The organism is Polaribacter sp. (assembly GCF_039939415.1).
In the GTDB taxonomy this organism is placed as follows: Bacteria; Bacteroidota; Bacteroidia; order Flavobacteriales; family Flavobacteriaceae; genus Polaribacter.
This window is the reverse complement of the sequence record NZ_JBDVJE010000055.1, coordinates 1-57671: the sequence shown is the minus strand read 5'-3', so window position 1 is coordinate 57671 and position 57671 is coordinate 1. Positions and strand designations below refer to the sequence as shown.

Annotated in this window: 49 protein-coding genes (1 of these 49 running past the window's edge); 14 read left to right on the top strand and 35 right to left on the bottom strand. The window is 29.0% G+C overall.

Annotation, left to right across the window (positions count from 1 at the left end; translation table 11 throughout):
• On the top strand, positions 1–1454 hold the 3' portion of the coding sequence (locus ABJG40_RS09370) for an efflux RND transporter permease subunit (protein ID WP_348024331.1). Its footprint begins 2032 nt before the window's first position; 1454 of the gene's 3486 nt are visible here — the last part of the coding sequence; its start codon lies beyond the left edge, outside the window; it ends in the stop codon at positions 1452–1454.
• A 75-nt stretch (positions 1455–1529) separates the two neighbouring features.
• Positions 1530–2003, top strand: coding sequence for a regulatory protein RecX (locus ABJG40_RS09365; protein WP_348024330.1), 474 nt, complete (start codon positions 1530–1532; stop codon positions 2001–2003).
• Positions 2004–2137: 134 nt separating this feature from the next.
• Here the strand turns inward: ABJG40_RS09365 and ABJG40_RS09360 are convergent, their stop codons facing one another.
• Both ABJG40_RS09360 and ABJG40_RS09355 read right to left on the bottom strand, forming a co-directional pair.
• Positions 2138–2659: a nuclear transport factor 2 family protein gene (locus tag ABJG40_RS09360; RefSeq protein WP_348024329.1), complete on the bottom strand. Its 522-nt coding sequence runs from the start codon at positions 2657–2659 to the stop codon at positions 2138–2140.
• Positions 2660–2678: 19 nt separating this feature from the next.
• Complete coding sequence (locus tag ABJG40_RS09355) at positions 2679–3263, bottom strand: hypothetical protein (protein ID WP_348024328.1); 585 nt, start codon at positions 3261–3263, stop codon at positions 2679–2681.
• A 211-nt stretch (positions 3264–3474) separates the two neighbouring features.
• On the opposite strand from ABJG40_RS09355, the gene ABJG40_RS09350 reads away from it, so the two are divergent.
• The gene (locus tag ABJG40_RS09350; protein WP_348024327.1) at positions 3475–4086 is read left to right on the top strand and encodes a thioredoxin family protein; all 612 of its coding nucleotides are present in this window, start codon (positions 3475–3477) and stop codon (positions 4084–4086) included.
• An 89-nt stretch (positions 4087–4175) separates the two neighbouring features.
• Positions 4176–4661, top strand: coding sequence for an ABC transporter ATPase (locus ABJG40_RS09345; RefSeq protein ID WP_348024326.1), 486 nt, complete (start codon positions 4176–4178; stop codon positions 4659–4661).
• 10 nt (positions 4662–4671) lie between these two features.
• Here the strand turns inward: ABJG40_RS09345 and ABJG40_RS09340 are convergent, their stop codons facing one another.
• Entirely contained in the window at positions 4672–5058 is a 387-nt protein-coding gene (locus ABJG40_RS09340) for a nucleoside triphosphate pyrophosphohydrolase family protein (RefSeq protein WP_348024325.1), read from the bottom strand.
• A gap of 180 nt (positions 5059–5238) precedes the next feature.
• Here ABJG40_RS09340 and ABJG40_RS09335 point away from each other — a divergent pair, with 180 nt between their 5' ends.
• Positions 5239–5445, top strand: coding sequence for a hypothetical protein (locus tag ABJG40_RS09335; RefSeq protein ID WP_348024324.1), 207 nt, complete (start codon positions 5239–5241; stop codon positions 5443–5445).
• Positions 5446–5471: 26 nt separating this feature from the next.
• Here ABJG40_RS09335 and ABJG40_RS09330 read toward each other — a convergent pair whose 3' ends face one another.
• Complete coding sequence (locus ABJG40_RS09330; RefSeq protein WP_348024323.1) at positions 5472–6218, bottom strand: hypothetical protein; 747 nt, start codon at positions 6216–6218, stop codon at positions 5472–5474.
• On the bottom strand, positions 6218–6775 hold the full coding sequence (locus ABJG40_RS09325; RefSeq protein ID WP_348024322.1) for a DNA-3-methyladenine glycosylase I: 558 nt from the start codon (positions 6773–6775) through the stop codon (positions 6218–6220). The genes ABJG40_RS09330 and ABJG40_RS09325 overlap by 1 nt, the downstream gene beginning before the upstream one ends.
• Positions 6776–6873: 98 nt before the next feature.
• Between ABJG40_RS09325 and ABJG40_RS09320 the strand changes: the two genes are divergently transcribed.
• Positions 6874–7305 carry a DUF6146 family protein gene (locus ABJG40_RS09320; RefSeq protein ID WP_348024321.1) on the top strand — a complete coding sequence of 144 codons (432 nt, stop codon included), beginning with the start codon at positions 6874–6876 and terminating at the stop codon, positions 7303–7305.
• On the opposite strand, the gene ABJG40_RS09315 is transcribed toward ABJG40_RS09320, so the two are convergent.
• Positions 7298–7792 carry a dihydrofolate reductase gene (locus ABJG40_RS09315; protein ID WP_348024320.1) on the bottom strand — a complete coding sequence of 165 codons (495 nt, stop codon included), beginning with the start codon at positions 7790–7792 and terminating at the stop codon, positions 7298–7300. The two genes, ABJG40_RS09320 and ABJG40_RS09315, sit on opposite strands and share 8 nt — an antisense overlap.
• 288 nt (positions 7793–8080) lie before the next feature.
• Between ABJG40_RS09315 and ABJG40_RS09310 the strand changes: the two genes are divergently transcribed.
• Entirely contained in the window at positions 8081–8377 is a 297-nt protein-coding gene (locus tag ABJG40_RS09310; protein WP_348024319.1) for an isoamylase early set domain-containing protein, read from the top strand.
• Positions 8378–8441: 64 nt separating this feature from the next.
• Here the strand turns inward: ABJG40_RS09310 and ABJG40_RS09305 are convergent, their stop codons facing one another.
• The 6 genes from ABJG40_RS09305 to ABJG40_RS09280 form a co-directional block, all read right to left on the bottom strand.
• The gene (locus tag ABJG40_RS09305; RefSeq protein WP_348024318.1) at positions 8442–9266 is read right to left on the bottom strand and encodes a thymidylate synthase; all 825 of its coding nucleotides are present in this window, start codon (positions 9264–9266) and stop codon (positions 8442–8444) included.
• Positions 9267–9379: 113 nt separating this feature from the next.
• Positions 9380–10783, bottom strand: a complete 1404-nt coding sequence (locus tag ABJG40_RS09300; RefSeq protein ID WP_348024317.1) for a nucleoside transporter C-terminal domain-containing protein — start codon at positions 10781–10783, stop codon at positions 9380–9382.
• A gap of 17 nt (positions 10784–10800) precedes the next feature.
• Positions 10801–11412, bottom strand: a complete 612-nt coding sequence (locus ABJG40_RS09295; RefSeq protein WP_348024316.1) for a bifunctional nuclease family protein — start codon at positions 11410–11412, stop codon at positions 10801–10803.
• A gap of 340 nt (positions 11413–11752) precedes the next feature.
• Positions 11753–12709: an electron transfer flavoprotein subunit alpha/FixB family protein gene (locus ABJG40_RS09290; protein WP_348024315.1), complete on the bottom strand. Its 957-nt coding sequence runs from the start codon at positions 12707–12709 to the stop codon at positions 11753–11755.
• A 100-nt stretch (positions 12710–12809) separates the two neighbouring features.
• The gene (locus ABJG40_RS09285; RefSeq protein WP_348024314.1) at positions 12810–13556 is read right to left on the bottom strand and encodes an electron transfer flavoprotein subunit beta/FixA family protein; all 747 of its coding nucleotides are present in this window, start codon (positions 13554–13556) and stop codon (positions 12810–12812) included.
• Positions 13557–13817: 261 nt separating this feature from the next.
• A complete protein-coding gene (locus ABJG40_RS09280) occupies positions 13818–14738 on the bottom strand; it encodes a hypothetical protein (protein ID WP_348024313.1) in 921 nt (306 codons plus the stop codon).
• Between the two features lie 351 nt (positions 14739–15089).
• On the opposite strand from ABJG40_RS09280, the gene ABJG40_RS09275 reads away from it, so the two are divergent.
• The 3 genes from ABJG40_RS09275 to ABJG40_RS09265 all read left to right on the top strand — a co-directional run bounded on the left by ABJG40_RS09275 (position 15090) and on the right by ABJG40_RS09265 (position 19285).
• Positions 15090–16067: a pyruvate dehydrogenase complex E1 component subunit beta gene (locus ABJG40_RS09275; RefSeq protein ID WP_348024312.1), complete on the top strand. Its 978-nt coding sequence runs from the start codon at positions 15090–15092 to the stop codon at positions 16065–16067.
• 172 nt (positions 16068–16239) lie between these two features.
• Positions 16240–16773 carry an inorganic diphosphatase gene (locus tag ABJG40_RS09270; protein WP_348024311.1) on the top strand — a complete coding sequence of 178 codons (534 nt, stop codon included), beginning with the start codon at positions 16240–16242 and terminating at the stop codon, positions 16771–16773.
• A gap of 121 nt (positions 16774–16894) precedes the next feature.
• The gene (locus ABJG40_RS09265) at positions 16895–19285 is read left to right on the top strand and encodes a sodium-translocating pyrophosphatase (RefSeq protein WP_348024310.1); all 2391 of its coding nucleotides are present in this window, start codon (positions 16895–16897) and stop codon (positions 19283–19285) included.
• 52 nt (positions 19286–19337) lie between these two features.
• Here ABJG40_RS09265 and ABJG40_RS09260 read toward each other — a convergent pair whose 3' ends face one another.
• From ABJG40_RS09260 to ABJG40_RS09235, 6 genes are all read right to left on the bottom strand, one after another.
• Complete coding sequence (locus ABJG40_RS09260; RefSeq protein WP_348024309.1) at positions 19338–20189, bottom strand: biotin-dependent carboxyltransferase family protein; 852 nt, start codon at positions 20187–20189, stop codon at positions 19338–19340.
• Positions 20182–20910, bottom strand: a complete 729-nt coding sequence (gene pxpB, locus ABJG40_RS09255; protein ID WP_348024308.1) for a 5-oxoprolinase subunit PxpB — start codon at positions 20908–20910, stop codon at positions 20182–20184. Before pxpB ends, ABJG40_RS09260 begins: the two co-directional genes overlap by 8 nt.
• Positions 20903–21646, bottom strand: a complete 744-nt coding sequence (locus ABJG40_RS09250; protein WP_348024307.1) for a LamB/YcsF family protein — start codon at positions 21644–21646, stop codon at positions 20903–20905. Before ABJG40_RS09250 ends, pxpB begins: the two co-directional genes overlap by 8 nt.
• Positions 21636–22862, bottom strand: coding sequence for an Nramp family divalent metal transporter (locus ABJG40_RS09245; RefSeq protein WP_348024306.1), 1227 nt, complete (start codon positions 22860–22862; stop codon positions 21636–21638). Before ABJG40_RS09245 ends, ABJG40_RS09250 begins: the two co-directional genes overlap by 11 nt.
• A 124-nt stretch (positions 22863–22986) precedes the next feature.
• Positions 22987–24597: a phosphoenolpyruvate carboxykinase (ATP) gene (gene pckA / locus ABJG40_RS09240; RefSeq protein ID WP_348024305.1), complete on the bottom strand. Its 1611-nt coding sequence runs from the start codon at positions 24595–24597 to the stop codon at positions 22987–22989.
• Positions 24598–24689: 92 nt separating this feature from the next.
• Positions 24690–25073 carry a DUF423 domain-containing protein gene (locus tag ABJG40_RS09235; protein WP_348024304.1) on the bottom strand — a complete coding sequence of 128 codons (384 nt, stop codon included), beginning with the start codon at positions 25071–25073 and terminating at the stop codon, positions 24690–24692.
• A gap of 71 nt (positions 25074–25144) precedes the next feature.
• On the opposite strand from ABJG40_RS09235, the gene ABJG40_RS09230 reads away from it, so the two are divergent.
• The gene (locus ABJG40_RS09230; RefSeq protein ID WP_348024303.1) at positions 25145–26515 is read left to right on the top strand and encodes a saccharopine dehydrogenase C-terminal domain-containing protein; all 1371 of its coding nucleotides are present in this window, start codon (positions 25145–25147) and stop codon (positions 26513–26515) included.
• 116 nt (positions 26516–26631) lie between these two features.
• Here ABJG40_RS09230 and ABJG40_RS09225 read toward each other — a convergent pair whose 3' ends face one another.
• The 9 genes from ABJG40_RS09225 to ABJG40_RS09185 all read right to left on the bottom strand — a co-directional run bounded on the left by ABJG40_RS09225 (position 26632) and on the right by ABJG40_RS09185 (position 42554).
• Complete coding sequence (locus ABJG40_RS09225) at positions 26632–28170, bottom strand: aminotransferase class V-fold PLP-dependent enzyme (RefSeq protein ID WP_348024302.1); 1539 nt, start codon at positions 28168–28170, stop codon at positions 26632–26634.
• Positions 28171–28224: 54 nt separating this feature from the next.
• The gene (locus ABJG40_RS09220; RefSeq protein ID WP_348024301.1) at positions 28225–29235 is read right to left on the bottom strand and encodes a TlpA disulfide reductase family protein; all 1011 of its coding nucleotides are present in this window, start codon (positions 29233–29235) and stop codon (positions 28225–28227) included.
• Between the two features lie 5 nt (positions 29236–29240).
• Positions 29241–31229 carry a cytochrome c biogenesis protein CcdA gene (locus ABJG40_RS09215; RefSeq protein ID WP_348024300.1) on the bottom strand — a complete coding sequence of 663 codons (1989 nt, stop codon included), beginning with the start codon at positions 31227–31229 and terminating at the stop codon, positions 29241–29243.
• A 548-nt stretch (positions 31230–31777) separates the two neighbouring features.
• Positions 31778–33451, bottom strand: coding sequence for a trypsin-like peptidase domain-containing protein (locus ABJG40_RS09210; RefSeq protein ID WP_348024299.1), 1674 nt, complete (start codon positions 33449–33451; stop codon positions 31778–31780).
• 108 nt (positions 33452–33559) lie between these two features.
• A complete protein-coding gene (locus ABJG40_RS09205) occupies positions 33560–34936 on the bottom strand; it encodes a TlpA disulfide reductase family protein (protein ID WP_348024298.1) in 1377 nt (458 codons plus the stop codon).
• 253 nt (positions 34937–35189) lie between these two features.
• Positions 35190–36317, bottom strand: coding sequence for a TlpA disulfide reductase family protein (locus ABJG40_RS09200; RefSeq protein ID WP_348024297.1), 1128 nt, complete (start codon positions 36315–36317; stop codon positions 35190–35192).
• Positions 36318–36325: 8 nt separating this feature from the next.
• Positions 36326–37774: a RagB/SusD family nutrient uptake outer membrane protein gene (locus ABJG40_RS09195; protein ID WP_348024296.1), complete on the bottom strand. Its 1449-nt coding sequence runs from the start codon at positions 37772–37774 to the stop codon at positions 36326–36328.
• A 6-nt stretch (positions 37775–37780) separates the two neighbouring features.
• Positions 37781–41257: a SusC/RagA family TonB-linked outer membrane protein gene (locus tag ABJG40_RS09190; RefSeq protein WP_348024295.1), complete on the bottom strand. Its 3477-nt coding sequence runs from the start codon at positions 41255–41257 to the stop codon at positions 37781–37783.
• Between the two features lie 160 nt (positions 41258–41417).
• Entirely contained in the window at positions 41418–42554 is a 1137-nt protein-coding gene (locus ABJG40_RS09185) for a FecR family protein (protein ID WP_348024294.1), read from the bottom strand.
• Between the two features lie 116 nt (positions 42555–42670).
• On the opposite strand from ABJG40_RS09185, the gene ABJG40_RS09180 reads away from it, so the two are divergent.
• Complete coding sequence (locus ABJG40_RS09180) at positions 42671–43252, top strand: RNA polymerase sigma-70 factor (protein ID WP_348024293.1); 582 nt, start codon at positions 42671–42673, stop codon at positions 43250–43252.
• A gap of 649 nt (positions 43253–43901) precedes the next feature.
• A complete protein-coding gene (locus ABJG40_RS09175; RefSeq protein ID WP_348024292.1) occupies positions 43902–45428 on the top strand; it encodes a T9SS type A sorting domain-containing protein in 1527 nt (508 codons plus the stop codon).
• Positions 45429–46639: 1211 nt separating this feature from the next.
• On the opposite strand, the gene ABJG40_RS09170 is transcribed toward ABJG40_RS09175, so the two are convergent.
• The 6 genes from ABJG40_RS09170 to ABJG40_RS09145 all read right to left on the bottom strand — a co-directional run bounded on the left by ABJG40_RS09170 (position 46640) and on the right by ABJG40_RS09145 (position 55744).
• Positions 46640–46828 carry a hypothetical protein gene (locus ABJG40_RS09170; RefSeq protein WP_348024291.1) on the bottom strand — a complete coding sequence of 63 codons (189 nt, stop codon included), beginning with the start codon at positions 46826–46828 and terminating at the stop codon, positions 46640–46642.
• Between the two features lie 151 nt (positions 46829–46979).
• On the bottom strand, positions 46980–48353 hold the full coding sequence (locus ABJG40_RS09165; RefSeq protein WP_348024290.1) for a TlpA disulfide reductase family protein: 1374 nt from the start codon (positions 48351–48353) through the stop codon (positions 46980–46982).
• Between the two features lie 140 nt (positions 48354–48493).
• The gene (locus ABJG40_RS09160; RefSeq protein WP_348024289.1) at positions 48494–49543 is read right to left on the bottom strand and encodes a DUF4465 domain-containing protein; all 1050 of its coding nucleotides are present in this window, start codon (positions 49541–49543) and stop codon (positions 48494–48496) included.
• Between the two features lie 11 nt (positions 49544–49554).
• The gene (locus ABJG40_RS09155) at positions 49555–51036 is read right to left on the bottom strand and encodes a RagB/SusD family nutrient uptake outer membrane protein (RefSeq protein WP_348024288.1); all 1482 of its coding nucleotides are present in this window, start codon (positions 51034–51036) and stop codon (positions 49555–49557) included.
• 15 nt (positions 51037–51051) lie between these two features.
• A complete protein-coding gene (locus tag ABJG40_RS09150) occupies positions 51052–54453 on the bottom strand; it encodes a SusC/RagA family TonB-linked outer membrane protein (RefSeq protein ID WP_348024287.1) in 3402 nt (1133 codons plus the stop codon).
• Positions 54454–54607: 154 nt separating this feature from the next.
• Positions 54608–55744, bottom strand: a complete 1137-nt coding sequence (locus ABJG40_RS09145) for a FecR domain-containing protein (RefSeq protein ID WP_348024286.1) — start codon at positions 55742–55744, stop codon at positions 54608–54610.
• Between the two features lie 54 nt (positions 55745–55798).
• Here ABJG40_RS09145 and ABJG40_RS09140 point away from each other — a divergent pair, with 54 nt between their 5' ends.
• On the top strand, positions 55799–56398 hold the full coding sequence (locus ABJG40_RS09140) for an RNA polymerase sigma-70 factor (RefSeq protein ID WP_348024285.1): 600 nt from the start codon (positions 55799–55801) through the stop codon (positions 56396–56398).
• A 1-nt stretch (position 56399) separates the two neighbouring features.
• Here the strand turns inward: ABJG40_RS09140 and ABJG40_RS09135 are convergent, their stop codons facing one another.
• Both ABJG40_RS09135 and ABJG40_RS09130 read right to left on the bottom strand, forming a co-directional pair.
• Positions 56400–57122: a methyltransferase gene (locus ABJG40_RS09135; RefSeq protein WP_348024284.1), complete on the bottom strand. Its 723-nt coding sequence runs from the start codon at positions 57120–57122 to the stop codon at positions 56400–56402.
• Position 57123: 1 nt separating this feature from the next.
• Positions 57124–57522, bottom strand: coding sequence for a hypothetical protein (locus tag ABJG40_RS09130; protein WP_348024283.1), 399 nt, complete (start codon positions 57520–57522; stop codon positions 57124–57126).
• Positions 57523–57671 lie beyond the last annotated feature (149 nt).

Genomic DNA, 57671 nt, shown 5'->3' with positions numbered 1-57671 from the left:
TAGTTTCTCAAGTTGGTGAAGGAGCAGGAAACCCACAAACAGACGGAGGTTCTGCTGCAGAAATGCCTCATAAAGGTAAAATTACAGCCTCTATGCGAGAATACAAATATAGAAGAGGTTTAGACAGTGAATTAATGCGCCAAAAAGTACAAACAGCTTTAGTTGGTATTTATCCTGGAGTTTTAATTTCTGTTGAAAAAGATGCTAATGGACCACCTGCTGGGTCTCCAATTAACATTGAAATTACTGGAGATGATTATGCAGAATTGATTCACACAGCTCAAAGAATGCGAGATTTTATCAATACAAAAAGCATTTCTGGTATTGATGAATTAAAGATTGATGTAAATAGAGACAAACCTGGTATGGAAGTTTTAGTTGATAGAAAAAAAGCTGGAGAATTAGGTGTAAGTACTGGTCAAGTAGGACAACAATTAAGAGCTTCTATTTTTGGAAACAAGGCTGGAGTTTATAAAGAAAATGGTGAAGATTACGACATTTACGTTCGATTTAATAAAGAAGACAGGTATAATAAAAGTGCTATTTTTAATCAGAATATCATTTTTAGAGACATGGCTTCTGGTAAAATAAAAGAAATACCTGTTTCTACAGTTGCTACACAGAAAAACAAATCTGGTTTTAGCGCTATTAAACATAAAGCCGTAAAGAGAGTTGTTACTGTGTACTCTGCTTTGTCTCCAGGAGAAACAGATGCAGGTGCTGTTGTTGGTAAAATTCAGAATGAAATGAAAAATTTTAAAGATTTACCAAAAGGAATTAAAATTGATTACACTGGTCAGATTGAAGAACAAAACAAACAAATGTTATTTTTGGTTGGAGCATTTTTTACAGGATTAGCTTTAATTTTCTTTATTTTGATATTCCAGTTTAACTCCGTTTCTAAACCAGGAATTATAATGTTAGCCATTTTCTTAAGTTTTATTGGCGTATTTGGAGGACTCGTTATTTCTGGAAATGCATTTGTTATTATGATGACAATGATGGGAATTATTTCTCTTGCAGGTATTGTTGTTAATAATGGAGTGGTATTATTAGATTATGCTCAATTATTAATAGACAGAAAGAAAGGAGAATTAGGCTTAGAAGAAGATGAATATTTAAGTAAAGAACTTTTATTTGATGCAATAGTTAAAGCTGGTAGAGCTCGTTTAAGACCTGTTTTGTTAACAGCAATCACAACAATTCTTGGTTTAATCCCTTTAGCTATTGGCCTAAACATTAACTTCTTTACTATGTTTACAGAATTCAATCCAAATATATATTTTGGAGGAGATAATGTTGTTTTCTGGGGACCATTAGCATGGACAGTTATTTATGGTTTACTGATTGCTACATTTTTAACTTTAATTGTTGTGCCAATTTTCTTCTATTTAATTACACAATTTAAAATGTGGTTAAGAAATAAAACAACTAAAAAAGAAGTAGCTGCATAAAATAGAAACAATTATATTTTATAAAAAAGGGATGAAATTAATATAGTTTCATCCCTTTTTGTATTTTCGAAAATAATGAAAACAAAAAAATCTTTTACTGTTGATGAAATTAAACGCAAATTAGAGCAATATTGTGTTTATCAAGATAGATGCCATAAAGAAGTAGAACAAAAGATGAAGGAATTTGTTTTAATTCCGGAAGCGAAAGAAATGATTCTTTTAGATCTAATGAAAGATAATTTTTTAAATGAAGAGCGTTTTGCTAAAAGTTTTGCCCGTGGAAAATTTAGAATAAAAAGTTGGGGAAAACAACGCATTGTTAGAGAGTTAAAGTTTAAAGATATTTCTGCTTACAATATAAAAAAAGCTCTAAAAGAAATTGATGAAGATGAGTATTTAAAAACAATTTACAGGATTACAGAAAATAGAAACAATGTAATTTCTGAACCTAACATTTATAAGCGAAAGAAAAAATTGATTGACTTTTTAATGAGAAAAGGATATGAACCTAATTTGATTTATAAGACTGTTAATGAAACTGTTAATTAATTTGTATTTATAAATAATAAAACTGAAGAAGCAAAAGTGTTTACAAACAAGCTTAGCCCTGATTGAGTGGTTTGTTTGAGCTCTTTTGAGGAACGAAAAAAGCGAGTAACGAAAGCAGGAAACAGCTTCTTATACTATTTATTAAATCTTGATAAAAATATTGAATCGCTTTTTTTCTTTGCTTGTATTACTGCTTGTATATCATCATTAGGAATTTGCACAGACAAAACATAGTGTTTTATTAACCAAGAATTATTCTTTTTTTCTAAAACGCCAGAACCTCTACAAGTGCCCATCCAAGTATCTAACAACTCATCAAACCACACAAAATTTCTTGCATCGTTAACGTAAACATTTCTTTCTAAAGCTGTAAAACTCCAAGCTTTTCCTTTATCAAAATAAGGTTTACTAAAACTTTCGAATTGAGTTTTTGTCCAATTTTCTGTAGCATCTGTGCCAATAAACACAGAAATACTATCCATTTTACCAAAATAACCTTGATAATTTGCTTCTGATGCAGCTAAATGCCAATCATCTAAAACCAAATTTACATTTTCTTTTATAGTAGGTATTGACTCAACCTTATCTATTTTTACTTTAGATTTACAACTTAAAAATAAAACTGTAAAAACTAAGATGAATAAATAATTTTTCATTTTTAATTTCTTTTTCTATTTAATTGTTCTTTTTTTTTTTTGAATTGATTGTTTTTATAGAAATACTATCCATTTTTGTAGTATCTATTCCAATAAAATCTACATTAACATCTAAAGCTTCTTCAAATCTTTTTTTAGACAGAACTGTGTTTATTTTTGAATTTACAGAGGAAAAAGCAGTTATTGTTTTATTAATTTGAGCATTTACTTCTTCTGCTGTAATTGCTGGTATTAATGTTATATCTGCTAATCTTAAAGTTTCATTATACAATACATTTACTCTTGCATGAAATGAGGGTGAATCAAAAATCTCCGGAATTTCATTGTCTTTTAAACTTGCTACTAAATCTCTTAATTCTAAAGCATTACTCATAGCTTCATTAGGAGATACTTTTTCGAATTTCTTAAGAAATGAAGTTACGGTTTTTAAATCTTGCCAATTTTCTATTTCTTTTTTATTAATTGCATTTACATTTTCTATACGAGTATGCTCTATGGCTTTACTAAGTTCTGGTTTTGGATGAAATGTAGTTTGATTATCTTTCGTTTTATTTCCGCAAGAAAATAAAACAGCAACTAGAAAAATGTAAATTATATGTTTCAAGACTTTGTATTATGAATTGTAAAAATACACATTTTAAGAGCATCATTTATGTATTTAAGAAAATTGTAACAATTGTACTGCTAGCAAAATAAGTTTGTAAGTTTTTAACTTTTTTTCGTCTATATATTTGATTAAAAAATAATTGTTATCTGTAACAAAAGTTACAAGCTTATTTAATCAATAAAAATACCTTTGTTTAAAATAATTTGAGATGAAAGAAATCATTAATAAGAGTTTAAAAAACTCATTAACATATCAAGAATTTAGAGATTTAGTTGGTCAATTATTAACAGAAAACAAATCTACAGGTCATATACAATCTGAAGCATTAACTGGTTACAGTTTGTTAAATGATAGAAGAATGAAACGATTGGATAAAACTATTAAAATTTCTGATGAAACTGCAACTGTTATTAATTCTATTACTGAACCACAAACTTGGTTAGTAATTGCAGAAGGTTGGTGTGGAGATGCTGCACAAAACCTACCTGTTATTAATAAAATTGCAACATTAAATACTCTTATTAATTTTAAAATTGTTTTAAGAGATGAAAATGACGATTTAATGAACTTATTTTTAACTAATGGCGGAAAATCGATTCCTAAATTAATTGCTTTAGATAAAGACAATAATGTAATTAACACTTGGGGGCCTAGACCTAGTATTGCTACAAAAATGGTTGCAGACTATAAAACAATACATGGTGTATTAGACGCTCAATTTAAACAAGATTTACAAGTTTGGTACAATAAAAACAAAGGGCAAAGTTTACAACAAGATTTTGTAAAACTAGTTAAAAGTTTTGAATCAAAAGAAGTTTAATAAAAGGGATTATATATTTAAAAACCGCAAATTAATAAATTAATTTGCGGTTTTTCTTTTCTGTATATTTGCATCGAAAAATTTATCTAATGTTTACAGCGTACTCTTTAATTCCTGAAAATGCTAAAGTTTGGATTTACCCTTCTAGTAGAAAATTTTATGCCAATGAAATTGAAGGAGTAGAAAGTAAAATTAAAACCTTTATAGAAAACTGGAAATCTGATGATCAAAACTTTAAAGCATCTTACAAATTTCTCTATAATAGATTTATTATTCTTTTTGCTGATGATGAAAATACTCCATTAACAAATAAAGATATTGATATTTCTGTTTCTTTTATTTTAAAACTTCAACAAGATTATGATGTTGAATTATTAGACAAAATGAATGTTTGTTTTAAACAAGGTGAATTTGTACAATATAAAGAGTTAAAAGATTTTAAAAAACTACTTAAAAACAAAGCTCTTACTGCTAAGAGCATTATTTTTGACAACCTAATTACCTCTAAAATAGATTTCGAAAATTATTGGGAAGTTCCTATAGAAGATAGTTGGTATAGTAGATTTATAAAATAAATCTCACTTTTTATTTCTCTAAAATTTCTGCAATATTTGGTTTAAAATAATTAGGCCCTTTTAAAACTTTACCATCTTCTCTATAAATAGGTTTGCCATCTTTACCTAATTTACTCATATTACTTCGCTGAATTTCATTAAAAACCTCTTCAATTTTATCTTGCATTCCATGTTCTATAATTGTGCCACATAATATATATAACATATCACCTAAAGCATCTGCAACCTCAACTAAATCATTATTATTTGCTGCATCTAAATACTCTTCATTTTCTTCTCTCATTAATTTATAACGAAGTAGATTTCTGTTTTCTCCTATATGGGCAATAGGCTCTTGATTTATGTTTAGCTTAAAAGCTGTATGAAATTCTGTTACTGCTGCTATTTTATTTTTCATTGATTTATTTTTACATTAATAAATATTAGAAGTTATTCTAAAAACGATGGCGTTCATCATTTAATTTGTAATTTTGAAAAATTAATTTTTTATTGATTTTAAATAGACAATATAGAAACTTTTTGAAGAATAAAGTTTTATAATTTGCTATTAATTCATAACTTATAAAGAATATATATTATGTTTTTAGGTGCTTATTTTACAACAGGAAGAATCATTTTTATGCTTTTATTTGTTCTTGCTTTTGTTGCATTAATGGTTTACAGCTACAGAAAAGACATTAAAAGTCATAACCGTTATTATAAAGGTGCAGGAAAAAAGGTTTTAATTTATGGAACTATAGTTATTGTTGTTTTTGTAGCTATACGTTTTTTGTTTGGTAATTAATACCGTTAAAATGTTACCTTATAAACTTATATTTTTTTAAATCTAGACCAAGCAATTTTATGACGCTGAGTATATATAAAAAAACAACTTACATCTAATAAAAAATAAAACAAACTTATTCCACTTGGTGGATTGTTACTTGGCAAAAAACTAAAAACTCCAAAAGCGGTATTTGGCCATTTCCAACAACCAAATGCTGTACCACCTATTTCTAAAATAGCTACTAAAATATACATTGCATAAAAAAACAATCTATCTTTTGGTCTTTTCCAAAGTAACAGAAAAACGAATCCTGTCATTACAAACCCAAAAATATCCTTAAAAAAAACGAGATATATGGTTGAAAATAAGATGATAGAAATTGCAAAAAGCTGTTCTACAGCTTTATGGTGTTTTCTTACCACAGAAGACTTACTAAACATAAAAATTCTACCATATAATGCTGCATGACCTATTGGTACGTACAGTGGTACGTTTTCTAATCTATAAGTATACATACCTAAAACTCTAGAAAACAAATGTTCTCCAAAAAAACCTAATATTACTGCATAAATCATTAGTTCTTTAACTCTTGGTGTAGACCTAAAGTACATTTTAAAAAACCCAGCTAACATTAAAATATTAATTAATATTTGTGAATTTGTTACATTTTTAGAGAAGTAAATACTATCAAAAAAAAGGACAAAAACAAAAAACACAAACCTTCCTATTTCTCTATTAAAAACAGATATTATCTTATTTAAATCTTCTTTTGGAACACTTAATATTTTCATTAATTAGAATATTTAAAACAATTTGTTGTATGATCATTTACCATACCAACCGCTTGCATATATGCATATATAACTGTAGAGCCAACAAATTTAAACCCTCTTTTTTTTAAGTCTTTAGATATTTTATCTGACAATGCTGTTGTTGCAGGAACCTCTTCTCTTTTATCAAATTTATTTAAAATTGGGTTGCCATTTACATAACCCCAAATAAAATTAGAAAAAGAACCAAACTCTTTTTGAATCTCCATAAATAATTGGGCATTTGTAATGGCACTTTTAATTTTTAATTTATTTCTAATAATACCTACATCTTGTAATAATGATTCATATTTAGCTTCTGAATATGTTGCGATTCTTTTGTAATCGAAATTATCAAACGCTATTCTAAAATTTTCTCTTTTATTTAAAATGGTTATCCAACTTAATCCTGCTTGAAAAGTTTCTAACACTAAAAACTCGAACAAAGTAGCATCATCATAAACAGGTGTTCCCCATTCATTATCATGATATTCTTTATACAAATCACTATCTGTAACCCAAAAGCATCTTGGTTTCATCTTTATATTTTAAGTTGGAAAAATAATGTTAAAAGAATTAAAAATCAACCATTTTTGAAATATTTTTTGCAACTTTACTAATATTAAAACTATTGATTATGAAACTTTTAAAACAACTTCTGTTATTAATTTCTTTTGGTTTATTTATCTATGCTTGCGGTTCATCACCAATAAAAAATTCGATAATAGAAAAAGAAGCACCAGTTGTAATTGCAAACGATAGTTTAGAGTATCAAATTATTATTATAGATCTTGGTTTTACATCTTTTTTAAATTCAGTGGCTCAACCAGAAGGTTATTATTCTCAGAACTATTTAGAAGCAAGAAATAGAGTTTGGGTTTTAGAATGGAATAATAGATTTAGAAATCCAAATCAATTTAATCCAAATATTTATGAAAACAATATTGACTACCAATCTACGATTGATTATGGATATGAGGTAAACTATAAACTTTTTAATTATTTTTTATTTGCTCAACAAAAATATAAAATGAAATTAGGAGGTGGTTTTTCTGCAAGAATTAGATAGTTTTCTTTGAATATCTTATAAAACTATAATCAAATTTATTTTTTTCATCTGCAATAAAATCTTCTCTATTTATTTCTTCCCAAAGATTTAAATCTATTTCTGGAAAAAAAGCATCTGCATCAAATTCTTGATGTACTAATGTAATATCTAATTGATCTGCTAAATTTTTCTTTAAGGTTTCTTTGTATACTTGAGCACCACCAATTATAAAAATAGTAGCATCGTTTTCTACTAAATTAATTGCCTCTTCTATACTATGTGCAATTAAACAACCTTCTTTAAAATAATTTTTATTTCTTGTAATAATAATAGTAGTTCTATTTGGCAATGGTTTCCCTATAGATTCAAAAGTGTTTCTACCCATTAAAATATGATGTCCAGAAGTTACTTTTTTAAATCTCTTTAAATCTGCAGGTAAATGCCAAATTAAATCATTGTCTTTTCCTAAAGCATTATTCTTTGCAATTGCCGCAATAATTGTAATCATAGAATCTCTATTTTTAACAAAATTAAAATAATTCTAACAAGAATTAACGTTTTTATCATAATTAATAATTTTATGTATAGGTTTAACAATTAAATTCACTGAAAATCAAGCAATAATAAAACTTCACTTTTTTTACACTAACATCAATTTAGACTCCTTTTTTTTTGAATTATTAATAATTCATAGAGGCATTTTATTAAACTGATAATTCTTTAAAATTCTTCTAAAACATTGTTTGTCATATAATTATTCTTCTATAATTTTACATAAAATTTGAAAATAATAATTATGGCAATTAAAAAACAATTTTTAAAAAGCAAACCAGTTTGTAAGGTAACTTTTACTGTACCAGCTGAAGAAGCAAAAAAAGTAGCAGTTGTAGGAAGCTTTAATGAGTGGAATGAAAAAGCAACGCCTTTAAAGAAATTAAAAAACGGTTCTTTTAAAGGAACTGTAGATTTAGAAGCTGGTAGTTCTTATGAATTTAGATACTTAGTAGATGGTACTTATGTGAATGAATTAGAAGCTGATGGATTAGCTTGGAATGATTATGCAGGTACAGAAAACTGCCTATTAAGTTTATAATATTAAAATTATGGTAAAACCAAAAGAGCTTTTAATTAAATAGAAAGCTCTTTTGGTTTTACTTTTATACTGCAACTGCTCCTTTAATATGAGGATGAGGATTGTAATCTTGTAACTCAAAATCTTCAAAAGTAAAATTTAAAATATTGTTTACTTTTGGGTTAATTTTCATTTTTGGAAGTGGTCTAATTTCTCTAGATAACTGTAGTTCTAATTGTTCTATATGATTATTATAGATATGAGCATCTCCAAAAGTATGAATAAATTCTCCTGCTTCATAACCACAAACTTGCGCTATCATCATTGTAAATAATGCATAAGAAGCAATGTTAAAAGGAACTCCTAAAAATATATCTGCACTTCTTTGATACAATTGACACGATAATTTACCATCTGCAACATAAAACTGAAAAAATGCATGACAAGGAGGTAATGCTGCTTTACCGTTTGCAACATTTTCTGAAAAAGAAATAGATGTGTCTGGCAAAACAGAAGGATTCCAAGCAGAAATTAACATTCTTCTTGAATTAGGATTGTTCTTTAAAGAATGTATTACTTCTTTTAATTGATCTACTTCATCACTATTCCAATTTCGCCATTGGTGCCCATAAACAGGACCTAAATCTCCGTTTTCATCTGCCCAAGAATTCCAAATTTTAACTCCGTTTTCTTGTAAATATTTAATATTTGTATCACCTTTTATAAACCAAAGCAATTCGTATATAATAGATTTTAAATGCAATTTTTTTGTAGTTACCATAGGAAAACCTTCACTTAAATCAAAGCGCATTTGATAGCCAAAAACACTTTTTGTACCTGTTCCTGTTCTATCTCCTTTTTTGTTTCCGTTTTCTAAAACATGTTTTACTAAGTCATGATACTGCTTCATATTCTTTCTTTTTAAGTAGCAACTAAAATAAAAAAAGCTTCAATCTTTTTAGATTGAAGCTAAAATTTATATTATAAAGTTATCAACTTTTTTTTGACAATCATTATTGTTTTTTATCCTATAATCATACCAGCAATAGTAGCTGACATTAAAGATGCAATTGTACCTCCAATTAACGCTTTCATACCAAACTCTGACAATACTTTTCTTTGCCCTGGTGCTAAAGAACCAATACCTCCAATTTGAATTCCTATAGAAGCAAAATTGGCAAAACCACACAACATATAAGTTGCCATAATTACAGATTTATTAAACGTTAAATGAGTAGCATTTGCTACGTTTTTTAGTTCTGCTAATTGAATATAGCCAACAAATTCACTTGCCGCTAATTTTATCCCTAATAATTGCCCCATCATTGTCATATCTTCAGTTGGCACACCTATTAACCACATTAGAGGAGCAAAAATAGAACCTAAAAGAAATTCTAATGATAAAGATTTATATGAAGAATTGGTTGAAATCATTTCGTTTAAGGTAGTTATATCTCCTACCCAACCTAAAATTCCGTTTAACATTGCAATCACTGCAACAAAAACTAACAACATTGCTCCTACATTTACAGCTAAACGTAAGCCTTCTGTTGTACCATTTGCAATAGCATCTAAAATATTAGAACCTATTTTCTCTTGAGAAACTGTAACATCTGTATTTACTTTTTCTGTTTGTGGATATAATATTTTTGAAATTACTATGGCTCCAGGTGCAGCCATAACAGATGCTGCTAATAAATGTTTTGCAAAAACCAACTCTAAAGCTTTGTCTCCTCCACCTAAAAAACCTATGTATGCCGCTAATACTGCTCCTGCTACAGTAGCCATACCACCAATCATAACAAGTAACATTTCTGACTTATTCATTTTTTCTAAATAAGCTTTTATTAATAGCGGAGCTTCAGTTTGTCCTAAAAAGATATTACCAGCTACAGAAAGACTTTCCATACCAGAAATGCCTAAAAATTTTGACAACACTATTGCTAAAATTTTTACAATCTTTTGAATTATCCCCAAATAGAATAAAAGTGATGTTAATGCAGAAAAGAAAATAATTGTGGGTAAAACCTGAAAAGCAAATATGTATCCAAATTTGTTCATATCACCAACCATACCTGCAAACAAAAACTCACTACCCGCTTTAGTGTATTCTAATATTTCTATAAAAATACCTCCAATAAATTCAAAAATTGCTTGGATAAATTCTACTTTTAAAACTCCAATAGCTATTAATAATTGAAGAGATAAACCAATACCAACTTTTTTCCAATCGATTGCTTTTTTGTTTGCACTAAATAAAAAAGCTATAACAATTAAAGAAAACATACCTAAAACCCCTCTCCAGAGACTACCAAAAGAAAACCCTTTACTTGGTAAAATTTCTGAAACAATTGTAGTAGTTTCTGTATTTTGAGAAAAAATTGAAATTGATAATAAACAAAAAACTATGGTAAGTATTTTTTTCATAATCTAGTAGTATAATATTAAGAGCGTTTACTTATTTCGTCTCTAATTTTTGCAGCCAACTCATAGTTTTCATCAGTAACTGCATTGTTTAATTTATTGTGTAGTTCTGTTAAAGACAGATCTGAAAAAGAAGGTTCTTTTTTTATTTCTAAACTTTCTAAATCTATAGAATCTTCTTCTTTTTCTGCAGGGTCTTTAATACCTAATTCTTCTTCTATTTTTAGAAAAACACCCGCTTTTTCTAAAATATTTTCATAGGTATAAATAGGTGCTTGGAAACGAACGGCAATTGCAATAGCATCTGATGTTCTAGTATCTATTACCTCTTCTACTCCATCTCTTTCACAAATTAAGCTAGAAAAGAAAACACCATCTACCAATTTATGGATGATTACTTCTTTAACGGTAATTAAAAAACGGTCTGAAAATGTTTTAAACAAATCGTGTGTAAGTGGCCTTGGTGGTCTAATTTCTGTTTCTAGAGCTATGGCTATAGATTGTGCTTCAAATGCTCCAATAATAATTGGCAATGTTCTTGAACCATCCATCTCACTTAAAACCAAAGCATAAGCTCCACTTTGGGTTTGGCTGTAAGAAATACCTTTTATAGTTAGTTGTATTAAACTCATAAATCTTTTTAGATAAAACTAAAAAGAAAAACAACTTCTAAAATTGCTTTTTTTTTAATTTTTTTAGAGAGCACAATTTAATAAAAATAAAAGCTTAAAAACTTATTATTCTATAAAAATATACTGATTATTATTTATTACCCTAGCGTGAAGGATTGAAGCGTTTGTTTGAGCTCTTTTATTTTTTTAATTGAAATGAAAAAAAATAAAAAGCGAGTGCGTAAAGCCAGACCAAATTATGAAGCTTTGTATTAAGCTTATAAAAAAACCTATCAAACTTTTATTATTTGATAGGTCTTTTAATATCTCTTTTTTAATAATTTGGGCACGCCCAAAAAAATTATGAAGCTTTAAATGCTTTTAACTTTTCTATTAATTTGGGTACAACCTCAAAAGCATCACCTACAATACCATAATCTGCTGCCTTAAAGAAAGGTGCTTCTGCATCTGTATTGATAACCACTTTTACTTTTGATGCATTAATACCTGCTAAATGCTGAATTGCACCAGAAATACCAATAGCTATGTATAAATTAGAAGCAACTGGCTTACCTGTTTGACCTACATGTTCTCCATGAGGACGCCAACCTAAATCAGAAACTGGCTTAGAACAAGCTGTTGCTGCCCCTAAAACATCTGCTAACTCTTCTATCATTCCCCAGTTTTCTGGTCCTTTTAAACCTCTACCTGCAGAAACAACAATATCTGCATCTGCAATGGTAACCTTACCTGTAACTCTTTCTACTTTTTCTGATTTCACTAACGTTTCTACTATTGTAGCATCAAAAGATTCTGTATTTCCTGCAACTGGATTTTCATGAATTCCATAAGAATTTTTAGCCAATCCAATAACTTTATTTTCTGTAGAAATTACTGTATTTGAAAATGCTTTGTTAGAAAACGCTTTTCTTTTTACTGTAAATGGGCTTGTACTTGATGGCGCATCAACTACATTAGAGACATACCCTGCTTCTAAATTTACAGCCAATATTGGTGCTAAATACAAACCATCTATACTAGAATCTATGATAACTACTGTAATATTTTCTGCTTTTGCTACTTCTGTAACAATTGCAGCATATTGCTTTGCATTAAATGTTTTTAAAGAATCGTTAGAAACTGAAATCACTTTTTCTGCACCATAAGTATATAGTTCTGATGAATCACTAACGTTTATAGATAATGCAACAACATTAGTACCTAATTGTTCTGCAACTTTTTTTCCATATGAAACTACTTCAAAAGCAGATTTCTTAAATTTCCCTTCCGATGAATCGGCAAAAACTAAAACAGACATATTTTATAATTTTGTTTAATCGTTTATTTGTTTAATCGTATAATTGTTGGATGGTAACTTTAATGGTTACACAATTAAACGCTTAAACACTCACTCTTTTTTATATCACTTTTGCTTCATTATGTAATAAGCTAATAAGCTCATCTATATTGTCTGCATCTATTAATTTAACTGCTCCCTTTGGTGCTGGTTTTTCAAATGATTGAATACTTGTAAACGCATCTCCTTCTAAAGGTTCTACAACTTGTAAAGGTTTTTTACGTGCCATCATAATTCCACGCATATTTGGTATACGTAAATCTTTTTCTTCTACAACTCCTTTTTGACCTCCTATAACTAAAGGTAAATTTGTAGTTAAAGTTTCACTACCTCCATCAATTTCTCTAGAAGCTGTAACATTTGTTCCATCAACCTCTATACCTACACATCCATTTATAAAATTAAAATCGGTTAAAGTTGCTAACATTCCTGGAACCATTTGACCATTATAGTCTGCAGATTCTTTTCCTGCTAAAACTAAATCATATTCGCCATTTTTAACAACTGCTGCTAATTCTCTTGCTACTTGAAGTCCATCAGTAGGACTTACATTTACACGAATAGCATTATCTGCACCTATTGCTAATGCTTTTCTTAATGTTGGCTCTGTTTCTGCACCACCAACATTTACAACTGTTACAGATGCTCCTTGTTTTTCTTTAAACCACATTGCTCTGGTTAAGCAAAATTCATCAAAAGGATTTATTACAAACTGAACTCCATTTGTATCAAACTTTGTATCATCTTCTGTAAAATTAATCTTTGATGTGGTATCAGGAACGTGACTAATACAAACCAATATTTTCATAAAATTCTATTTTTTATTCTGTTGTTCTTGGCGAAATTACATTTTTTTTTTCAAAAATACTATGCGTGCATAGTATTTTTTTGACGACTTTTAAATAATTTATAAAACAAGGTGGTATTTATTTTAAAAAAAATAAAAAAAGACTGTTCTTTACAGTGAAAATAAAATTATTATTAATTTTAAACTTAAAAAAAATAATCAGATAAGTAAAAATGAATTATTTAAGCAAAGTGAGTAGATTTTATTGAAAACTTATTCTTACTAAGTTGTAGAAATTTTTAAATCCTTTTCAGTATTTACAAAGTTTTCTAAAAAGTAAAAAAATATAAAAGGCAATATCATAGAGATATAAGTAATATCAAATAAATTTCCAAAAATATTATTGTAAAAGCCTTCTTCTATAACATTTAAAACAAAAGTAACTAACATTAAACCACCAAAAACATAGGTTGAAAACATAAAAATATCACTAGACTTCTTAACTTTAAAAGACAGAAAAAACGGAATTAATATTGATATAACAATTAGATTCATTGGAGCATACCTTGTTTGATGATTGAAAGGATTATGTTCAATCATGAAATCTAAACTAGGTAAGGATAGTAAAATTGGTAAAGAAATAAGAATTACAAAAAATAAGAAATAAAGTAGAAAAAAAGCTTTTCTTTCTAAGGATATTTTAACAAACGGAGCAAATAAAAAGATAGCTAATGGTATTACTACAATACCTCTTGTTAAACAAAATAAGGCAACTAAAATTGCTAGAAATCCTTTTTTCTTAAAAAGTCCATTTGTAAATTTTCTCTGCCAAAAAGAAATAAAAATAAGTAACAAAATACAATTACTCATCAAATCGCTTTTTGCAATTATCTCCCAATAAAAAGCTGGAGAAATTAATATCAATAAAAAAACAAATACTTTTTGATCGTTTTTAATATTTGATTGAATGATAAATAATGACAAAAAAAGAAATGTAAATGGTTGTAAAAAACCTACATCACCCAATAAATAAAATGGCAAACCAATATAAAATAAGCCCGGTAAATTAGACGTTGTATTATCTAAATGATCTAAAACTGCGTAAGGATATTTAATTTCTAAAATACTTTTTATTAAAACCTCTAAAGCAGACCACCTGTCTGTGTTTAAAGACAATCCATCTACTTTTATATTAACAAACATAAAGATAATAAATATCAAAAAAGAAAATACAAATAATAAAAATTTAAAATTTCTAATCCTATTTAAAAAATCTTTAAGTTTAAAATAAGTAAAAAAAACGCCAACAAATAAAAAGGAATAACTTAACAATGCAATATTACTTAAACTTTCTGTTAGTCTTATAGAGTACTTAAAAACAAATAGAGAATTTATTAGAAAAAGTAAGATTAAAAACACCTTATCTTTTAGATTAAAAAATAGAGATTTATGCAAAATATAAACTTGTTTTTTTTTGCTATAAAAGTACATTTATTTTACACATAATTGCTTACTTTTGTAAATAGAAAAAAACTAATTACAATTTTATACTAAATGAAAACAATTCAATTCAGAGAGGCAATTTGTGAAGCTATGAGTGAAGAAATGCGCAGAGATGAAAGCATTTATTTAATGGGTGAAGAAGTTGCAGAATATAATGGTGCATACAAAGCATCTAAAGGTATGTTAGATGAGTTTGGTGCTAAACGTGTTATTGATACACCTATTGCTGAACTTGGTTTTGCAGGAGTTGCAGTTGGTTCTGCAATGAATGGTAATAGACCAATTGTAGAGTATATGACATTTAACTTCTCTTTAGTTGGAATTGATCAGATTATTAATAATGCTGCAAAAATCAGACAAATGTCTGGTGGACAATTTAACTGTCCTATTGTTTTTAGAGGACCAACAGCATCTGCAGGACAATTAGGAGCTACTCACTCACAAGCATTTGAAAACTGGTTTGCTAACACTCCAGGTTTAAAAGTAATTGTACCTTCTAATCCTTATGATGCAAAAGGTTTATTAAAAGCTGCCATTAGAGATGATGATCCAGTAATTTTTATGGAATCTGAACAAATGTATGGTGATAAAATGGAAGTTCCAGAAGGAGAATATATTATCCCTATTGGAGTTGCAGATATAAAAAGAGTTGGTACAGATGTAACAGTAGTTTCTTTTGGAAAAATTATTAAAGAAGCTTACAAAGCTGCAGAAGAATTAGAAAAAGAAGGAATTTCTATAGAAATTATAGATTTAAGAACAGTTCGTCCTATGGATCATGCTGCAATTATAGAATCAGTTAAAAAAACAAACAGATTAGTTATTTTAGAAGAAGCATGGCCATTTGCAAGTGTATCTTCTGAAATCACTTATAGAGTTCAAAATGAGGCATTTGACCATTTAGATGCTCCTATTAAGAGAATTACTACTGCAGACACCCCTGCACCATATTCTCCTGTCTTATTAGAGACTTGGATTCCAAATCACACAGATGTAGTAAAAGCCGTAAAAGAAGTCTTATACGTTTAATTCAACAAAAACACCAATACACAAGCCTTTTTCTTAAGAAAAAGGCTTTTTTTATGCAAATAATTTAAATAAATTAACCGAAAACCATTGCGTAATTTATCGCTTAAAAGGACCTAAAAAATCTATTTATTCATTATTTTTACTATCTATATTAATGTAATTTAGAAGACAAATGAGTAAAGAACAAAAAAAACAAGTAACTTTTGATGTACTTATTGAAATTCCTAAAGGAAGTAGAAATAAGTATGAGTATGATTTCGCACTTCATAAAATTAGATTTGATAGAATGCTATTTTCTTCAATGATGTATCCAGGTGATTATGGTTTTATACCAGAAACATTAGCATTAGATCAAGATCCTTTAGATGTACTTGTATTAGGTCATCAACCTACCTACCCAATGGTTGTAATGGAAGTAAGACCAATTGGTGTGTTTTATATGACGGATGAAAAAGGGCCAGATGAAAAAGTTATTTGTGTTCCTGTTTCTGATCCTATTTGGAGTAATAAAATGGATATTTCAGATCTAAACCCACACAGATTAAAAGAAATTGAACACTTCTTTCAAGTTTATAAAGACTTAGAAAAGAAAAAAGTTGATACTGGTGGCTGGGGAAATGCTGCTGCTGCAATTAAAATATACAATGAATGTGTTAAACGTTATGATGACAGCGAACACAAGAAAAAAAGAACTTTTACAATTTAAAAGATTAATAAAATAACGGTGCTGAAAATCAAGTATCCGGAATTATTTGCGCATTTTTTTATCACATTTATTTTATTACTTTTAGAAACTTTAAATAAATAATTTAAATTAACTAAATAATATGGAATTAATCGTAAAATTTTTACCCCTTTTTGGGGTGTTAGCTCTCGTCTTTGTTTTTCTTAAAAGCGGATGGGTTTCAAAACAAGAAGTTGGTGATGAAAAAATGTCGCGAATTGCAAAAAATATTGCAGAAGGGGCAATGTCATTTTTAAAAGCTGAATACAAGGTATTAGCAATTTTTGTAGTAGCAGTAGCTATACTACTTTATTTTAAAGGTTCTTCTGAACAAGGATCTAGCGGCATAGTAGCTATTTCTTTTATTATTGGAGCAATTTGTTCTGCATTAGCAGGTTTTATAGGAATGAAGGTTGCTACTAAAGCTAATGTTAGAACTACACAAGCAGCTAGAACTTCTTTAGGAAGAGCTTTAGAAGTTGCTTTTGCAGGAGGCGCAGTAATGGGACTTGGAGTTGTTGGATTAGGTATTTTAGGCCTAAATACTTTATTTATTATTTATCAAAACATTTGGCCTGGTGCTGAAAATTTAACTACTGTACTTAATGTACTCTCTGGTTTTTCTTTAGGTGCTTCTTCAATTGCATTATTTGCTAGAGTTGGTGGTGGTATTTATACAAAAGCTGCAGATGTAGGTGCAGATTTAGTTGGTAAAGTTGAAGCTGGGATACCAGAAGATCACCCTTTAAACCCTGCAACTATTGCAGATAATGTTGGTGACAATGTTGGTGATGTTGCTGGTATGGGTGCAGATTTATTTGAATCTTATGTAGGCTCAATTATTGGTACTATGGTTTTAGGTGCATTTATAATAACACCTGATTTAAACGGACTTGGAGCTGTATATTTACCTTTAGTACTTGGAGCTGTAGGAATACTGATGTCTATTTTAGGATCATTTTTTGTGAGAGTAAAAGACGGTGGAAATCCACAAACAGCTTTAAACATTGGTGAGTTTGGTTCTGCTGGTTTAATGGTAGTAGCTTCTTATTTTATTATTAATGCTTTAATTCCTGAAACTGTAGATGGTTTACCACATGGATCTTGGGGAGTTTTTATGGCAACAATTGCTGGTTTAATAGCAGGTTTAGCTGTTGGAAAAATAACAGAATATTACACAGCTACAGGTAAAAAACCTGTACTTTCTATTGTAGAACAATCTAAAACAGGAGCCGCTACAAATATTATTGCAGGTTTAGGTGTTGGTATGATGTCTACAGCAATTCCTATTATTTTAATTGCAGCAGCAATTATAGTTTCTCATCATTTTGCTGGTTTATATGGTATAGCAATTGCTGCAGTAGGTATGTTAGCAAATACTGGAATTCAATTAGCGGTTGATGCTTATGGCCCAATTTGTGATAATGCTGGTGGTATTGCTGAAATGGCTGAATTACCAAGTGAAGTTAGAGAACGTACAGATAAATTAGATGCTGTTGGTAACACAACTGCAGCTGTAGGTAAAGGATTTGCAATTGCTTCTGCTGCATTAACTGCATTAGCTTTATTTGCTGCATTTATGAAAACTGCTGGTGTTACTGCTATTGATGTATCTCAACCAAAAATTATGGCTGGTTTATTAATTGGTGGTATGTTACCATTTGTGTTTTCTGCATTATCTATGAATGCCGTTGGTAGAGCTGCTATGGCAATGATTGAAGAAGTTCGTCGTCAATTTAGAGATATACCAAAATTAAAAGCTGCTTTAGAAGTTATGAGAGCGGTAGATTCTGATATGTCTAAAGCTAATAAAGAACAAAGAGCAATTTTTGATGCTGCTGATGGAGTAGCTGAATATGATAAATGTGTAGATATCTCTACTAAAGCTTCAATTAAAGAAATGGTATTTCCAGGTTTATTAGCAATTGCTGTACCAGTTGCAGTAGGATTTATTGGTGGAGCAGAAATGTTAGGTGGGGTTTTAGCTGGTGTTACTACTTGTGGGGTTTTAATGGCTATTTTTCAATCTAATGCTGGTGGAGCCTGGGATAACGCTAAAAAAACTATTGAAGAACAAGGTAGAAAAGGAACTGAAGAACATAAAGCTGCTGTTGTTGGTGATACTGTTGGAGATCCTTTTAAAGACACTTCTGGACCTTCTTTAAATATCCTTTTAAAGTTAATGTCTGTTGTTGCATTGGTAATTGCACCAAGTATCGCTATGAATAGTACTTCTATCTCTAATCATAATAAAATTAAAAAAGAAGTAAAAGTAGAAATTAAACAAACTTCTGGCGATTTAGCAATGGCTACAATTACAACCACTAAAAATATTGATGGTATTATTTCTGAAGAAGTTCAGAAAATTGAAGGAACAGTTGCTGAAATTGAAAAACAAGCAAAAAAAGCCGGAAATATTACTTCTGTTAATGTTGTAAAAAACAAGAAAGAAATAAAAGAAAAAGTTGAAGTTATTGTAGAAAGTAATCAATAAATATTTCAATTTTACAAAAAGAAAAAGCGTCCATTTTGGATGCTTTTCTTTTTTACAACAATTTTAAATGAAACCTAAAACCATCATTTGTAGTTTTTTGAGCTAATTTATTAATTGCATTCTCTGTAAGTTGTAACACTCTTGGATAACCTCCAGTTACTTGGCAATCTCTCATTAAAACAATAAGCTCTCCTGATGGTGTTAATTGCACAGTTCCTGGCAAAACAGCCGAAGTTAAAATGGAAGGAAATTCATTTTTGATAATTTCATTTAATCGATAACCCATTCTATTATTATCATTAGAAATTGTAAAAACTATATTTAATAATTGTTTTTGTTGTTTTGCATTTAATAAATAAAACTCGGGTCCTTTAAAACATGTAATTTCTTTAGATTTAAAGAGAGATTTCAGAATTTTTAAGGAGGTATTTGTAGATTCTAACTCTTCTTTAATGGCTTTTATTGGTAGTAAGTCATTCTTTTTTAATCGAACACTTTTAGTCACATTTTTATAAAAACTTCTACTTTTCAAAACTTGTTTTGACAAAAAACCTCCTTTAACCGCTATATAACATCTAACTCCAAAATTTACTTTTCCAAAAGATAAAACATCATTTTTTAAAACCCTGATTCTCGAATTATTTGAAATTGATTTACCATTTATTTCTGATGAAAAATCTCCTCCAGAAATACAAATAAACGCATCTATTAAAAACTGTAATTCTGTTCCGCCAAAAGTTATTTCTATAACAGCATCCTCTAAAGAATTGTTTAAAATACTATTGGCAATGTTTGCTGAATAAGTATCCATTACTCCAGAAACAGGAACTCCAATTGAAGCGTAACCTACCCTACCTTTATCTTGTATAGAACTATAAAAACCTGCTTTTAAAACCTTAATCATTTAATAAAATTTTAGAAAGTTGATATGAATTCTGAATAACTTCTTTTTCTATTTTATAAAACTCTTCTATAGAAATTGGTTTAAATTGAATTTTATCACCAGAATTAGCAAAACAAGGTGCTTCTTTAGTAATATTAAAAAAATTAACTGGAGTTTTACCAATTATATTCCAACCACCAGGAGAATTTAAAGGATAAACACCTGTTTGTTTGCCTCCTATTGCAATAGAACCTTTTTTTATTTGTAATCTAGGAGTTGCTTTTCTATCTATAAACAATTGTCTATTTAATCCACCTAAATAAAGAAATCCAGGTAAAAAACCAGTAAAGAAAACTGTATAAATTTTATTTGAATGGAGTTTTATAATTTGTTCTTTGTTTAATCTAGTTGATTTTGATATTTCTTCTAAATCTATGCCAAACTCAACATCATAACAAACAGGAATTTCCCATAAATAATTTAAGAATTGTATAACTTTATCTTTTGATTTGTATATAGATTTTAAGTGGTCTATTTGTATCAAAAAATTAGTAATTTTTTCTTTAAATTTTATAGTTAATGAATTATAACCTACAATTAAGTCTGCAAAAATTAGGTTAGATTTTTCAACTTTAGATTTAAAGTTGAGAATATCTTTTAAAAGATCAATATTAATAGAAGCTTTCCATTCTATTAATATTGCTTTTTCTCCAAAAGATTTATATGTAATTTTTCTATCCAATAGAAATTTCTTTTTTTAAAAACTCTTCTTTTAAAAATTTTAATACTTTTAAAGCATTTAAATTATCTCCATGAATACAATAAGTATCTGCTTTAAATTCTTTTTCGACATTAAATATTGTTGTTACTTTTTGCTCAGAAATTATTTTATAAACGTGCTCAAAAACACTAATTGGATTGGTAATTAAAGCCTTTTTTTCTTTTCTTGACACTAAAGTTAAATCGTTATTATAATTTCTATCAGCAAAAGCTTCATATTTTATTTTGATGTTATTTTTCAAAGCAACTTTCTCTACCACAGAATTATAAGGCACATATAAATAAGTATCATTTAAATAAGGTTTTATAACATCAATAAATAAAATAGCCAACTTTTCATCAACAATAATTGCATTATATAAAGCTCCATGTGGTTTTATATGATGTAATTTTTCATCAACTAAAAACAATCTTTCTAAAAATAAATCTAATTGATTTTGAATACTCTTTTTTAAGTCTTCATTAGAAATTTGCATTAACAATCTACCAAAATTTTCTTTATCAGGGAAAGAAGGATGTGCACCAATTTTTACCTTATTTTTTATAGCTAATTGTATGGTTTTATCAATGGAATTCACATCACCAAAATGCCCTCCACAAGCAATGTTACAAGATGAAATATAAGGCATTAGTAAATGCTCATTTTCTACACCTTCTCCAACATCACAATTAATATCAACAACCATTTTAGAATACATTAAACACTTTTAAAATACCTTTTACACCAAGAAAAACAGCAATTAATAAAATTATGAATCCAAAAATATTCTGAGTTTTAGTATTTACAAAACCACCTAAAACATTCTTTTTATTCATAATCCATAATAAAATTCCGGCTATAATTGGTAATAACATTCCGTTTGCAACTTGCGCAAACTTTATAATTTCAATCGGTTTTATACCAATTGATGAAAATAAAACACCTAAAAGCAATACTATCATCCAAACGAATCGAAAGGATTTAGATTGTAAACCTCCTTTTAAGCCCAAACAACCTTTTGCTACATAAGCTGCTGCTAAAGGCGCTGTAATTGCAGAAGTAATACCTGCTGCAAACAAACCTAAAGCCAGAAAATATTTTGCGAATTCGCCATACAAAGGTGCCAAACCTTCTGCCAAATCTGCTGCATTTAAAATGTCTTTAGAAGGAATTGAAGCTGCTGATATAATAATTGCCATAGAAACCATTCCTCCTAAAATAATAGATACAATTGTATCTTTTTTGGCAAATTTTAAATCTTCTTTTTTATGCCATCTTTCTTTAACTAAAGACGCGTGCAAAAACAAATTATAAGGCACTACAGTTGTACCAATTAATCCAATAATCGTTAACAAACTTTTCTCTGGAAACTTAGGAATAAACATTCCTTTAAAAATTTCTAATAGATTAGGTTTGGTTACAATTGCTGTAATTACAAAAGAAAAACTCATCAGCAAAACCAAAGCTACTAATGCTTTTTCAAGAAATTTATAGTTACCAATAAATAAAAGTACAAAGGCAATTACACCAATTATTAAACTCATAAAATTAATGGTTAAGTCACCAAAATTGAGTTTGAATTCGCCAAAAACGGTTTCTAGACCTAAAATTCCTCCACTAATATTTCCAGCTTCGTAAGAAGCATTACCAATTACAATTGCAGCTAAAATTAAAATGGTTATAAATTGTTTTAAAAACGGAATTTTAATTTCTTCTCTAATAATTTCAGATAATCCTTTTTGAGAAATAATACCCAATCTTGCAGCCATTTCTTGCAATACAATAGTAGCAATAATAGACAATAACATTGCCCATAACAGATTAAAACCAAAATTTACACCAGCCAAAGTACAAAGTGTAACAGTACCTGGACCAATAAAAGCTGCAGCTACTAAAGTACCTGGACCAATATTTTTTAAGTATTTTTTTATCATATGAAAAATATCTAAAAGTAAAACCTACAAGGTTTTTGAAACCTTGTAGGATAAAGATACTTTTAAAAAAAGAAAAACAGCTCAAAATTGAGGTGTTTCTATTTAAACTAACATCACTAATATACTAATGAGCATATCTTTGAGGCCCTCCTCTTCTAATTTCTTCGTTTGCAAATTTTTCATACTTTTTAAAATTATGTCTAAATGCATTCGATAATTTAAATGCTTCTTTGTAATAAGCTTCATCATTATTCCATGTTGCTCTAGGACTTAACAATTCTGTTGATACTCCAGGACAAACTCTTGGTTGAGCAACTCCGAATACAGAATGAATATGATAATCTTCATAGGTATAATCTCCTAAATGACCATCTAAAACTGCAGTAATCATTGCACGTGTATATTTTAGCGGCATTCTTCTACCAACACCATATTTACCACCAGACCAACCTGTATTAATTAACCAAACATTTACATTTGCTTTTTTCATTTTAGCACTTAACATTTCTGCATATTTTGTTGGATGTAAAGGCATAAAAGGAGCACCAAAACATGCTGAAAAACTTGGTGTTGGTTCTGTTACACCTGCCTCTGTACCTGCAACTTTTGCTGTATAACCAGAAATAAAATGATATGCTGCCTGACTAGGAGTTAATTTAGAGATTGGAGGTAAAACCCCAAATGCATCTGCAGTTAAAAAAAAAATATTTTTGGGGTTTTTACCAATAGATGGTTCTTGAATATTTTTAATATGGTTTATAGGATAACTTACTCTTGTATTTTGTGTAATAGAAGTATCTGTAAAATCTACTACACCATTTTTATCTATTATTACATTTTCTAAAATTGCACCTTTTTTAATGGCAGCATAAATTTCTGGTTCTTGTTCTTTAGATAAATTAATTACTTTAGCATAGCAACCACCTTCAAAATTAAAAACTGTATTTTCTGAGGTCCATCCATGTTCGTCATCTCCAATTAAACTTCTTTCTGGATCTGTAGAAAGTGTTGTTTTTCCTGTCCCTGAAAGTCCAAAGAAAATAGCTGTATCACCTTTTTTGCCCACGTTTGCAGAACAATGCATTGGTAACGTATTTTTATAAATTGGTAAAATAAAATTTAATGCAGAGAAAATTCCTTTTTTTATTTCTCCTGTATAACCTGTACCTCCAATTAAAGCAATCTTTTTTGTGAAATTTAAAATTGCAAAATTATGTTGACGTGTTCCATCAATTTCTGGATTTGCCATAAAACCAGGAGCATTGATAACTGTCCATTCTGGAGAAAAATTTTGTAATTCTTTTTCTGTTGGACGTAAGAACATATTATAAGCAAACATGTTGCTCCAAGCATACTCATTTACAACTCTAATACTTAATTTATAATTTTGATCTGCACATGCATAACTATCTCTTACAAAGATTTCTTTTTCAGATAAATAATTGACAACTTTATCATATAATGAATCAAATTTTTCTGAACTAAATGGAATATTAATATCACTCCACCAAATTTCATCTTTGGTTACATCATCTTTTACAATAAAACGATCTTTTGGAGAACGCCCTGTAAACTCACCAGTATTCACTGTAATTGCACCTAAGGAAGATTCTACCCCTTGTTCTTTTTGAAGAATTTTATTATGCAATTCATCTGAAGTTAACTGATAACGAATTGTTGCATTTTTGATTCCTAGACTATTTAACGAAATCGATTTCGTACCTGTATCTACCATAACAATATTTTTTAAGTTTTATAAATATTAGTTGCCTACAAAATTACACAATAATTCTATATTGCTTAACTATTTATTTAAAATTTATTGTATTATTTATTTTTTATATACTTTTTTAAGAATATGATAATCATAGAAATCCATCCAATGCTCAACACAAGTCCTCCAATAGGAGTAATAAACCAAATTGATTTTGCAGAAATTGTTGTTAAATGAATTGTATAAATAGACCCAGAAAAGAAAAGAATTCCTAAAAAGAAAATATAAGAAATAGTGTTTTTTTGTGAAAAAGAAAATTCGGTATAAATATTCACAAAAAGCAATACAATAACATGATACATTTGATACCGAACAGCGGTTTCAAAACTTGCTAACTCTTGAGGTGTTAAAATACCCTTTAAAGCATGGGCTCCAAAAGCACCTAAAATAATTGCTAACATTCCTAAAAAACAAGTAATAATTAAATTTTTAAACATTTTTAACGGTTTTAGTTTAATTTTAAACAAAAATAGTATATTCGTATCTGTACAAAAATAGGTTAATATTCATGAAAAACATTTTAATAATTGGAGCAGGAAAATCAAGTTCTTACTTAATAAAATATTTACTCGAAAAATCTAATGAAGAAAATTTGTATTTAATTATTGGAGACATATCAACTGTAAATGCAGATAAACTAATCAATAATCATAAAAATGCTGAATCTATTATTTTAGATGTATTCAACAAAAAACAACGTCAAAATTACATCCAAAAATCACATATTGTAATTTCTATGTTACCAGCAAGATTACACTTAGAGATTGCAAAAGATTGCCTTACTTTTCATAAAAATTTGGTAACTGCTTCTTACATATCTAAAGAAATGAAAGAGTTAGATATGGCTGTAAAATCTAATGGTTTAATTTTTATGAATGAAATTGGTGTTGATCCTGGAATAGATCATATGAGCGCTATGCAAGTAATTGATAAAATTAGAAATAATGGAGCAAAAATGTTATTATTTGAATCTTTTACTGGTGGATTAGTTGCGCCTGAAAGTGATAATAATTTATGGAATTATAAATTTACTTGGAACCCAAGAAACGTGGTTTTAGCTGGTCAAGGAGGTGCTGCAATGTTTATACAAGAAGGTACTTATAAATACATTCCTTATCACAAATTATTTAGAAGAACAGAATTTTTAAATATTAACGGAAGTGGAAAATTTGAAGCTTATGCAAATAGAGATTCTCTAAAATATAGAAATGTTTATGGTTTAGACAAAATACCCACTATGTATAGAGGAACCATAAGAAAAGTAGGTTTTTCTAGAGCTTGGAACATTTTTGTACAGTTAGGCATGACAGATGACACTTATATTATAGAAGATTCTGAAAACATGAGCTACAGAGATTTTGTAAACTTATTTTTAGCCTACTCTCCTTCTGATTCTGTTGAATTAAAATTACGTTCTTACTTAAAAATTGATCAAGATGATGTTATGTGGGAAAAGTTAGTTGAACTCGACCTTTTTAATCCGAAGAAAAAAATAGGTTTGATAAATGCAACACCTGCACAAATGCTACAAAAAATATTAGAAGACTCTTGGACTTTACAAGAAGATGATAAAGATATGATTGTGATGCAACATTTATTTGGGTATGAAAAAAATGGAGAAAAAAAACAGATTGAAAGTAGTTTGGTTGTTATTGGTGAAAACCAAACTTATACAGCTATGGCAAAAACTGTAGGTTTACCTGTTGGTATAGCTGCTTTAAAAATTTTAAAAGGCCAAATAAACACTCCTGGAGTTTTAAGACCTATTTCTAAAGAAATCTATAATCCTATCTTAAAAGAATTAGAAGAATATGGAATAAAATTTATAGAAAAAACCGTTCCATATTTAGGTTACAATCCTAACATTGTAATTGGTTGAAAAAATTCGATTCAAATTTGATTAAAAGTGAAATTCATTATTTTTAAAAACAATATTATTAATTAAATGAAAACTTAAAACTTATCAATTCTTTCCATGCTAGAAGGTTAAAAAATTTAATTTTTAAACCAATTATTAACCAATTCTAACTCAATAGTTTTTTTTGTTTTATGTATAAACTCATTTTTTGTGGGAGCATATTCATAATCTTTACTCCATTCTTTAATATTTGTTACAGTTTCTTTTATACTTTCACACACAAAAAGTACTTCTTCATTGGTTATTGTTGGATGTATAGACATTCTAATCCATCCAGGACGCTCAATCATACATCCATCTAAAATTTTCTTTTCAATACTTTTTGATTTTTCTTGATTAACATTTAATAAGAAATGACCATAAGTACCTGCACAAGAACAGCCTCCACGAGTTTGAATTCCAAAACGATCGTTTAACAATTTTACAATCAGGTTAAAATGAACATTTTCAATATAAAATGAAAATATTCCTAATCGATCATGATGATTTTCTGCTAAAATTTTAAGTTTAGGAATTTTAGAAAGTTTATCAAAAACAATTTCATTGATTTCATGTTCTCTTTCTAAAATTTTTTCTACACCCATTTTTTCTTTAAGCTGAATTGCTAAAGCTATTTTAATGGTTTGTAAAAACCCTGGTGTTCCTCCATCTTCTCTACCTTCGATATCATCAATATAATCATGATCTCCCCAAGGATTTGTATAACTTACAGTTCCTCCTCCTGGGTTATCTGGAACAATATTATTGTATAATTTTTTATTAAAAATCAACACTCCTGAAGTACCTGGTCCTCCTAAAAATTTATGTGGAGAGAAGAAAACAGCATCTAAATAAGAGTGTTTATCCTCTGGATGCATATCAATATCTACATAAGGTGCAGAACATGCAAAATCTACAAAACATAATCCATTATGATCATGAATGATACTAGCTACTTTATGATACTCCGTTCTAATACCTGTTACATTTGAACAAGATGTTATTGAAGCTATTTTGATAGGACGATCTTTATACTTTTCTAATAATTTCACAAAACCATCTAAACAAATTAATCCAGAATCTGTACTTGGAATTATTTCTACATCTGCAATTGTTTCTAACCAAGAAGTTTGATTAGAATGATGTTCCATATGTGTAATAAATACAATTGGTTTCAATTCATCAGGAATCGTTGTATATTCTCTAAGATTCTCAGAAACCTTTAAACCTAAAATACGCTGAAACTTATTAATAACACCTGTCATACCTGTACCATCTGTAATCAAAACATCATCATCGCTCGCATTTACATGATTTTTGATAATATCTCTAGCTTTATGGTAAGCCATCGTCATCGCAGAACCTGTAATAGCAGTTTCTGTATGTGTGTTTGCTACAAATGGCCCAAATTGATTTAACAGTTTATTTTCAATAGGCGCATATAAACGTCCACTGGCAGTCCAATCTGTATAAATTACTTTTTTAACTCCAAATGGAGATTGAAATTCTTGATTAACACCAACAATGTTTTCTCTAAATTGTTGAAAATAAATTTCTAACTCAGAAGGCGTACTTTTAGAAAGGGCATCGTTCTGAACAGATTTTTCTTTTGAAAAAAAATTAGATAAAAAACTCATTTGAAATGAAATTAAGTTTATTTTAAAAAAATGTAAACTACAAAGAATAAAAAATTATATTTTCAATTCATCAAATAATACTTTCAGATCTTTTGAAGAAGGTCTTGGTGCATTAGCTGATACAATATTCCCTTTAGGATCTATTAAAATGAAACGAGGGATCCCATTAACTCTATAAGCTTTAATAAATTCAGATTTACCTGCGTTATTGGAAATTAGTTGAATACCACTTAACCCTTCTTCTTTTACCATTTCTTTCCATTTATCATGGTTTTTTGCAATATCAATAGACATACTTACAAATGCAATATTTTTACCATGATATTCTTTCTCTACTTCTTTTAAAAATGGTATTTCTACTTTACAAGGTTTACACCAGGTTGCCCAAACATCGATATATACATATTTACCTTTTAAATCACTTAATGAAGTGGTACCTCCTTTAAAGTTTTCATAATCAATAAATTTTGGAGACTCTTTCCCTTTTGCTAAAACAGCTTTAAAATAGATACTTTCTTTATATTGATTTGATAAAGACCTACTCATTCTGGCAATTTTTTGCGATTGTTGCACTCTAAATATAGAGTCTAAATTTTGAGTTCCTGCTAACAAGTTTTCAAACTTAACAAGAAGAATACTTTTTCTTTTATTAAATTCTATTGAATCAAAATCAAACAGTGCTGCATCACTTATTTCCTGTTCTTGTAATAATGTAAAATTTGCTAAAAAACTACTTGCCTCTGAGCCTTTACCGGTAAAAGTAACTGTTTCATCAAATTCTTTTGCATCAATAGTCATATTGATATCGAAACCATTTTTCAAATAAACACTAGTTATTTCCGTACCATCATCTAAAGTATAGATTCCTGTTTTAACCTTTAAAGTATCTGAAAAAGTACCATCAGCATTGACTTTTATTTTTTTTGAATACCCTCTTCGAAGACTAAAAGAGTCTGAGTTTTTGTTCGTTATTTTCCCTGAAAAACGAACATAATCTTTAGGAGCTTCCTCTTTACAAGAAATTATCGCTACCACAAAACTTAACACTAAAATTATTTTTTTCATTCTTATTATTTTTTGAAATTAGAAATTCCATCTATCAACCATGTACGATATTCTTCTACATCTGGAGTATAACCAACAGGATCAATTAAACTTCCTTCTTTATGATCCATTAAAACATAAAATGGCTGTGCATTAGCTTTATACCTAATCGTTTGTAATTCACTCCATTTTTGTCCAATATATTTTAACTTTTTACCAGGTCTTAATTTAGATTCAATTTCAACTCCATCTGGCAAAGGGCGTTTATCATCTACATATAAAGAAATCAATACAACATCACCTTTTAAAATAGGTAATATATTTTCTTTTACCCATACATTTTGCTCCATTTTTCTACAGTTTACACATGCATGCCCTGTAAAATCTAACATTACTGGTTTGTTTACTTTTTTAGCATATGCTAAACCTAAGTCATAATCATCAAAAGCAATGATATCATGTGGTGGCATTATATGAGCTCCTTTTGGTAAACCTCCATGATTATACTCTGAAGAACCACCTCCTCCTAATTTTGTAAATCCTACACCATAGGGTGATTCACTATAATGTTGTGCTGGTGGAAATGCACTAATTAAATTTAAAGGTGCTCCCCATAAACCTGGAATCATATAAATAGTAAACGACATTACAACCAATCCTAAACTTAGTCTTCCAACAGAAATATGTGATAATGGCGAGTCGTGTGGTAATTGTATTTTTCCAAATAAATAAAATGCCAATGCACCAAAAATTGCAATCCAAATTGCTAAAAACGTTTCTCTTTCTAATAGGTGTAATTGCAATACTAAATCTGCATTTGATAAAAACTTAAATGCCAATGCCAATTCTAAGAATCCTAAAACAACTTTTACAGTGTTTAACCATCCTCCAGATTTTGGTAATGAATTTAACCATCCTGGAAAAGCTGCAAATAAAGCAAATGGAATTGCTAATGCTAAAGAAAAACCTAGCATACCTACAATAGGCCCTACTTGACTGCCTCCTGCAGCAGCTTCCACAAGTAAAGTACCTACAATTGGTCCTGTACAAGAAAATGAAACAATAGCTAAAGCTAATGCCATAAAAAAGATACCAATAATACCTCCTCTATCTGCTTGAGCATCTACTTTTGTCCCCCAACTACTTGGTAATACAATTTCAAAAGCTCCTAAAAAAGATACAGCAAAAACAACTAATAATACAAAGAAAATAACATTAAACCACACATTTGTTGATAAGGCATTTAAGGCATCCGCACCAAAAATAGCACTAACAAGAATCCCTAGTAACACATATATAACTACTATTGATGCTCCGTAAATAATTGCATTTCTTATTCCAGCAGCCTTACTTTTACTTTGTTTAGTAAAAAAACTTACCGTCATAGGAATCATTGGAAACACGCAAGGTGTTAACAATGCTGCAAAACCAGAGAAAAAAGCGATAATAAAAATAGTTAACAAACTTTTATCCGAAGATTTTGAGTGTTTATTTTTAATTATAGTCGTACTTTTTTCACTTGCTTTAGTTGTATTTTCAGTTACTTTTGAATTTACTCCGTTTAATTTTCCTTTAATTGAAAACTCTAAATCAACAGTTGTTGGTGGTAAACAATTAGCATCATTACAAACCATAAATTCTACTTCACCAACGATGTGAATTGAATTTTCTGTAAGCACTTTTATACGTTGTTTAAATACTGCCTTATCACCAAAATATTTGATTTTCATTCCAAAAATTGGATCATCTATTATATGTCCTTCTTCCTCAGAAGTATTTCCTACTAACTCAAAACCTGATACTTCACCAAAAGAAAAAGTAGTAGCCACTGGACCTCCTTCTGTTACAGTTTGAGAGTATAAATGCCAATTTTCTTCAATAGAAGAAGTCATTATCAAGTTATATTCTGTTTCTGAAATTTTCTCAACAGATGTAGACCATTGTACGGGGTCGTGAATTTGTGAGTATGCTATAGAATAGAAAGATAAAGCAAGTAATAAAATTATTTTTTTCATTTGTTTGTTTTATAAAAAGGACTATTTTACAATAGCCCTTACTCTTTCACCTTCTTTAGTTAATTCAAATAATAATGCGGGATTATTCAACAAAGCCTAGTAAAAGAAAAATTAAATAATTAGTGTGTAATTTATATGGTATGATATGATTTAATAACAAATTGTACTTTGTCAAAATCCTAAAATATTTTAATTACAATAAGTAAAATTTTTAATCGAATACCTTTTTATCATAAGTAATTTTTATATGACATATCTTTTCTGACATCTGGTGATATTATGCAGAGCTAAACAGAAATTAATTATAACTGCATTTTTATTCCTCATAATTTTAGTGTTAACATTACTCATGAAATGTATTTATTCTTATAACGTTTATTTACTCTTTAACCCTTAATTACAAATGTTAACAATGTGTTAAAGGTTTAAATCAAATTTATTTTTATTATTTTGAGTTCTTATAATTAGTTCATAGTTATAACTTAAAATATTTAAAAAATTATCTAGGTTGAGAGTCTAATACAAATAGTAAAATAAAAGTGGTTTTGCTATTGTTTATTCATATATAGTAAGTCTAGTTTTTTAACAGTTACTAAAACAACATCTATTGGAATTGCAAAAGAACTCGTTCTATTTTCTTTAGCAATATTTATTCCAATAACATTTCCATCTATATCTACAACTGGCGTCCCTGTTTCAGAAGCATCTACGGGCATATCATGAGTAAATACCTCACTAAAATTACCTTTTCGTTCACTAGTATCAATATCATAAGCAATATGTCTGTTTCTTATTCTTTTTTCATTCTCTTTTAACAGAGTCACTTGAAATTCCTTTTCCTCTTCATCTCGTAAAACAGTAACCTTTACTTTTTGATTTACTTGGGTTGTTTCTAAAAAAGAAACACGGTCTTCACTACTTTCAATTTTTGTATCATCAAATTTAATAATGATATCTCTCCTTTTTAAACCTGCTAACTTTGCGGCTCCATTATCATAAAGCACAAAAATTTTATTAGAGAATGTAACTGATGCTCCTAAAAAACCATGAGAAGGTGTTTCTTGCAATATCTGTCGTACAGGTGCACTAATAATTCCTGAATATTTTATATCTTCTTTAAAACTTGCTGATCCTATTAGTTTTCCGACACTAGCATCTGCATTTTTAGAAACTTTGATCGCTACTAAATTTTTCGATTTTATTTGAAGAACTGCCAAATCATTAGAGGCATCAATGCCTATTATAGTTGCAGGACTAATTATTCCATTATACTGCTCACAGCTTAAACTTTCTTTACTTAATTCTGAAGCTTTAGCTACAATATACCCTTGGGAATCTATGATAGTTCCATAAGTTTTCACCTCAGCACTGTCTATAATACTTGTTATTTTTACAACAGATTTATGGATGTTTTTTGCCGATTTAGCAATACTTTTTATTACTGATGTTTTACCTCCTTCTAAAGAAAATGGTTTCTTTATTGTAGATGGTGTAATCGTTTTATTATCTTTAGGAAATTGAGATTCTCTTGGAGCTCTTTTATTAAACCTTTCTCCGTTAATTAACTTTGTCCAATTTTCTTTAACAGGATCTATTGGAGCGTAAAAGTTATCTTCCATTGGGCGATCAATATGGCTACAAACACCTATAACTTTTCCGTTTAAATCTACCAAAGGACCTCCTGAGTCTCCAGGCATCATAATACAACTAGTTTTTAAGTAACCCAAGGCTTTGGTTCCCTTATAAAAACCTACTCGAATCAAAGCGGGTCTATCTGATTGATATCCGCTTGAATGTCCAAACATTAAGCATGTTTCATCTTGTCCTAGATCTGAAGATGATCCTAGCTCTAAATACTCCCATGTTCCTTTTTCTACTATTTTCATAAGTGCATAATCCCCTTTCTCATCAACACCTAAATGCATAGCCTTATATGTAGCTCCATTACTCATTGTTATACTACTCTGTTCTGCTCTAACACCTAAAACAACGTGTGCTGCTGTTAAAATATATCCATCAGAAGATACTAATACTCCTGTAGCATTGTTGTTTATAGTAACAGTACTTGCTAATACTTTTTTATATACTTTCTGAATTTGAGTTTCTAACTCATGTATTTTGTCATTCTTATCTTGTGCATTTAAATGTACTTGATTGAAAAAAAGAAAAATGAGAAGAATATATGCTTTTACTAGAAATAAATTTTTTGTTTTATGTTTCATTTTATTATGTAACCTATTGGTTATTAAAATCATTATTAACTCTTTATTGTTATGTAATAAATACTATTTATAAAAAGCTAAACTCTTATATAGTATGTATAAATTGTTTTAAATGCCTAATTCATTAAATAAATCTATCAACTCAGGATCTGATGGGCGAGGTGCATTTTGAGTTACGATTATACCGTTTGGATCTATCAATATAAAACGTGGAATGGATTTAATGATATAATCTGATATGAATTGAGATTCAAAACCATTATCAGCAATCACTTGAATACCTCCAAGGTCTTTGTCAACCACCATTTTTTTCCATTTATCATAGTCTTTAGATTTATCTACAGAAATACTTAAGAAACTAATATTTTTACCGTGATAAGCTTTTTCTATGCGTTTTAAATCTGGTATTTCTTTAATACAAGGTACACACCAGGTAGCCCAAACATCTATAAAAACATATTGTCCTTTCAGATCATCTAAAGACAAAGTACCACCTGAATGTTTTTCATAATTTGTGAATTTAGGAGAAGGTTGACCTTTATTTAGCTTTTTAAATTCTTTATAAATTTTGGTGATTTTAGCATTGTTTTCTTCATTTGTTGATGCATTTATAAAAATATTATAAAACTTCTCAAAATCAACAGTTTGATATAAATCGTATTCTGCTTTTTTAAAAATAAGTTCATTTTTAATAGTTTGGTTTGGTATTTTTGAATATACTGTTACAGCTTGAAGCCCATATTCTAAAGAATCTGCTCTACTTAATGCATATATTTTTTTATTATAATGGCGGTTTACCATTTCTTTGTAAGCACCTGAAAATTTAAAATCAACACCATTATCTAAATCTGCACCTTTTAATTCTGCTAAAAAACCTTTGGATGGTTTATAACCACGTTTATGAGCCCATTGTCTATGATAACCACCTGCATAACGCTCTAATTCATTTAAATATTCGTAATTAAGGTTGCGCTTTTCTAGAGTTTTAAATTCTGAAGAAATGTCTTGAGCAGCATCTAACTTAGCATTTAAGATTTGGTTTATCTCTTTAAATTTACTTTTAAAGTCACCTTCTTCTAATGTATACACATCCATACCCTTTCCTTTTCCTTCTGAAATTATTTTATTCTTATAAAGAATATAATTAGTGATCTCTGCACTTTTATCAGAAATCTTAACAGAACTACTAAAATTTTTAGCGTCTGCCGTAAGATTTATATGTTTTCCGTTGTCTAAATATAGTATTCTATTATTTTCACCAACGTTAAGAAAGTAAACTCCTGGACTGGTTTTAATTGTGTCAGAAAAAACACCATTTTCAACAGGAATTTTCTTTTTAAAAGATTGGTTTAACTTTACTAATACTATTTCTTTAGCATCAAAGTTTTTAATTTCACCCGTTAATATTACATAATCTACAGGGGCTTTTTCTGAACATGATATCAATACCAAAAGCAATCCTAATACAAATATTGTTTTTTTCATTTCTTGTAATAATATAAAACACTTTTTACATTTTATTTCCAAATCTATATACCTATTAATTACTTAATAATTTATTTTAACAAATTTTTTAAAACTAAATTTTCTGTTTTGATATATGGAAATTCTGAAGATATTATCAAAAATATATTCTAATAAATGTAATTTATATTTTTTTAAAAATCTCATTAATTGTATAATGAGTTTTTTAGTTATTTGAAGTCAGTAAAATAATTACTGTTTTTTTTAATATAAGCTATCCTTTTGCTAATAATTCTTCTATTTTAGTCTCAAGCTCTTCTCCTTTAAGATCTCTAGCTACAATTTTCCCATTTTTATCAATTAATATAGTTGCTGGTATCATGTTAATTACAAAGATTTTTGCCGAAGGACATTTCCATTCTAACAGAGAAGATGCTTGATCCCAAACAACATAATCATTTTTCTTTAAAAAATTACGCCATTTCGTCTCATCTCTATCATAAGAAATCCCTAAAACTTCTAGTCCTTTAGGATGAAATTTATTATAAACCTCACCTATATGTGGCATGGCTTTTACACAAGGCCCACACCAAGTTGCCCAAAAGTCTATTAACAATACTTTACCTCTATATTGATATAGACTAATTTCTCCCCCATCTAAAGACGGTATTGAAAAATCTTTAGGAGTCCCTCCTACAAATGACCTTTTAATTTCCTCAACTTCTAACTTAAATACAGTGGCTTCTTTTGAATTCTTAATACGATCTGACAAGTTGTTAAAGGCTTTCTCTACAACAGGTAAAGGATCGAACCTTAGCATATAATTTTTTATATAAAAATATGTACCATAACTATCTGGATAATTACTTAAAATATTTAAGGTTTCATCAATAAAATCTGCATCAAATTTTGCACGAGTTTTCACTAGATCTTCATTACTAAGTTCTCCTGCTTCATTTGCTACAACTACTCTATTACTTGCCCTTCCCCATACAGTTCTTCTTTTCTTATAGTTTGATTTTAGTTTCGCATAAATTGCATCTTCTTTGCCGCGATTTAAATCAAAAAGGTATTTGGTATATTTTTTTGTAATAAATTTATCGGTAATATTTACATTAATAATTGTGTCTTCAATAATAAAATCTTCTTTAAATCGAGTATCAACAATTGACAATCTTGCTTCTTTTATTTCTCCAAATGAATCTCCTTTAAAAGTAAATTTACCATTTGTATTTACAATAGCTGAATCTATTACTCTAACAGTTCTTAAATTAGAAAGCTCTTCTAAGATTATTTTTTTGCCTATGCCTTCTTTAAAAACTCCATTAATAATATAATTTGGTTTTTGATTGCAAGAAAATAATAATAATACTGTTAATAAAATTATAAATATGTTTTTCATAAAATTGATTATCTATCGTATTGTGGTAAATCTGGATTATATTCTATAACATCATTAGAAATAGGCAAAATCCATCTTGGGTCATTTGGAGGTAATGTATAATCTACACCTTCTATTGTATGAGTTATTGTTTTAGCAAAAGTAGGTTCTGTATTAAGCCTTTTTAAGTCTCGAAATCTATAATCAGAATTAAAACTAAACTCTCTTCTTCTTTCTTCTAAAACCTTTATTAAAGCGTCTTCATTTGTAGTGGCTGTTAATGGCACATTATTGGTAATTCTAAAATCTCTTAGATAGTTTACATACTCCATGGCTTTATCTTTACTACCAACTCTAGCTTCGGATTCCGCTAGAATAAGATATAAATCAGACAATAATATCCCCGCATTTCTTTGTACAAAAGCTCCATAAATTGTTCTACCTGGGAAATAAATTTTAGCATCAAACTGTGCTTCATCAGTTTCAAAATACAACTCTCTACGCATATCTTTTGAACCACTTGGCAAATCTTTTTCATACATATCAACTAATTCTTCTGTTGCCAATGCTTCTCCATCAAAATTAGTAAACGAATTTTTAATATACATGTTTTCTGAAATATCTAGCATGTCTTCCATTGCTTCGAATGTTACTAAATTATAAATCCTTAGATCCCAGCCTCCACTAATGGCTACATAATTTTTTAAATCTAATAATTCAAAAGATCCTTTATTTTCTAATGCCAAATTTGCATAATCAAGTGCAATGTCAAATTCACCTTTAAATAAATATACTTTAGCTAACAACAAATGAGCACAAGCTTTTGTTGGATGATATTTAGTAGAAGCATTTACAGGAAGAGAAGTTACAGCTTCTAATAAATCTGTAATTATCTGATTATAAACTTCATCAACAGTATTTCTCTCATAGGTTGCATAAACATTACTTTCTAGAATTAGGGGTACACCGTAATCAGTACTAGCTGTATTAGGATCATAAGCTTTTGCATAAAGGTTTATTAATTTAAAAAAATTGTATGCTCTACCAAATAGGGCTTCAGCTCTAATAGCTATTTTTTGTTCTTCAGATCCATCTGTAGCTTCCATTACACCCTCTGCCACAAAGTCATAGGTGTAAATTTGAGAATAAGATGTTGTAAAAAAAATATCGTTTTCATCTAAAGCATGAGTAGGACCAGAGTTAAAGTTATAATAATTTATAGCAAACTCTGGAAGGTCAGCAAAACCAACTTCATCAGGCATATTCTGATCTGAAGTTTTTTCTAAATCGTCTGTAAAAAGATTAACATAACCAATATTAAACTGATATGTAAGCGCATCACTATTCAATAAGTCAGAAAAATCCTCATATTTTCTAGGTATCCTTTCTCCTTTTGGTATTACCTCTAAAAAATCATTACAAGAATAAAAATTTAAAATAATTAATAATGCTAATACTATTTTATAAATATGTTTCATAATTTTTTAAAATCTTAAATTAAGTGCAAAAGTATATGTTGGCATGACTGCTATTCCTCTTCCAGAATCACCAGACCAAGTTTCTGGATCTAGATTATTTCTATTATTAGACCATCGAAATGGATTTCTTACATCTAAAGTTAACCTTAAACTAGATAAATTCATTTTATCTAAGATTAATTTAGGAACATTATAGGCTAAATTTATATTTCTTAGCTTAATATAGTTTGCTTTTTGAACATGTATATCTGCATAGGTCCATATATTTCTTTGAGCACTTTCAACCTCATTAGGATTTGCTGACCCACCATTCCAGTAAATTGCTGGAGCCTTATATATATCCTCTTCATCACCTGGTTCTTTCCAATAATTCAAATGTATCCTATCTAAATTACCTGTTAATTCATATGGATATCTATATGAAGGATAATGCCCTGCAGCTACATCTCTTTGAACATGTCCACCATAGTAAATAAAAAGAAATGAAAGATCAAATTGTTTATAAGTAAAATTACTAGAAAAAGAAACATTATATGGGGGAGCATAGGTTCCCATATCTAGCAAGTCTTCTGGATCTAAATCAAGATAACTATTTACAAGAGTACCATCTGCTTTATAAGCTTGTGGAGCTCCTTTTTCATCTAAACCAGCATATCGAATAGCATAAAGTGTTTCTAACTCTTGTCCTTCTCTTAATTGATTATTAGATAGAAAATTATAAACTAATGTACTTGGAGGTTCTACAAATTCGGTTACTTTATTTCTATTATAATTAAATATTAATTTACTACTCAACCTAAAGTCTTCTGTTTTTATTAATTGTGAATTAATTTTAAATTCAATACCTCTGTTATTTAATGAAGCATAATTTTTAGGAAGGCTACTCCAGCCTAAAATAGGATCTGAATCTACAAACGCAACAGCATCTTTGGTGCTTTTATTATAAAATTCAACAGTACCTGTTAGCCTCTTAGAAAACAGCGCATAATCTACTGCTATATTGGTTATATCAGTTTGCTCCCATCTTAACTCTTCATTTGGTGGAGAAGTTATAACAGAGTGTGGTTCTCCTACATCATTAGGATCAGTAAAAACTGTTGCTATAGCATCTGGTCCACCGTTAGTAAAAACATTACCACTTATACCATAGGTTGCTCTAATTTTTAATCTATCAAGCCATGGTATAGATAAAGATTTTGTATCTACGATGTAGTTTGCCCCAAAAGACCAAAGCGGACGATATGCATATTTAGGATTTTTACCAAACAGATTAGATTCATCTATTCTTGCATTGACATTAAGACCTAACTTATTTTTAAACATATAGGAAACATTTCCATAAGCAGATATATATCTACTATCCGTAACACGATAACCAGGTTGCGATCCTAAAGTAAAAACCCCTAAAACCCCTTCTGTTGATCTAATTTGATCAGCTAATGTAGCCTCATCTACAGCTCCAAACGTTAAATTTTCATTATCATAACCATAACGTCTAAAACCAGAATAACTAGTAACAGATTTACTTCTTTCTCCACCTAGCAATACTTTTATATCGTGTTTATTATTAAATAATTTAGAGTAGTTCAATTGCGCTCGTAAAGTATATGAGTTTCTATCATTAAATGATTCGGAAATTTGACCCCCATAAGGAATATGGTTAATAATTTCACCATTTATTATTTGAGTTGCATCGTTTATCGTATTTCGAACAGTATAACTATCAACTGAAGAATAAGTTGTACTATGGGATTTACCATACCCCAATTGACCTCTTAATTGTAAATTTAATGATTCTGAAAGCTTAATTTGCGTTCCAAAATTTAAATTAATAGAAGGGCTTTCATTTTTTTGTTCTACTTCCTTCCATTGATTCGAAGGGTAATAAGATTGATCTAATAAACCTAAAGAAATAAGTCTTTCAATCTCTGAATCACTTTTAATGTGATTCCATTCAACGGGATTCCCTTCTTCATCTCTTAGTACTTCATAAGGAAGTCTTGAATTCCCTATTAAAGCAAGACTAAAAACTCCCGAATAATAACCTGAATAACCATAAGCAGTTCTAAGAGAAGTATCAAACTTAAGCCAATCATTTAATTTAAAATTATTACTTATATTAAGCCCTATTGTCTCAGAAGTATTATCTTTTTGAAAACTACCTCTAGCGGTATAATTAAGAGAAAACGAATATTGGTGACTTTCAGAACCTCCCCTTAATGAAAGGTTATGTTGTTGTGTATATTTTGGAGTTAAAAACTCATCTACAACTTGGTCATAACCATCTAATTTTTTGATTTTATCTAATTCTGAATTTAAATAATCTGTTGAAATTAAACCATCTTCATGAGCAAACAATAATTTATTTACATCATCTAAAGCTAAGACTGAGTTTTTTCTGGTCCCTGTAATTGTAGTACTAAACACATCTATCTGATAATCAACAAATTCTGGAGTTGTCATATAGTTTTGATATGATCGACTTGGCAATGGTTCTATTTGAAATGATGATCTATAGCTAACAGTAAGCTTACTAGCAGTACCTACTTTAGTAGTTATAACAATAACTCCATTTGCTGCTCTAACACCATAAATTGCAGTTGCTGTAGCATCTTTTAAAACGGTTACATTTTCAATATCGTCAGGATTAATAGTATTTAAATCACCTTCATAAGTTACTCCATCTAAAACAATTAAAGGATATTCATCTCCATAAAGTGTAGATGTTCCTCTAATAACCGGAAATCCTTTATACAAAGACAACCCACTTACAGTTCCTTCTAACCTTTGTAAAATATTTGTTTGAAATTTAGTTTCAATTACCTTGGCTCCTACACTTTCATAAGAACCAATAGATTTTGCCTTTGAAAGAACTTGATATCCTGTATGAACTTCTTTCTTTCCTGTTACAACAACCTCATCTAACTCATTAAATGCTTCTTTTAAAACAACATTTATCACTTTTTTGTCCCCTACCTTTATGCTTTGTTTTTGAAACCCTAAACTTGAAAAAACCAACACATCATCGGTCTTAAGACCTGGTATACTGTAATTACCATCAAAATCTGTTGATACTCCCTTTTTAGTCCCTTTAATTTGAACAGTTACACCAACTAAAGGAATCTTTTCTTCATCAGTTACAGTCCCTGTAATTTCCTCTTGTATTATTCTTGAAACTTCTTTTTCTATTACAATTGTATTATGCTTAAGTAATTCAATATGATACTCATCATTAGAAATAGCATTAGATAGTAAATCTTTTACTTTAATGATGCCTTTATTTAAAGTAACCAAAGGGAAATCTTCAAAAAGATCTGAACGATATATAAAAGTATAGTCTGTTTGTGCTTGAACAATATCAAAGACTTCATCAACAGTAACTGTTTTATTTTCCTTAATTATAATTTTCGCATTCTGAGAAATAATATCTGAGGATGTAAAACTAAAAAGGGTAGAGCAAAACAATAACAGCACTGTTCTCATAATAAAGTTTTGTGTTGTTTTCTTAAAAAAGAAAAATTCTTTAGTAAAATTAAAATTCATAAATTTGTAAACTATTAGTTATTAATTTAATTAATATATTTTGAAACTAAGGGATGGGGTTAGTGTACTTTGAGCGGTATAAACTTCGTCCCTTTTTATTTTATTCTAGAACTATTTTTTCATCATATACCTTATAATTTAGGTCAATATTTCTTTTAATAGGCTCTAGAATTTCTTCTAAGTTCATGTTCTTACTTAAAACACCATTAAATCTTATGTCTTCAAGTTTTTTATTCTCTATAACTATATCTACATCATACCATCTAGATAAAGCTTTCATAATTTCCTTTAGAGGCTTATTTTTAAAAGAAAAAATTCCTTTTAACCAAGCTGTTTCATTATAAACATTAACGTTTTTAATCTTTATATCTCCTTTTGCATCATTTATAATAGATTGTTCATTTACTTTTAGCACCTCTATAAATGTTTCATTATTTATAGCCACTTTACCTTCAACCAAAGTAGTATAAACACTAGCATCATCTTTGTAAGCTTTTATATTAAATTCAGTACCTAACACTTCTACTTCTTGTAGACTAGAAACAACTTTAAATTTTGCCCCATTATGGTTTTTACTTGGAGAAACATCAAAATAAGCTTCTCCATACACAAGTTCTACTTGACGAGCCAATCCTTTTTTAAAGGCTACAGGATATTTTAATTTTGACTCTGAGTTTAACCATACTTTAGTTCCATCTGCCAAGGTTATTTCAAACTTACCCCCTCTTGGTACTGTAAGATAATTATATGCGATACGATTATTATCTTTTTTATTATATACAATTTGCTCTCCATTACTAGTGATCGTTCCTGTACTATAATTTTTCCCTTTTTCTAAAGAAACACTAGAACCATCATCAAAAGTTAAAATTGCTTTATCTTCACCTGGATTTACAGTTTTTATAAAAGTGTTTAAAACTTCTGTTGGTTTTTGATTTTGCACAAAATAATATGATAATGAAAACATAAAAACAACTACAGCCGCTGCTGCTACATATTTAAACCCAATTGGCAAAATACGTCGTTTTGGCTTCTCCTGTTTCCCTATTACACCCCATAACTTTTCATAAGCTGCGTCAACATCTGATCTATTTAACAATGAATTAACATCATAATAATCTTTTATATACTCTTTAAATATTTGTTGATTTTCTTTTTCTTTTAACAATCCCTTAAGTTCACTTAACTCTTCTGATGATATTGTATTTGTTATGTACTTTATATATATTTCTTTCAAGACTTCTAACTCTTTTTTTTAATTTTATATTACTATTACGTTAATTTTTAATTTTACCCTTAGCCTAATTTTACTTTTTTTTTGGCATATTTGTGTTTTAAATAAAAAAAAATATTTTGGAAGTTTTTCATAACGACTCTATACTAATTAAAAACATCAAAAAGAGTGATAAAAAATCATTTAAGCTTTTATTTGATCGATATTACAAAAAACTTGTAGATTACACAACAAGCTATACAAATGACACACAAGAAGCTGAAGATATCGTACAACAGACTTTTATAATACTTTGGACCAAAAGACAAAAATTAAGTACTGAAAAATCTATTAAAAGTTACTTATACAGAATAACTCACAATACTTATATAGACACATACAGAAAACAAAAAAGGGAAGATATCTTTTTTAATGAACTTAAAGAACAAGCTTTAACAGAAAGAATTACAGAAGACCCTGAAATTCTAGAAAAACGTATTATTAAATTAAAAGATGTAATAGAAAGACTACCAGAAAAGTGTAGAGAAATCTTACATATGAATAAATTTGAAGGTCTTAAATACAAAGAAATTTCTGAGCAACTAGATATTTCGATAAAAACTGTAGAATCTCATATGTATGTAGCTTATAAAAAAATACGTGAGGCATTTAGAGATGATGAGTTATTTTTAATTTTCATTTATAAATTTGTTCATAAATAGTAACAGATAATACCAAATTCATTTTTTTAAACCCTAATTTTAACTTAACCCCCTCACAATCAATCTATAAATTAAATTCCTTACAATTTCAAAGACAATGCAATTTCATAAATATTCTAAGTAGTTGAACCACGTTTTTTGTAATTAAACAATTGCATGAAACACAATCTAGAAAATTATCTCTTATACATTTACAAACATTATTTCTACATCAGACAACCTACACTTTCTTTCACAATGTTTCTTCATATTTGGATTTATCCTGTTGTTTTTGGTAATTAAATGCTCTATTCTTTACTAAAATCATCTTAAAGACAAAGTATTTTGATAATCTTACATCAATAACCCTAGGAAAGGATTTATTCTAAAACTTTTAATAAGAACTTTAAGACAACCATTTCTTCTCTATTTTACTAATAAAAAACTTTTCTTAGACCGAACTCATGTTAAAGAAGCACAAGTTTTTTTACTTTTACCACCTCAAACAATTACACAAAACAAAACAAAACAAGGGATTTGATTATATTTTAATAACAAATTAAAAGAAACATAGGGTTTATTTAAAAGAATTTCAAAAAAAAATAAACTTTAACTAAGGGTAAAATTAAAAATCAACGTATTAGCACTATAAATTCAAAAATAATAAAAAATGAAAAATTTTTACTTTTATGCCATGCTGTTCGTTTCAGGTATAGCAATTTCACAAGAAACCTCTCACGAAATTACACTTCTAAAAGACATTGCTCCTGCTGTAACAGACTCTGTTGGCACACCTACAAGAGCTGTCAGCGCTAGACCTCAGTATTCTTATGCATATAATGGCAAAATTTATTTTGCTGCTGATGATGGTAGTAGTAATGACAAGGAATTATGGGTATCTGACGGAACAACAGATGGCACTATGATGCTAAAAGACATTAATCCTTCATCATCTTCCACACCTAATCTTTTTTTTGAATTAAATAATACATTATATTTTAAAGCAAAAGATGGAATAGGGAGTAATGGTTACAGCATTTACACTACTGATGGTACTGAAGCTGGTACTGTATCTTTGAATAATGATTTTAATTTTGCAGAACCAGCTGTAATTAATAATAAAGCATATATAAGACCTTATACTACCGATGAAAATGGTAATACACCTATTCAAGTATTTGATGGTACAAACTTTGGACTAATAGCTGATACCGGTATTGGTAGAATAAACGTTGGCGCAATTAATCTCTCACTTGATGGTAATTCTATTTTAATAAATATGCAATATCAGCAACTAGGCTCTTCGGTAGGTATTCAACTATACAGCTATAACATTAATAATCAGAGCTTCACACTCGTTAAAGATTTTGCAGCTCCTGATGCAACAGGTGACGCTTTAAATGCTTATTTAAATGATATGACAAAAATAGGAGATGTTGCTTATTTTACCATGTACGCTGAGGATGGGAAGAATCAATTATGGGTTACAGATGGTACTACAGATGGTACAGTTATAGTAGATACTGCAGCTAGTATATATAGCGTTCAAAACTTTTACGCTTGGGAAGGTAAATTGTTTTTTGAAGGTGATGATGGAAGTAATGACCAACTTTGGCTATATGATGCTACAACAAATACTGTTAAAAATATTAGTGGTGTCTCTGCAGATAATCCTAGTGGACTGTCTGCTAATCACGATCCTACTGATTTTGCTGCACCTGGAGATGGATACTTATATTACGCTGGTAAATCTAAAATTAGTACAAAACGCTCATTATTTAGAACAGACGGAAATACTACAGAAGCAATCTTAGCTAACGAAATTAACAATGTTGAAGATATTGCTGTTCTTAATCACAAACTATATTTTTCAGCAAATTATGCTTCAGATGTTAACTTTATTGGAAGAGAATTATTTACTTATACAAATAATGAATTAAAAACATTAAACACTACTACTTTTGAATTAGAAAATTCACTTTCAATATACCCAAACCCTTCAACTAATTTATTAAATGTTCAATCTACTTTAGAAGGAGAAATTAACTATAGTATATACTCTATATTAGGTAAACAAGTACTTAATGGAACTATTAAAAATAATGTAATTAATCATAATTTAGCATCAGGATTATATTTATTAAAATTAGATAACGGTTCTAACGTAATCACTAAAAAGATTATAGTTAAAAACTAATAATTAGTTTAATTAAATGAACACACTTATAAGAAGTCGTCTAAAAGTTACTTTTAGACGACTTTTTTTGTATTATTTTATTAATTGTTGATTTTACTGAATTTTAGAATAATTAGGCTTCAAAAAAGAAAAAAAAGAAAATTTATGTTACTAAATATCCTTTTTTTAATTATGAAAGCCATTGCAATTAATTCTATCTCCACATTTACTTTATCAATTCCTCTAAGCATAAAACCACAATTCTTTTAATTATTTTTTACATACTCTATTAGTCTTTATACTTTTAGAGGAATATAGATTTTGTTAATACTTATAAACCAAAACCTTGAGTAATATCTTTGGGTAATAATTTGAAGTTGCTTCTACTTTATAAATTGATTTAAAATACAAACTACATGATTCTTTGAAGCTAAGTCATCATAACTGGATGGTAATAAACTTAAATAATCTTAAGTATTGGTATTAAAACTACTTTGTTGCTCATTTTTAAATTGAATCATTAATTCTAAAATTTGCAAAAAAAAAGACTGTCTTTTCAGACAGCCTCATTCTTTTACTATTGTAATTTATATATGTACAAAGTTTAGTAAAAGATAATTTAAGGTTAATATAGCGCCTGAATAACTTTTTGTAATCACAGCATTATTTTATTCGTTTGTAGATACATTTATAAAAATGCTATAAAAGACCTCAAAATCAATGGTTTGATATAAATCGTATTCTGCTTTTTTAAAGATAATCTCATTTCTAATTACTTGATTTGGAATGGTAGCACATGCTGTTACAGCTTAGGGCCATATTCTAAGAAATCTGCTCTGCTTAGAGCATTTATTTTTATTATAAAATCGATTAATTATTTCCTTGTAAGCATCAGAAAAATAAAAGTCTACTTCATTATTTAAGTATGAACCTTCTCTCACTTAAAAATTCTGTAGAAGGTCTGTAGCTTCTTTTTCTTACCCATTGGCGATGATACCCACCTAAATATCGTTCTAACCCATTTAGGTAATAATTAAGATTTCGTTTTTCCAAAGCTTTAAAAGCTACAGAAACTCATTAAATTGTATCTAATTTAAACGCTAAACCATGCTTTATCTCTTGAAAATTACGTTTAAAATCTGCCTTTTCTACTTTATAAGCATCCATGCTCTTTCCTTAAAAGCAACTGCTTCTCTCTTTTTAATATCAGATAACTTGTGGATTCAGATCCTTTACCTACCACCTTCTGGTACAGTTTGAGAGTATAAATGCCAGTTTTCCTCAATAGAAGAAGTCATTATCAAATTATATTCTGTTTCTGAAATTTTCTCTACTGATGTAGACCATTGTACAGGGTCGTGAATCTGTGAGTATGCTATAGAATAGAAAGATAAAGCAAGTAATAAAATTATTTTTTTCATTTGTTTTTATTGTTTGTTATATTAAAAAAGGGCTATCCATTTATAGCCCTTTTTCTTACATCCTTTTACCTTTATAAAATCCAATTAATTCAAAAAATTCAGACTATAACAAAAACATAATAGTGGGCTGTAAGACTATTTAAAAAATTATTTATAAACCTTGATCATCAAATAAACTTATTAATTCACTTTTAGAAGGTCGAGGAGCATTTGAAGATACAATGTTTCCTTTTGGATCAATTAAAATAAAACGAGGTATACTATTAATTTCATAAGCCGCAATAAAATCACTTTTCCAATCCTTATCTGCTAGTAATTGAACACCACTCAACTCTTTATCGGTTACCATCTTTCTCCAAGCATCAAACTTATTTTCTGTATCAATAGAAATACTTACAAATTCTATATTTTTACCATGATATTTTTTTTCAACTTTTTTAAGAGAAGGTACTTCTGCTAAACAAGGAGCACACCAAGTTGCCCAAACATCTATATATACATATTTTCCTTTAAAATCACTTAAAGAAGTAGACCCACTTTTATGATTCACATAATCTGTAAAAATTGGAGAAGGTGCTCCTCTCGAAATTTCCTTTAGTGCCTTGTACTTTTTTGTGATTTTTTTGTTATTTATTGTTGAAGTAGAAACAGAGAGAAAGGTATTATAATAGACCTCCATATTGTCTGTATAGTTTATATCATACTCTACTACCGATCCTAATAAATCATTCTTTATATAATCATTAGAGATTGCCCCAAATACTTTCAGTTTTGCTAGGTATTTATCAATATTTTCTTTTTTTGATAATTCATTAGCTTTATTTTCAAAGTGTTCAGCTACTATATCATCATAAGACCCCTTAATTTTATAAGCATCTTCATTAAGATAATCTATACCTTCTAATTGCTTAAGAAAGTTCTTTGAAACTTGAAAATTAGGTTGTTTAGTATATCTTATGTGTCTTTTCTCATATTGAATTAAACTTAAAATATTAGAATAATACAACTCTTTAAGTTCCATTTCGACAAATTCTTTAGGTACATCCGGAAAACTGTCTAAATAACTAACATAACTTTCATTAAGCATTTTCTGTTTAGCAACAAAATCTGCCTCGTTTAATGAAATAAATTCAACATAATCTCCTCTTTTTCTGATTATATGGCTTGTTTTAGATAATAAATAGTTGGAAGCACCAGGGTTAGTCCCAGTTAATTTTGCTGTGTTTCTAAATTTTTTTGAAACAGCAGTCAAATCATACTCTCCTCCATTCGTAAAATAAAGCTCCGCACTGTTTCTACCATCGGTAAAAAGGTAACGTCCTGTACCACTGATTATGGTATCAGACATAAAAGAACCATTATCTGCTAGTTTAATATTAATTCTCTTTACGCCGCCACCTCTTTTAACAAGTCTAAATTCTTTTTTTGTTGCATCTGAAATAATTCCAGAAAACAAAATATAATTATTAGTCTCTGACTTACAGGAAACTAATAATAATAATAATAATAATAGGTTTTTATACATGACTTTTTTTTTAAATAATTAATAGTTAGCTAACTACAAAAGTTTTTAATTTATAAAAAAACTTAGTTAAAGAACTATCTAGGTATTAAAACAGGGAAAATTAATTCCCTGTTTATTTCATTTATAATAGCTATAAAATTTTATTCAAGTCGAATACCATCCAAACAAAACATAGGTGAATACACCATCCTTCCATCTGTATGAATATAATCTGAAGACATTTTAAACAATACTTTATCTACATCTCCTAAAGAAGTTAAATCTACTTTTTGCCAATCGTTTAAGATATAATCATGTTCTGGGTTTAGAATATCTACCTCTTCATTTACGCATAAATACCAATCAACAGTACCTGTAGAACTCCCATTTAAAAATCCTTCAATGGTTAATTTCACATAACCTGCATATACATTATCTTCAGCATTATCCTTAGCTGTTTCTGCTTCATCTGTAGTACCGCCTGCATTTATAACAGCATCATATGCTGCTAATCCAGCTGCATCTCTTTCTAAATTTTGAAAACCATTTAGCCTAACAGCATCAAAACCACCAGGTGCTGGTAATCTAAACCTACCTTCTAAATCTGAATCAGGGTTTTCAATATTAGGATTAGATGTCTTTCCTCCATCTATTAAATAAGATTCAGTTACACTATCATAATCATCAGAGTAAATAGCCCCATACTGAGCTAAAAGATAATTATAAGAAGTATTTGCAATAAGTACATGCGCTATTGTACTTGGAGAAGATAAAGTAAAAAAGGCATTATCTCCTTCAGTATTTCCAACCAAATAATTTTGAGTCTTATTTGGTTCAGTAGTATAAACACTAAAAGCTGTAGTATTTATAGACGCTTGTTCTTCGGCAGCAGTAAGCCCTCCTATTGGAGCAAAATCTGGACTTAAATCCCAAGGGTATGAACGAAAATTCTTATTAGATAGTGCAAACCCGCTAAAATTATTACCTGTTCCCACAACATTTACTGTAATAATACCTGAATCATTATCACCAGCAGTAAACGGAGCCGTTGGAATTTGATAAGTAAATCTATCCAAACTTAATTCATTGAAAGTAATATCATTTGGATAAGGTATTTGAAGTTCTAAACTATCTTTACAAGAATTAAGTAGAACTAAACCAAAAATGGCTACAGAAATTCTTATATGTTTTTGTATATTTTTTATCATCATAATATAAATTATTAGTCTAATTGATCGTTTTGGTGGATTAAATTATTCAGTTCCATTTCAATTGAAGGGATATTGTAACACAAACGAAATATTTCTAACGCCCCTTCTCCTCTTAAATTCTCAATCCAACGAGCCCCTGAAGAATCTTTAAATCGTGTTGATGCAAAATATTCACTTCCATTTTCTACAAAGGTTTCGAAAAAATATTCTTTAAAAATATCTTCCATTAATTCTTCTTTAGTTGTAGGATTTAAACTAGGAATTACTGGGTTTGTTCTCACGGCTCTCATCGTGTTAATAGGCGCAACTGCTTCAGCTATTGAGGCTCCAGTTCTTGCTAATAATTCTGCTTTTAAAATATATAATTCGGGATATCTAAAGAAATATGTGTTGTATTTATGAGGTGTAGAAGTTGTATTTGTATCTTCTCCCCAATCTCCTAATCTTGTAACTTTAGTAAAGGTAAAAACCTCTCTATTAGACTTAGGCCAACAATAACCAGTTACAACATCCCAACGAGGATCAGTTGAAAACCATTCGAACCCACGTTTTAACTTTGCATCACGATCATTTGTTAGCGCAACTCTATTTGAATCATAAAATGGAAGAGAAAACCTGTACCAACTGCTAGTATACCTATCTCTACCCGATTCTTCTATATAGCCTGAAAATAAATTTTCTGGAGAATCCCAAGAATCTTCATATACTTGTGCCATATCTCCTTGCATAGAAAAACCTGGTATACTTGCATTTAACACTTCATTTACCAAACTAAGTGCTTCGTCAAGCCCAGTAGTTTCTGTATTAAAACCAGCTCTAAACAATAGCAATTTTGCTTTTAAAACCTTGGCGAATTCTTTAGACATATATCTACTTCCTGAAAAACTTGGAGCATTAGCAATAGCATAATCAAGATCTTCAAAAATTTTCTGATAACTTTCACCTACATTTAGCCTAGCTTGATGAACGTTTTCTAAAGTAACTGTTTCCTCACGGTACATTACTCCATCCGGATCATTATCATCACTAGCCCACCAATGTGAAAATTGTTGTAAAACAAAGATATGCCCCCAGGCTCTTAACAACCTAGACTCACCAAGTAAAACTTTTTTTTCTTCTTCACTTATTTGGGCATCACTAAGATTCGAAATACCATTTATCGCAAAATTTGCAGCATTTATTGTTTCATAATATTTCTGCCATTTATATTGTTGAGTACTATTACTACCAGATTGAGACCATGTCATAGCATACTCAGCAAGTGACCAATCTACAAAACCTGATCTGGATGCCATAGCTACCATCATCCCTCCATCATATTCTGAGCCTTGAAGCGTACTATAGATTCCATTAACGGCCGCTTTAGCATTTACACTATTCGTAATTCCGTTTTCGCTATTTAATTTAAAACTTGGTTCTACATCTACAATTTCAGAACAAGAAATTATTAAAAAGGTTAGCAGAATTAATGGTATATATATATTATTTTTCATAATTATCATATTTTATTAAAGTTTAACTTTTATTCCAAGACTATATACTTGTGCAGAAGGATAAGTACCATAATCAATACCTCCTTGAGAAAGAACTACAGTATTTGCATCACCTTGAAACCCACCACTAGGGTTAAATCCTGGATATTTAGTAATAGTAAATAAGTTAGTAGCTTGAAACGTAAGATCTACTCCATTTACTATTGAATTATTGAATATATCATTAGGTAATTTATAAGATACGTTCAATGCACTTAAACGTACATATGATGCATTGTATAAATACAAATCGGAAATTTTGTAATTATTAGAAAGCCCGTATTGTCCCATTCTAGGATAGCTTGCCTCATATGGACTTAAAAGAGTAGCACTTTGTCCTGCTACTAAATTACTTTGATTGTAGTTTCCAACATAATCTACATCTTGCCTTGGTAAATCCCATAATCTTTTGTGTCCATAAGCATATGAAAAAACAGAATTAAGTTTAAATCCTTTGTATGTATATGTTAAGCCAAAACCTCCATATCCTTTAGGAGTAGAAGTTCCTAAATCTACAATATCATCATCATCAATCTTTCCATCTCCAGAATGATCAATAAATATAACATCACCTGCAGTTTCAGTACTACTTCCATAGTGTGTTTGCTGTCCTGAATCAAGTGTATTTCCTGTCATTGCATAAGCATCTTCTGCAGTTACATAAAATCGTCCCGCTGTTTGGAATCCTTCCCAAGTTCCAATAACATCACCTTTTTCAAGATATTGAGAACCAGCTGCTACACCAATAGTTTCGTTTACACCATTAATAGTTAATATTTCTCCTTTATTTTTAGCCCAATTTAAATTAAAGGTCAATCTGTGATTTTCATTACGAATAATGTCATAGTTAAGGTTAAATTCAACACCTGTATTTAATGTTGAGGCAACATTTGCTTGCACCTGAGAATCACCAGAACTATAAGCTACACGTTCTCGAAATATTAGATCTTTACTTTCTCTTTCGTACATCCCTATCGAACCAAATATTCGGTCATCTAATAAACCAAAGTCTAGACCTAAATCGAACATTACACTTTCTTCCCATTTTAAATTTTCATTTCCAAGACCGTCAGGTAAGATTGCTGGAGATTCATTATAAGTTGTAGCATCTACTAAGGTTAGCCAATCAAAATTACCATTGGCAGGAGTACCTGCTAAACCATATGAAGCTCTAACCTTTAAAAAAGAAATATATTTTTTAATCTTTTCAGATTTCATAAAATCTTCACCTGTTATTATCCAAGCTGCTGATCCAGAAGGAAAAATTCCAAAACGATTTCCTGGTCCAAAACGAGATGAACCATCTTTTCTAATAGTTCCTGAAAGAATATAACGATCGTCATATTTATATTGCAGACGAGCAAATTGTGACACTAATCCACTTTCTGTACTATCTTCATCTACCTCAGGAATTCCTGCTTCAGATCCAAAATTATTAAGAATATCATCATCTGGAAAATTTTCAGCAAACATTGAAAAACTTCGTCTTATACGAGTCTCTGCACTATAACCTAATAAGGCTTGTACATCATGTTTATCACCAAAAACCTTTGAGTATGATAAGGTATTATCCCAAACATTTGCAGAGCTTTTTGAGTTAAACCAACTTCTTTCTCCAACATCTTTATAAAGACTACCCAACCTGTAATATCTCAAAGTTTCTGAGTCTGAATAAGTATTTGAAAAAGCAGTTTTAAATCTTAGACCTTCTATTATTTGATACTCTAAGGAACCAGTTACATTAAAAGTAAATGATTTAGAATTATTAGTATTATTAAGAGTCGTATAAGGGTTTTCGGTGTATTGATCCTCTGTGTAAAAACTACCATCCTCATTAAAAGCCTGGATATCTGGACGAATCTTTCTAAAAGCACTAATCAATGCATCCTTATTGTCTGCATTTCGTGTACCTCCACTTGCTCTCAAATCAAATTTTAATTTATCTGTAATTCTTGTATCAAAGTTAAATCTACCGCTATAATTCTCAGTTTTTCCTCCTTTAATTACCCCTATTTGATCTATATATTTAAAAGACACAAAATAAGTACTTTTTTCAGACCCCCCACGAACAGAAAAGTTATGATCTACACTAATAGGAGATTGTGAGAATAATTTTAGCCAGTTATTATCACCATCAAAATATGCATCTGGATTCATCTTTAAATCAGATTTATCCCATTCACTTGTATTTAAAGCCTCAAACGCCTCTTCATCTAACCATTCTCCAGTACTCGACCCAAACCCTCCGTCAGACCAAACATCTTCCTTTAAAGCTGCCTGTGTAAAATTAATATAATCATCTCTTTCAAAAAACTCATAGCCGTTAAAGTCAAGTTTACTAACTGCTACACGAGAAGAAATTTCAAATCTAGGCTTCGAATTAAGCTTACCTTTTTTGGTAGTTACAAGTACTACACCAGCTGCCGCTCTAGAACCATAAATTGCAGTTGCAGATGCATCTTTCAAAATATCAATGCTCTGAACATCATCTATATTCAAATTAAAAAGTGTATCAGCAATATCATTTGAAGTTATTCCAACTGCTTGTGGCACTCCATCAATAACCCATAAAGGTTGATTATTTCCAAGTAATGAAGCTGCTCCTCTAATAACTATATTTACTTGTGAAGTTGGTGATGCTGAATTTATCTGAACATTTACCCCTGGCGCTCTACCTTCTAATAGGCTAGATATGCTTGCCCCCATTGGTGCAGTTTCAATGTCTTTTGCAGTTACTCTAGAAATTACTCCTGTTGCATCTTTCACAGTAGAAGTACCATATCCAATAACTATAACTTCATCTAATCCAGCTAGACTAGGAATCATTTTTACATTAACAACCTTTTTAGTTCCAACTACTATTTCTTCTTCTACATAACCAAGATAGCTAAAAATTAATGTGGCATTTTTCTTACTTAATTTAAGGCTATAATTACCATCAAAATCCGTAAAAGTCCCACGATTTGTTCCTTTAACAGAAACACTTACATCAGGAATAGGTTCACCTGTTTCATCTAAAACCCTCCCCACAACAAGCTGCTGTAAAGTTTTAGAGTTTTTATTCTCAGAAACTCTTTTTTTTACAGAAATTGTTTTGTCGGATGATAATTCAAAAACAAAGTCACCCTTTAAAAGTATTTTTCTAAAAAGTTTTTCAGATTTTATTACTCCTTTTTTTAATGAAATTTTTGGGCAATTTTTAAACAAGTCTGACTTATAAATAAAAGTGTAATCAGTTTGCTTTTTAATAATTTTAAAAACTTCATCTACCGTAACTAATTGATCGGAATCAATTTTAATTTTTGAATTTTGCGAGAAAATATTCTTTGGTGAAAAACTAAAGAGTGTTGTACAAAAAAGTAAAATAAAAATTTTCATAATTGCAGTTAATAACCCTTTTCGAAACAAAAAGAGCACATTTGTAAAGTTATTTTTCATAAATTTGAATTTGGTTAATATTTAAAAATTAATCTACTTACTGGGAATAAAACTGGCCGGCCGTGAGAAGTTGTGTTGTTTTATTCCCTTTTTTTTATTTCCTTTTTTTTATTATTAAATTTCTATTGTTAAAACTGTATTCTATATCTATTGCTGTTTTAACTTCTTCTATTACATTTATTAATGATTTTTTCTTACTTAACATTCCATTAAATTTTATTTTTTGAATTTCTGCATCCGGAATAGTGATATCAACATTGTACCAACGAGATAATACAACCATAATTTCATCTAATGGTTTATTGGTAAAACTAAACATACCATCTCTCCATGCAATTACATCATCTACATCTACTTCAGATACTTCAAACTTATTATTAGTTGTAGATATTTTAGATTGTTGTCCAGGCTTTATAATTCTTCCATTAATCGCATTAGCAACAACAATACTTCCCTCTATTAAGGTAGTTTGAGTTTCTAATTCATCTTTATATGCTTTGATATTAAACTCAGTACCTAAAACTGTCACATTTTGCATTTCAGTATTTACTATAAAAGAAGAACCTTTATGATTTGTACTTGGAGAAACATCAAAATAAGCTTCACCATAAACTAGTTCTACTTTACGCGTTTGATTGTCGTAAAAATTTACTGGATATTTTAGCTTTGATTCTGAATTTAACCAAACTTTAGTACCATCTTCAAGTTCTATAAAAAACTGACCTCCTCTAGGAACTGTTAAATAATTGTATGCAACCTCTTTACTAAAAGTATTAGTTTCTGATGTATAAGTAATTTTTTCTCCATTAGAATTTATTATCTTACTCTTATAATTTTTACCTTTTTCTAAAGCTACAGTTGTTCCGTCTTCTAATGTTAAAATTGCTTTATCTGTACCTACAACTATAGGTTCTTCAATTTTAACAGCAGGTGTTTTTATAGTAAAATAACCAACTGTTATTAAAATAATAATTGCGGCTGCATACTTAAATAAATTATGAGTATATATTTTTTTAGGGCTTAATTGTATTTTGCGTGTTATCTCCTTTAAAGACTTTTTGTAATTAAAATTAATTTTTGAGTTTAACAGATAGTGTAGCTCAACATATTCTTCAAAATAAATTCTATTCTCTTCTATCTTTAAAAGGTCCCTTAACTCAACTTGCTCTTCTAAAGTTGCTTTGCATTCAACAAACCTTATTATTAATTCTTCAATGTTTTTGCTATTCATATTCATTTTATATAATGGTATGTAGTAATAACAATAAAAAACCCTCTATAATAATTGAATTTTTTATTATTATTGCAATTCATCTTTAATTGCACTACTATTTTTAAACAAAATACAAATAATATCCAAACAAAACTTAGAGAAGGTAATGTGTTGTTTTTTCAAGAATTATATACTTTGTATTATAAAAAACTATGTACTTATTCTTTAAATTATACAGATGACATAAATCTTGCTCAAGATATTGTGCAAGATACATTTATGTACATTTGGGATAACAGAAAAAAGATTATTATTACTACCTCTATAAATGGTTTTCTATATAAAATTGTTTATAATAAAATTATGGATCATTATAGAGGAAAGAAAAAAACTGACAAACTTCTCTTGACCTATTATGATGCAGCAATTAAAAAAGCTGTAGAAACTAACAACGACTATCAAGAACAAAAATTAAAAAAATTAGAAGAATGCATTCAGTTACTTCCTAAAAGATGTAAACTTATATTTTTAAAAAAGAAAAAATCTAGATTAAAAAATAAAGATATCGCAAACGATTTAAACATCTCTATAAAAACCGTAGAAGGACATATTGCAAGAGGTTACAAATTTTTAAAAGCATGTATCAGTTCTCAGATGAATTCTACATGCTAACCTACATTTTTAAATAAAAATCTTTTGTAAGATTAATATATTCTTTAGTATACAGGTGACGTTGAATCTCTATTGTTAAATTTTCTTCTTTTATTTCCTTTTCTTCAAAAGAAAACTGTAGTAAACTTCTTTTAATTTCTGATGTTTTATTTCCTTTAACTCTACAAACTCTATTTAAAAACAAATTAGTTTCTTTCGCAAAAGCGATAAAATTAGTTTCTTCTTTAAAAGGAATTACAACAGCGAAGATTCCGTTTTCTGATAAAATTTTTGAAACTCCTATAATTAATTCTTGAAAAGAAAGCGAAGACGTAAAACGTGCCTTGTTGCGAGCTTCGTCTTCAGTTTCAAATTCATCTGTATAAAATGGAGGATTAGAAACAATCAAATCATAGGTTTCTTCTTCTTCAGTAATTTCATCAGAAAATTCTTGAAAAGTTGCATTGTAACAGTACAAACGATCTCCCCAATCTGATTCTTCAAAATTAGCAACAGTTTGTTCATAAGCACTCTCATCAACTTCAACAGCATCAATTGTCATTGCATCAGAACGTTGTGCTATCATTAAAGAAATTACTCCTGTACCCGCACCAATATCTAAAATAGTATCAGGGTAATTATCAACAGAACACCAAGCACCTAATAAAACGCCATCTGTACCAACTTTCATGGCAGTTTTATCTTGATGAATTGTAAATTCTTTAAATCGAAATGGTTTACTCATATTAATTAATAATAACTTTTTTTGCCGTTTGTATTCTAAAAATAATATTTACAAAGGTTGCTAATAAAAAGAAAACTAAAAAATATAAAACCCAATGATTAATTGGTAAATTTTCGAATAATAAAAAATAAATCAATAAAAATATGAGTCCAACAAAAATGTTTATTGATAAAAACAAATTACCAATTACACCAGATGCATAATCTGTAATTTTATTTTTATTTGCTAACTTAAAACGTTTAAAAAATAGTAAATAAAAGTTAGACAAAGGTTTTTGATTTTTTTTACTTGCTATTAAATACAAACCAAATTCAATTAGTAAACCTATACTTTGTTGTAATAAAGCAATAGCAATAATTATACTCCAAGTTAACACACTTATTTCGTCTAATTGATACAAATTTTCTGTATTTAACGTGAGTTCGACGTAAGATATTTAAAAAATAAGCAATAAAAAGCAGAATATTTTGTAAATTAAAGTACTGAATTTCAATTTACTAATAAATATTCTGCTTATGATTTCTGATGATAAAATTATAGAAATTTTCT

Excerpts from the sequence above, each read along its gene's own strand:
- ABJG40_RS09365 (WP_348024330.1), top strand. The coding sequence starts at position 1,530 with ATGAAAACAAAAAAATCTTTTACTGTTGATGAAATTAAACGCAAATTA.
- ABJG40_RS09195 (WP_348024296.1), bottom strand. The coding sequence starts at position 37,774 with ATGAAACATATTTATAAAATAGTATTAGCATTATTAATTATTTTAAAT.
- ABJG40_RS09270 (WP_348024311.1), top strand. The coding sequence starts at position 16,240 with ATGAGTAAAGAACAAAAAAAACAAGTAACTTTTGATGTACTTATTGAA.
- ABJG40_RS09220 (WP_348024301.1), bottom strand. The coding sequence starts at position 29,235 with ATGAAAAAAATAATTTTAGTGTTAAGTTTTGTGGTAGCGATAATTTCT.
- ABJG40_RS09175 (WP_348024292.1), top strand. The coding sequence starts at position 43,902 with ATGAAAAATTTTTACTTTTATGCCATGCTGTTCGTTTCAGGTATAGCA.
- ABJG40_RS09145 (WP_348024286.1), bottom strand. The coding sequence starts at position 55,744 with ATGAATAGCAAAAACATTGAAGAATTAATAATAAGGTTTGTTGAATGC.
- ABJG40_RS09225 (WP_348024302.1), bottom strand. The coding sequence starts at position 28,170 with ATGAGTTTTTTATCTAATTTTTTTTCAAAAGAAAAATCTGTTCAGAAC.
- ABJG40_RS09360 (WP_348024329.1), bottom strand. The coding sequence starts at position 2,659 with ATGAAAAATTATTTATTCATCTTAGTTTTTACAGTTTTATTTTTAAGT.
- ABJG40_RS09150 (WP_348024287.1), bottom strand. The coding sequence starts at position 54,453 with ATGAAAATTTTTATTTTACTTTTTTGTACAACACTCTTTAGTTTTTCA.
- ABJG40_RS09245 (WP_348024306.1), bottom strand. The coding sequence starts at position 22,862 with ATGATAAAAAAATACTTAAAAAATATTGGTCCAGGTACTTTAGTAGCT.
- ABJG40_RS09135 (WP_348024284.1), bottom strand. The coding sequence starts at position 57,122 with ATGAGTAAACCATTTCGATTTAAAGAATTTACAATTCATCAAGATAAA.
- ABJG40_RS09300 (WP_348024317.1), bottom strand. The coding sequence starts at position 10,783 with ATGAAAAAAATACTTACCATAGTTTTTTGTTTATTATCAATTTCAATT.
- ABJG40_RS09345 (WP_348024326.1), top strand. The coding sequence starts at position 4,176 with ATGTTTACAGCGTACTCTTTAATTCCTGAAAATGCTAAAGTTTGGATT.
- ABJG40_RS09230 (WP_348024303.1), top strand. The coding sequence starts at position 25,145 with ATGAAAAACATTTTAATAATTGGAGCAGGAAAATCAAGTTCTTACTTA.
- ABJG40_RS09320 (WP_348024321.1), top strand. The coding sequence starts at position 6,874 with ATGAAACTTTTAAAACAACTTCTGTTATTAATTTCTTTTGGTTTATTT.
- ABJG40_RS09340 (WP_348024325.1), bottom strand. The coding sequence starts at position 5,058 with ATGAAAAATAAAATAGCAGCAGTAACAGAATTTCATACAGCTTTTAAG.
- ABJG40_RS09170 (WP_348024291.1), bottom strand. The coding sequence starts at position 46,828 with ATGAAAAAAATAATTTTATTACTTGCTTTATCTTTCTATTCTATAGCA.
- ABJG40_RS09330 (WP_348024323.1), bottom strand. The coding sequence starts at position 6,218 with ATGAAAATATTAAGTGTTCCAAAAGAAGATTTAAATAAGATAATATCT.
- ABJG40_RS09325 (WP_348024322.1), bottom strand. The coding sequence starts at position 6,775 with ATGAAACCAAGATGCTTTTGGGTTACAGATAGTGATTTGTATAAAGAA.
- ABJG40_RS09200 (WP_348024297.1), bottom strand. The coding sequence starts at position 36,317 with ATGAAAAACATATTTATAATTTTATTAACAGTATTATTATTATTTTCT.
- ABJG40_RS09165 (WP_348024290.1), bottom strand. The coding sequence starts at position 48,353 with ATGTATAAAAACCTATTATTATTATTATTATTATTAGTTTCCTGTAAG.
- ABJG40_RS09235 (WP_348024304.1), bottom strand. The coding sequence starts at position 25,073 with ATGTTTAAAAATTTAATTATTACTTGTTTTTTAGGAATGTTAGCAATT.
- pckA (WP_348024305.1), bottom strand. The coding sequence starts at position 24,597 with ATGGTAGATACAGGTACGAAATCGATTTCGTTAAATAGTCTAGGAATC.
- ABJG40_RS09190 (WP_348024295.1), bottom strand. The coding sequence starts at position 41,257 with ATGAGAACAGTGCTGTTATTGTTTTGCTCTACCCTTTTTAGTTTTACA.
- ABJG40_RS09210 (WP_348024299.1), bottom strand. The coding sequence starts at position 33,451 with ATGAAACATAAAACAAAAAATTTATTTCTAGTAAAAGCATATATTCTT.
- ABJG40_RS09265 (WP_348024310.1), top strand. The coding sequence starts at position 16,895 with ATGGAATTAATCGTAAAATTTTTACCCCTTTTTGGGGTGTTAGCTCTC.
- ABJG40_RS09215 (WP_348024300.1), bottom strand. The coding sequence starts at position 31,229 with ATGAAAAAAATAATTTTATTACTTGCTTTATCTTTCTATTCTATAGCA.
- ABJG40_RS09250 (WP_348024307.1), bottom strand. The coding sequence starts at position 21,646 with ATGTATTCTAAAATGGTTGTTGATATTAATTGTGATGTTGGAGAAGGT.
- ABJG40_RS09335 (WP_348024324.1), top strand. The coding sequence starts at position 5,239 with ATGTTTTTAGGTGCTTATTTTACAACAGGAAGAATCATTTTTATGCTT.
- ABJG40_RS09305 (WP_348024318.1), bottom strand. The coding sequence starts at position 9,266 with ATGAAGCAGTATCATGACTTAGTAAAACATGTTTTAGAAAACGGAAAC.
- ABJG40_RS09160 (WP_348024289.1), bottom strand. The coding sequence starts at position 49,543 with ATGATGATAAAAAATATACAAAAACATATAAGAATTTCTGTAGCCATT.
- ABJG40_RS09280 (WP_348024313.1), bottom strand. The coding sequence starts at position 14,738 with ATGTTTGTTAATATAAAAGTAGATGGATTGTCTTTAAACACAGACAGG.
- ABJG40_RS09310 (WP_348024319.1), top strand. The coding sequence starts at position 8,081 with ATGGCAATTAAAAAACAATTTTTAAAAAGCAAACCAGTTTGTAAGGTA.
- ABJG40_RS09350 (WP_348024327.1), top strand. The coding sequence starts at position 3,475 with ATGAAAGAAATCATTAATAAGAGTTTAAAAAACTCATTAACATATCAA.
- ABJG40_RS09205 (WP_348024298.1), bottom strand. The coding sequence starts at position 34,936 with ATGAAAAAAACAATATTTGTATTAGGATTGCTTTTGGTATTGATATCA.
- ABJG40_RS09155 (WP_348024288.1), bottom strand. The coding sequence starts at position 51,036 with ATGAAAAATAATATATATATACCATTAATTCTGCTAACCTTTTTAATA.
- ABJG40_RS09295 (WP_348024316.1), bottom strand. The coding sequence starts at position 11,412 with ATGAGTTTAATACAACTAACTATAAAAGGTATTTCTTACAGCCAAACC.
- ABJG40_RS09275 (WP_348024312.1), top strand. The coding sequence starts at position 15,090 with ATGAAAACAATTCAATTCAGAGAGGCAATTTGTGAAGCTATGAGTGAA.
- ABJG40_RS09290 (WP_348024315.1), bottom strand. The coding sequence starts at position 12,709 with ATGTCTGTTTTAGTTTTTGCCGATTCATCGGAAGGGAAATTTAAGAAA.
- ABJG40_RS09285 (WP_348024314.1), bottom strand. The coding sequence starts at position 13,556 with ATGAAAATATTGGTTTGTATTAGTCACGTTCCTGATACCACATCAAAG.
- ABJG40_RS09260 (WP_348024309.1), bottom strand. The coding sequence starts at position 20,189 with ATGATTAAGGTTTTAAAAGCAGGTTTTTATAGTTCTATACAAGATAAA.
- ABJG40_RS09315 (WP_348024320.1), bottom strand. The coding sequence starts at position 7,792 with ATGATTACAATTATTGCGGCAATTGCAAAGAATAATGCTTTAGGAAAA.